Here is a 55,563-nt window from a genome sequence, read left to right as displayed (position 1 = left end):
ACCGTGGTCGGCCTGACCATGGGCGGCACCCTGGCCTTCTACACCTACACCACCTACATGCAGAAGTACCTGGTCAACACCGTGGGCATGAGCATCAGCGACTCGACCATGATCTCGGCGGCCACCCTGTTCCTGTTCATGTGCCTGCAGCCGGTGATCGGCGCCCTGTCCGACAAGATCGGCCGGCGTCCGATCCTGATCGCCTTCGGTGTGCTGGGGACGATCTTCACCGTGCCGATCCTCTCCACCCTGCACACCGTGCAGAGCTGGTGGGGCGCGTTCTTCCTGATCATGGCGGCGCTGATCATCGTCAGCGGCTACACCTCGATCAACGCCGTGGTCAAGGCCGAGCTGTTCCCCACCGAGATCCGCGCCCTGGGCGTGGGCCTGCCGTACGCGCTGACCGTATCGATCTTCGGCGGCACCGCTGAATACGTGGCGCTGTGGTTCAAGAGCAATGGCATGGAGACCGGCTACTACTGGTACGTCACCGGCTGTATCGCCATTTCCCTGCTGGTGTATGTGTTCATGAAGGACACGCAGAAGCACTCGCGGATCGTGACTGACTGATCCATCAGGGCCTGCTGCGCAGGCCTTCGCGGGCAAGCCACGCGCCTACGGACGTCCGCGCAAACCACGCTCCTACGGCGGCTTGCGCGGACAGCCCGTAGGAGCGTGGCTTGCCCGCGAAGGGCCGCAAAGCGGCCCCAACAGGATCGATCAGGAAATCCGCACCAACGCCGCCTGCTGCTGGTTACGCTGCCGATCGAACCAGTACGCCATCCCCACCATCACCAGCAACACCCCGCCCAGCACCGCCGATGAACCCACGGTGCCGAAATCCAGCCCGCCCTTCGCATATGGCTTGGTCAGGAAGTCCCCCAGGGTCGCGCCGAACGGCCGCGTCAGGACGAACGCGATCCAGAACAGCAGCACGGGCGAAATCCGCGTCAGGTAGCGCGCCAGCACCACCACGCAGATGGCCGCGCCGATCAGCAGTGCTCCCCCCGCGAAGCCCAGCCCGGAATCGTCCGCCAGATAGTCGCCCAGCGCCGTGCCCAGGGTGTTGGAGAACAGGATCGCCACCCAGTAGAACAACTCACTGCGCCGGCTGCTGATGTTGTTGACGTTGAGCGGATCGCCGCTCAGGCGCCAGAGGGCGAAGGTCAGCAGGAGAATGCCGATGAGGATCGCCGAACCGGTGGCGTAGCCAAGGCCCAGGGTGCGGTCCATGAAGTCGGACATGGTGGTGCCCGCGGTACTGGTGGAAAGGATCACCAGCCAGTACAGCGCCGGATGGTGCCGGCGCGCCATCAACTGCGCCAGCAAGGTGACCAGGAACAGGCTGAGCAGGATCACCGAACTCATCGCGTAGCCGACATCGAGGGTCATCGACAGGAGATCACCGGCGGTTTCGCCGAGGGTAGTGGCGCAGATCTTCATGATCCAGAACGCCAGGGTGATTTGCGGAAGTTTGTTCATCGGCTGAGGCCTCCAGTGGCAGATGCCGCGAAGACTGCTCAAGCGCCCATGAAAAATGGGTAGGCAACACATAAAAAAAACATGGGTGAAAAAGGTTTCATCTTTTCCTGGACCGAGCATCACATCGAATTAACCGATTTAAATAGCCTATTTTTTGCGCTTTTTAATCAGATTAATCGGCGTAGCATCAAACCCATGGAAACAAGCAACCCTACTCACTACCCCGGAGCAACCACCATGAAAAGCAAACTGATCCTGACCCTGGCCTTCTCGGTTCTGACCGCCAACGCTTTCGCCGCCGACGGTTTCGACCGCACCGGCAGCCACAACTTCAACCACCCGCAAGCCCAGGCCGCCGCCGTTGCCGAAGATGGCTTCGATCGCACCGGCGCCGCCAAATTTGCCGAAGACGGCTTCGATCGCACCCACGGCGCCAAATTCGCCGAAGACGGCTTCGATCGCACCCACGGCGCCAAATTCGCCGAAGACGGTTTCGATCGCACCCACGGCGCCAAATTCGCCGAAGACGGTTTCGATCGCACCAACGGCGCCAAATTCGCCGCCGATGGCTTCGACCGCACCCAGGCCCATCGCTTCAGCTGAGACGCACGGCGTTTCCTTCCACTGCCCGGCTCCGGCCGGGCTTAATCGTTTTCAGGGGCCGGCGCTCTTGGCACACTAGGCACTTCCTTCCGTGTTCCAGCCCACAAGGCCTGCTCGATGTACTACTACGAACCCGCACAAGGCCATGGCCTGCCCCATGATCCGTTCAATGCCATCGTCGGCCCGCGCCCGATCGGCTGGATCTCCTCCCAGGACGCCGACGGCCGCCTGAACCTCGCGCCCTACAGCTTCTTCAACGCCTTCAACTACATTCCGCCGATCGTCGGCTTCTGCAGCGTCGGGCGCAAAGACAGCCTGAACAACATCGAGCAGACCGGCGAATTCGCCTGGAACCTGGCGACCCGGCCCCTGGCCGAAGCGATGAACCAGAGCTGCGCGGCAGTGCCGCCGGAGGTCGACGAGTTCGCCCTGAGCCAACTGACCGCGGCGCCGTCGCGGGTGATCGCGGTACCGCGGGTGCAGGAAAGCCCGGTGTCGTTCGAATGCAAGGTGAGCCAGATCATCCAGCTGCAGCGCGCCGACCAGCAGTTGGTGCCGAGCTGGCTGATCCTGGGGGAAGTGGTGGCGGTGCATATCGCCGAGCATCTGCTCAAGGACGGCATCTACGACACCGCCGCGGCGCAGCCGATCCTGCGCGGTGGCGGACCGGCGGATTATTTCGAGCTGGGCAACCTGTTCAAGATGGCCCGCCCGCAGGTCTGAGCGCCTACCAGACCAGCTCGGCGTCGGCGCTGACGCCGCTCAGGCGCTCCAGCTCGGCACTGGCCGCTTCGTCGGCGGCCGCGGCGGTCTTGAAGATCTGCCCCGGCAGCACCTTGTGAAAATGCGGCGCACCAGTGGCGCCCAGGCCCTTCACGGCGATCGCGGCGCTGTAGCCGCCTTCGCCGGGAACCACTGCCGATACCGCTTCGAAACCCACGAATACTCTGCGCGCCATGCCGGTTACATCCACATCGATTGGAAAAAGGCGCTCATTCTACGCCGGGGTCGCTGAAGGTGTGCAGATCGAGACTCTCCAGCACCCGCGCCTGGACCAGCTCGCCGAACACCTGCAGGTTCGGCGAATTGAAGTAACCGCACATCGCCGCCTGGTCGCGCCACTGGCTGCTGAGCAGCCACAGGTCGGCGTCGCAGGTCGAGCGCTGCAGGCTGAAACCCAGGCAACCCGGCGTGCCGCGGCAGGGTTCGAGCAGTTGCGCAAGACGCTCGCCCAGCTCGGCGGAACGGCCCGCGCAGGCGCGCACGAAGGAAAGATGGCTGACCGGTTGCGATGGCGTCATGTGCGGTGCTCCTGTAACGGGCCAGAGGGAAACTGCCAGGTAACCAAGATTACCCACGGGCGTCAGCCGGCGTTAGGCGGATGCTGTCGGTGGATTGCCTGATCCTGCATGGCAGGCCGTGCAGGCTGGCGATCAGGCCCGCGCCGACGCACACTCCGCAGGCTCGCCTTCAGGCACACGCAATCGCTTGAATTTGCCGACAGACGGCAGCCGTCAGCAGGATCGTGCAAGAAACCGACAGCTTTCGGCTAGCGTCCGGACTTGCCCAAACCTATGCTGCGACAAGCCGCCGAGGAACCTTCTCCATGTCAGACTCCGAACCGCTCGATCCCGCCCTCGAATCCAGGCGCCAGGAACTGGCCGACCTGGTGCGTCGGCACGCCGCCGCCGTGCCCGGCGAGCCGTCGGCGATCAAGGACCTGTGCCTGGTGATCCACGAGGAGAACATCCGCTCGATGCCAGCCCTGGCGCAGCCGGCCCTGTGCATCCTCGCCCAGGGCAGCAAGGCGGTGCACCTGGGCGACGAGCGCTATGTCTACGACCCGCTGCATTACATGGTGGTGTCGGTGGCGATGCCGATCAGCGGCGTGTACCTCGACGCCAGCCCGGAGAACCCGAGCCTGGGCATTCGCCTGGATATCGACCCGGCGGAAATCAACAACCTGATCGCCGATGCCGGCCCGATGGGCGTTCCCAGCGCCTCCGGGCGCGGGCTGTATGTCGAGCGCGTGGACGTTGCCCTGATCGATGCCCTGCTGCGCCTGATCCGCCTGCTGGACACACCGAAAGACATCCCTGTGCTTGCGCCGCTGATCCGCCGGGAAATCCTCTACCGCCTGCTGCGTGGGCAACAGGGATATCGCCTGTACGAAATCGCCATGGCCAACAGCCAGACCCATCGCGTCTGCCAGGCCATCCAGTGGCTCAACGATCACTTCAACAAACCGCTGCGCATCGAGGACCTGGCCCGGGAAGTGAACCTCAGCGCTTCGGCCCTGCATCACCGCTTCAAGGCGGTGACCTCGATGAGCCCCTTGCAGTACCAGAAACAGCTGCGCCTCCAGGAGGCCCGGCGGCTGATGCTCAACGACGGACTGGAGGCAGCGGTTGCGGGTTATCGGGTGGGCTACGAGAGCCCGTCGCAGTTCAGCCGCGAATACAGCCGGCTGTACGGCGCGCCGCCCTTGCGGGACATGGCGCGCCTGCGCAACGCGATCTAGGCCAGGACGGCTTCGCTCCAGCGCCGCTGGTCGATCTCGATCAGGGTCGGGCCCTGGCGAGCGGCAGCCGCGACCAGCGCCGCCTGCAGTGCCGCCACGTCATTCGCCACCTCGGCCACGCAGCCAAAGCCCTTGGCGATGGTGACGAAGTCCGGCGTGTGGATGTCCACACCCACCGGCTCGATGGCCCGGTTGACCATGTAGCGCTTGATCTCTTCGTAGCCCTGGTTGTTCCACAGCAGGACGATCAGCGGCACCTGCGCCTCCACCGCGCTGGCCAGTTCGGGCAGGGTGAACTGGATGCCGCCGTCACCGATCAGGCACACCACCGGCAGCCGCTGCGCCGGGTTCGCCGCGCTGCCCAGCCAGGCGCCCATGGCGGCCGGCAGGGCGTAGCCGAGGGTGCCGTAGCCGGTGGAAGCGTTGAACCAGCGACGCGGCTGGTCCAGGTCCAGGGTGAGGTTGCCGGTGTACACCGGCTGGGTCGAATCGCCCACCAGCACGGCGTCCGGCAGCACTTCGAGAATGCTTTCGAGGAACAGGGTCTGGGCCTTGGCCGTGGCATCCCACTGGCTGGCCAGGGTTTCCCGCAGGCGCGCGGCGCGGGCCTCGCCCCAGCCATCAGCCCGCACCGGCGCCGGCTGCTCGGCGAGCGCCTGCAGCAGCGCATCGCTGGCCTCGCCGGCATCGGCGACCAGGGCCAGCTTCGGCGGATAGTTGCGCACGGTCTGGTCCGGATCGATGTCGATGCGCAGCAGGGTCCCGGGAATCTCGAAACCGCCCTTGAAGGTGACGTCGTAGTCGGTCTCGGCCAGTTCGGTGCCGATCGCCAGGACCACATCGGCCTCGCGCACCAGCTCGCGGGTGGCGACCAGCGACTGGGTCGAGCCGATCAGCAGCGGGTGGTGGGACGGCAGCATGCCCTTGGCGTTGATGGTCAGCGCGGTGGGGGCCTGCAGGTATTCGGCCAGCAGGGTCAGCGAGGCGCTGGCGGCGATCGCCCCGCCACCGGCGAGGATCAGCGGACGCTGGGCGGTGGCCAGCACGGCGGCCATCTTCGCCACCGGCGCCGACGCCGCACCGGCGCGATCGACCCGTACCGGCTCGCTGCCCAGCAGGTGGTCGGCGTCCTCGACGATCACGTCCAGGGGAATCTCGATATGCACCGGGCGCGGACGAGCACCATCGAACACAGCGAAGGCGCGCGCCAGCACCGCCGGCAGGTCGTCGGCGCTCATCAGGGTGTGGGAGAAGGCGGCGACTCCGGACACCAGCTCGCTCTGGTTCGGCAGCTCATGCAGCTTGCCGCGACCGCCGCCCAGGGCGTTGCGCGACTGCACGCTGGAGATCACCAGCATCGGGATCGAGTCGGCGTAGGCCTGGCCCATGGCGGTGGTGATGTTGGTCATGCCGGGGCCGGTGATGATGAAGCACACCCCCGGCTTGCCGCGGGTACGCGCATAGCCGTCAGCCATGAAGCCGGCGCCTTGCTCGTGGCGTGGGGTGATGTGGCGGATGCTGGACGAGGCAAGGCCGCGGTAGAGCTCGACGGTGTGCACGCCGGGGATGCCGAACACATGGTCGACACCGTAGTTTTCGAGGAGTTTTACCAGCACTTCGCCGCAAGTCGCCATGTTCTGTCGCCTGTTGTCTGTATTTGGAACAAGGACTTCATTGGACCGCCGGGCGGCTACCGGCACAATGCAAAGTTCCTCATACTAGCCATGCGTCCAAGTCATGGCTTACCAAAGATGAAACGACTCCCGCCCCTCCCCGCCCTGCACACCTTCCTGATCACCGCCCAGTGCTGCAATTTCACCCGCGCGGCGCAGCAGCTGCACCTGACCCAGGGGGCCGTCAGCCGCCAGATCGCCGGTCTGGAAGAACACCTTGGCTACCCCCTGTTCATCCGCCAGGCCCGCGGCCTGGGCCTGACCCGCGAAGGTCAGGAGTGGCTGCCGCGGGTGCAGCAGGTATTCGCCCTGCTCGAGGACGGCGTGCAGCAGATCGGCGCGCCGCACAGCACCTTGCAGCTCAAGGCGCCGACCTGCGTGATGCGCTGGCTGCTGCCACGGCTGATGGAATGGCAGGCGTTGCGCCCGGACGTGCCGGTGGAATTGACCACCACCATCCAGCACGGCGTGGATTTTCGCCGCGAGGGCTTCGATGCGGCGGTGGTCTATGGCGCCGAGCCGGAGCCTGGGACACAGGCGCTGAAGCTGTTCGACGAGCAACTGACGCCGGTCTGTTCGCCGCAGTTGCTGGCGGGCAAGGCCGCGTTGCGCGAGGTGGCGGACCTGCACGGGCAGATGCTCCTGCATCCGGCGCGGGACGAGCGGGACTGGCAGACCTGGCTGGAAGCGGCGGGCAGTGGCCTGGAGATCCAGGGCACGCGCCAGCATTTCGAGACCCTGGACATGGCGATGGCCATGGCCTCGCAGGGCACCGGGGTGGCGATCGGCGACTGGGCGCTGATCGGCGAGGACCTGGCCAGTGGGCGCCTGGTGATGCCGTTCGGGCTCAAGGTGGCGACGGGGAAGGCGTATTACCTGGTGGTGCCGGGGAAGGTGGCGGGGACGGGGTTGCTGGAGTTGATGGAATGGTTGGAGGGACAGGCGCAAAGGCGCTGACATCGACCTGTAGGAACGTGGCTTGCCTGCGAAAGACACGTAGGAGCTGGCTTGCCTGCGAAAGGACCGCCAGCGGTCCCAGACCTCACCCCTATCGGGACCGCTACGCGGTCCTTTCGCGGTGGTTCGTCACACGACAAGCCACGCTCCTACAGGCCCTCCGCGGGCAAGCCAGTTCCAGGCCCTTCGCAGGGCCGACGACTCAATAGCCGACAGTAAACCGCTGCCGCGAATGCGCCGGCTGCTCCACCTCATCCAGCAAGGCAATCGCGTAGTCGGCGAAGGTGATCCAGCTCCTGCCATCCGCGCCGATCAGCAGGTGATCCTGGCCCAGGCGGTACTGGCCGGTGCGCGGTCCTTCGACGAACTCCGCCGACGGCGAAAGGAAGGTCCAGTCCAGTTCCTTCTCCTGGCGCAGGGTGTCGAGGTAGACCGCGCCCGCGCTGGCCTCGGCCTTGTAGGCCGCGGGAAAGTCCGGGCTGTCGATCACCCGCGAGGCGTCCGGCAGCAACAGGCTGCCCGCCCCGCCCACCACCAGCACGCGCTTGACCCCGGCCCGCTTCGCCGGGCCCAGCAGGGTTTCGGCGGGAATGCCGGAGAAATGCGCGGCACTCAGCACTACGTCCTGCCCGCTCAAGGCCTGTTGCAGCGCGGCGCCATCCTGGATGTCCAGCGCGACAGGGGTGACCCCGGCACGACCTTGCAGCGCCGCCGGATTGCGAGCGATGGCGGTGACGCTGTGACCGCGGCGCAGGGCCTCTTCCAGCAACTGGCTGCCGGCACGGCCGGTGGCGCCGATGATTGCGATCTTGCTCATGAAAAACCTCCGATCAGATTGAACGACTTACCACTGCATTTCGCCCTTGGCGACCTTGGCACTCAGCTCCAGCGAGCTTTCCTCGCCCAGGCCCGGGTAACGTTTCTTCATCGCCGCGATGAGCGCGTCGGCATTGACCGCACGGGCGGTTTCCTCATCGAAGGCACGGATGTAGTTGCCGGTAAAACGCACCGCTTCCAGCGAACCGCTGCGCTGGCCCAGGTAATGCCCCGGGACCACCACCTGCGGCTCCAGGCGCTCGATCCGGGCCAGGCCGGCCAGCCAGTCGGCATGGGATTGCGCGGTCTGGGTGTCGGCCATCCATACGTGCTGGTTTTCCGCGACGAGGATGCCGCCGACCACCGCCTTGAGCGACGGAATCCACACGAAGCTGCGGTCCGGCTGCGGGCCGTCGAGACCGACCACCTGCAGCACCTGGCCTTCGAGCATCAGCCGGTCACCCTCCAGCACCTGCGGCAGCACCAGGCGCTGTGGCTTGTCGGCGCCCATCTGCGGGCCCCAATAGGCGAGCTTGGCGTCCATGGTCTGCCTGATGTGCTCGACGGTCGGCGGCGAGGCGACCACCCGCACGCCAGGGAAGGCGCGCAGCACGGTGTCGAGGGCGAAGTAGTAGTCCGGGTCGCCGTGGCTGATGTAGATCGTGGTCAGTTTCTTGCCGCTGGCCTTGAGCCGGGCCACGACCTGCTCGGCCTGGGCCTTGCCGAACTGGGCATCGATGAGGATGGCGTCATGGGCGCCGCTGACGATCACCGAGGTGACCGGGAACAGCGCGTCAGTGCCCGGGTTGTAGACCGTCAGTTGCAGCGGCGCCTCGGCGGCCACGGCACGGGTGAACCAGAGCAGGGCCAACAGGGCCGGCAGCAAACGGCGCGGAGAGAGAAGACGAAGCATCGCGGAATCCTGTGCAAGTTGATGTCCCACAGCTTAGTTGCACGATTCGCAGCAAAAAATGCGATGCTTCGACATAGTTTGTTTCTGAAATCGGACATATCCATGGACCGTCTTACCGCCATGCGGGTCTTCGTCACCGTGGTCGACCTCGGCAGCCAGTCCGCTGCCGCCGATCACCTGGACCTGTCGCGTCCGGTGATTTCCCGCTATCTGGCCGACCTCGAGAACTGGGTCGGCGCGCGCCTGATGCAACGCACCACGCGCAAGCTGAGCCTGACCGCCGCCGGCAAGGAGACCCTGCCACGCTGCCGGCAGATGCTGGAGCTGGCCGGCGACCTGCAGGCAGCGGTGAGCACGCCGGACCAGGCACCGCGCGGCGAGTTGCGCATCAGCGTCAGTACCTCGTTCGGCCAGGCGCAACTGGTGGACGCGATTGCCGAGTACGTGCGGCGCTATCCGCAAGTGAAGGTCGACCTGCAGATGCTCGATCGCACCGTCAACCTGGTGGACGAGCGCATCGACCTGGCGATCCGCACCAGCAACGATATCGACCCGAACCTGATCGCCCGGCGCCTGAGCCTGTGTCATTCAGTGATCTGCGCAGCGCCCGCGTACCTGCGCGAGCATCCGGCGCCGCGGGTGGTGCAGGAGCTCAGCCAGCACAACTGCCTGACCCATTCCTATTTCGGCCACAGCCTCTGGCATTTCGAGGTGGATGGCGAAAGCGTGTCGGTGCCGATCCACGGCAACATCAGCGCCAACGAAGCGCTGACCCTGCAGCAGGCGACCCTGGCCGGCGCCGGGATCGCCATGCTGCCGACCTACCTGGCTCATGGCCCGCTGCGCAGCGGCGAGCTGGTCCGCCTGCTGCCCGAAGCCAGGCCGAGGACGCTCAACCTCAATGCGGTGTACACCTCGCGCAAGCACATGCCAGCGACCCTGCGCAGCATGCTGGACTTCCTCGCCGAGCGCTTCAGCGACCCACCGGTGTGGGACCGCGACCTGCCCTGAGCGGTCGCACAGGTGCTGGACTATCCTTGTAACTGTATGTGTGGGTTGCCGGAGGTCAGCATCATGGGTGTCAAATCCAGGAAATGCGCCATCGTCTGCGCCATCGCCGCCGTCATGGGGCTCTACGCGACCGCCGCCTGGCGAGTCGAGCAGGCGCGCAATCAGCCATGGTCGGCGGCCAGTTGTTCGCTGGCGCATTGCGTGCCGCATACGGCGACGCTGAGTGCGCTGAGGTAGGCCAGCGAGACTCTTAGCAAGCTATTGGTTACACTCGGACATACTATTCAAGACAGCCGAGGGACCGCGTTGCGGCCCTTCGCGGGCAAGCCACGCGCCTACGGCTTGATACGATTCTTGCGTAGGAGCGTGGCTTGCCCGCGAAGGGCCGCAACGCGGTCCCGATCGGCCATGAGCCGAGCCCCACCGTGACCCTACCCAACACCCCACCGCAACCCGCCATCCGCACCGTCCTCGCCGCCCTGATGCTGGCGATTTTCCTCGGTGCCCTCGACCAGACCATCATCGCCGTGTCGATGCCGGCGATCTCCGCGCAGTTCAACGATGTCGGCCTGCTGGCCTGGGTGATTTCCGGCTACATGGTGGCCATGACCGTGGCCACGCCGATCTACGGCAAGCTCGGCGATCTCTACGGCCGGCGGCGCATGATCCTCAGCGGCACGGCGATCTTCACCCTCGCCTCGGTGTTCTGCGCCATGGCCCAGAACATGGAGCAACTGGTGCTGGCCCGGGTGGTCCAGGGCATCGGCGCCGGCGGCATGGTCTCGGTCAGCCAGGCGATCCTCGGCGACCTGGTCGCGCCACGGGAACGCGGGCGCTACCAGGGCTATTTCAGCAGCATGTATGCCGCCGCCAGCGTCACCGGGCCGGTGCTCGGCGGGCTGCTGACCGAGTACCTGTCGTGGCGCTGGGTGTTCTGGCTCAACCTGCCGCTGGGCCTGACCGCCTGGTGGGTGACACGCAACAGCCTGCGCGGCCTGGCGACGCCGCAGCGGCAAGCGAAGGTGGACTATCCCGGCGCCCTGCTGCTGATCCTCGGCCTCAGCGCCCTGCTCCTGGCCATCACCCTGATCGGCCAGGGCCATGCCTGGCACAGCGAGGCGGTACTGGCGCTGCTGGCGGCCGCGGTGTTCGGCCTGAGCCTGTTCGTCCTGCATGAACGCCGCGCGCCGGAACCGCTGCTGCCACTCAAGCTGTTCGGCAACCGCGTCGCCGTGCTGTGCTGGTGCGCGATCTTCTTCACCAGCTTCCAGGCCATCTCCCTGACCATGCTGATGCCGCTGCGCTACCAGAGCATCACCGGCGCCGGGGCCGACAGCGCCGCCCTGCACCTGTTGCCGCTGGCCATGGGCCTGCCGATCGGCGCCTATTGCGCGGGACGCCTGACCAACCTGACCGGGCGCTTCAAGCCGCAGATTCTCTTCGGCAGCACGCTGATGCCGCTGGCCATCGTCGGCATGGCCCTGAGCCCGCCCACCTCGACGCTGCTCAGCGGCCTGTTCATGCTGCTCACCGGCATCGCCAGCGGCGCCCAGTTCCCCACCTCGCTGGTGGCGGCGCAGAGCGCGGTGCAGCCCAGGGACATCGGCGTGGCCACCAGCACCACCAACCTGTTCCGCTCACTCGGCGGCGCGGTGGGCGTGGCCCTGATGTCGGCCTTGTTGCTGGCGATGCTGCAGGACGGCGGCTACGCCCTGGCCGGCGAGGCCCTGCTCGGCAGCCTGCGCGCCGGCGAGGCGAGCCTGCAGGTGCAGGCCGAGCTGTCGGTGACCTTCCGCAACCTGCTGCTGGGCAGTGCGTCGATCTCGCTGCTGGGCCTGGCCGCGGCGCTCGCCCTACCCAACCGCGAGCTGCGCGGGCACTGATCAGCGCCGCCGCTGCACCCAGGCCACGGCCAGGCCGCTGAAGCAGATGATGGCGATCCCGACCACGCCGAAGGCATCCGGGCTGTGGTCGAAGATCAGGTAGCCGAACATCCCGGCGAAGAGGATCTGGCCGTAGCTGAACGGCGCCAGCAGGGCCGGCGCGGCATGCTTGAAGGCCGAGGTCAGGAGCATGTGGCCGAGCATGCCGCAGGTCCCCAGGCCGAGCATGAACAAAGCATGGGTGAAACTCGGCACGCTCCAGAAGAACGGCACCAGGGCCGTCATGATCAGGCTGTTGAGGATCCCGGTGAGAAAGTTGCTGGTGGTCGGGCTGTCGGTGGTGCTGAGCTTGCGCGTCAGCAACTGGTAGCAGCCGAAGCACAACGCCGAGCCCAGCGGCAGCAGGATCGCCGGGGTGAACAGCGCCCCGCCGGGACGGATCACGATCAGCACGCCGATGAAGCCCGCCGACACCGCGAGCCATTGGCTGCGGGTCACACGCTCGCCGAGCAGGGGCACCGACAGCGCGGTCACCATCAGCGGCGCGAGGAAGTTCACCGCCGTGGCCTCGGCCAGGGGGATATAGCGCAGGCCGGTGGTGAACAGCAGGCTGGTGCCGATCAGGCACAGCGCCCGCGCCAGTTGCAGCAGCGGCCGGCGCGTGCGCACCACCGCCGAGAGCCCGGTCCGCGGCACGAACACCACCAGCATCAGCAGGGTATGCACCACGTAGCGCGCCCACACCACCATGACGATGGCGTAGAAACCCGAGAGGTACTTGGACAGCGCGTCGTGGCTGGCGAACAGCAGCACCGCCAGACAGATCAGGGCGATCCCCCGCAACGGTTGATCGGCGCCTTTCAGTGTCGGGTTCTGCGCAGTCATGTCCGGACTCGATGAAGAAAATTTAATTAGCCAGCTAAGCATTTAGACGGCGCTTGGCCTACATAATGAAGACGTCGGTCTGATTCTTGACCAGGCCGACGTCTGACACAACTCAAGGCAATTGCGAACACAAGGCTTCACAATTGCTCACAAAACCTCAATTGCGCAGGGAGGGGCTCAAGCGCAGCATGTCCAGCCCGGTATCGACCCAGCGCTCGGCGTCCTCGAACAGGTCGAAGCTGTCCGGCAGCAGCAGCCAGCGCCGGATCAGTCCGTCGATGTAGACGAACAGTGCCAGCGCCGCACGCTGCGGATCGGTGTCCGCAGGCAACTGGCCACGCTTGATGGCGTTGCCCAGCGTACAGGTGATGCGCTCGTGGCAGTCGATCACCGCGTTCTGCCGCTGCACGCGGATCTCGCACATCTCATCGGTGAATTCACATTTGTGATGGAGGATTTCATTGATACGGCGCGTCTTGGGGTCGCTGGCCATCTGGTGCATCAGTTGCACCAGCAGTTTGCGCATGCACCCCAGCGGGTCGAGTTCGTCCTCGCTTTCGCTGGCTCGGGCCAGGGCATCCAGGGGCTCCTGCAGGCTGTCGAGCAGGGCCTGCACCAGCTCGGCCTTATTGTCGAAATGCCAGTAGATCGCACCGCGGGTGACCCCGGCCAGCTCGGCGATATCCGCCAGGGTGGTACGTGCGATCCCACGTTTGTAGAAGGCTTTTTCCGCGGCTTCGAGGATCTGGTTCCGGGTTTCCTGTGCTTCCTCTTTGGTTCGACGGACCATGGCAGTGCAACCTCATCAAGGGGCCGCGCACCTGCATCGGGCGAGCGGCTTCTGAGCCGGTGCGGCGGAGTGTGGCCGCGTTCCGGAAGTTCGGGGTTCGCGCCTTGCTGGATTCGCAGGTCAAGGTAGCGGGTGTTTACAAACAAGCATGAATGTAAGTATATTCCTTAGCAAGCTACTTATCCAGCCGGAAGTAATATTTCCGACAACCCGTTTTCCATTACTCTTGAGCGTCTTCAGCTCTTTCTGACCCGAGGATCTTCATGCAATTCAAGCCAGCTGTTACCGCTCTGGTATCCGCCGTCGCCCTGGCAACACTGCTCAGCGGCTGTAAAAAGGAAGAAGCGGCGCCCGTGGCGCATGCTCCTCAGGTCGGCGTCGTAACCCTCCAGGCCCAACCCTATACCCTCGTTTCCGACCTGCCGGGGCGCACCATCGCCTACCGGGTGGCGGAAGTCCGTCCGCAGGTCAACGGCATCATTCTCAAGCGCCTGTTCAAGGAAGGCAGCGATGTGAAGGAAGGCCAGCAGCTGTACCAGATCGACCCGTCGGTGTACGAGGCGACCCTGGCCAGCGCCAAGGCCAACCTGCAGTCCACCCGCTCGCTGTCCGACCGCTACAAGCAGCTGGTGAACGAGCAGGCGGTAAGCCGCCAGGAATACGACGATGCCCAGGCCAAACGTTTGCAGGCTGAAGCCTCGCTGAAGAGCGCCGAGATCGACCTGCGCTACACCAAGGTCCTCGCCCCGCTGAGTGGCCGGATCGGGCGCTCCAACGTCACCGAGGGCGCGCTGGTCAGCAACGGCCAGGCCACCGCCATGGCGGTGATCCAGCAGCTCGACCCGATCTACGTCGACGTCACGCAATCTTCCGCCGAACTGCTGAAACTGCGTCGCGAGCTGGAAAGCGGCAGGCTGCAGAAGGTCGGCGACAACGCGGCCAAGGTCACCCTGAAGCTGGAAGACGGCAGCACCTATGCCCAGGAAGGTCGCCTGGAGTTCTCCGAAGTGTCGGTCGACCAGACCACCGGTTCGGTGACCCTGCGCGCCGTGTTCCCCAACCCGGAACACAACCTGCTGCCCGGCATGTTCGTCCACGCCCGCCTGAACAACGGCATCAACGAGACCGCGATCCTCGCCCCGCAACAAGGCGTGACCCGCGACCTCAAGGGCGAGGCCACCGCCCTGGTGGTCAACCAGGAGAACAAGGTCGAACTGCGTCAGCTCAAGGCCAGCCGCACCGTCGGCAACGACTGGCTGATCGAGGAAGGCCTGAGTGCCGGTGACCGTCTGATCACCGAAGGCCTGCAGTTCGTCAAGCCAGGCGTCGAGGTGAAGGTCAGCGAAGCGACCAACGTCAAGCCTGTCCAGCCAACCCAGGCCAGTGCCGCGAGCGCAGGGGCCAAAGGGGAGTAAACCATGTCGAGATTCTTTATCGATCGCCCGATCTTCGCCTGGGTGATCGCCCTGGTGATCATGCTGGTCGGGGCGCTGTCGATCCTCAAGTTGCCGATCAACCAGTACCCGAGCATCGCCCCGCCGGCGATCGCCATCGCCGTGACCTACCCGGGCGCCTCGGCGCAGACCGTGCAGGACACCGTGGTCCAGGTGATCGAGCAGCAGCTCAACGGTATCGACAACCTGCGTTATGTGTCGTCGGAGAGCAACTCCGACGGCAGCATGACCATCACCGCGACCTTCGAGCAGGGGACCAACCCCGATACCGCCCAGGTCCAGGTGCAGAACAAGCTGAACCTGGCCACCCCGCTGCTGCCGCAAGAAGTGCAGCAGCAGGGTATCCGCGTGACCAAGGCGGTGAAGAACTTCCTGCTGGTGATCGGCCTGGTGTCGGAAGACGGCAGCATGACCAAGGACGACCTGGCCAACTACATCGTCTCCAACATGCAGGACCCGATTTCGCGGACCGCCGGTGTCGGTGACTTCCAGGTCTTCGGCGCCCAGTACGCGATGCGCATCTGGCTCGACCCGGCCAGGCTGAACAAGTACCAGCTGACCCCGGTCGACGTGAAGACCGCGGTCGCCGCGCAGAACGTCCAGGTGTCGTCCGGCCAGCTCGGCGGCCTGCCCGCCCTGCCCGGCCAGCAACTCAACGCCACCATCATCGGCAAGACCCGCCTGCAGACCGCCGAGCAGTTCGAGAAGATCCTGCTCAAGGTCAACCGGGACGGCTCGCAGGTGCGTCTGGGCGATGTCGCCCGGGTCGCGCTGGGCGGTGAAAACTACGCGGTCAGCGCCCAGTTCAACGGCAAGCCGGCCTCCGGCCTGGCGGTGAAACTGGCCACCGGCGCCAACGCCCTGGATACCGCCAAGGCGCTGCGCAAGACCATCTCCGACCTGGAACCGTTCTTCCCGCCAGGCATGAAGGCGGTCTTCCCGTACGACACCACCCCGGTGGTGACCGAGTCCATCAGCGGCGTGATCCACACCCTGATCGAAGCGATCGTCCTGGTGTTCCTGGTGATGTACCTGTTCCTGCAGAACTTCCGCGCCACGGTGATCACCACCATGACGGTGCCGGTGGTATTGCTCGGCACCTTCGGCATCCTCGCGGCAGCCGGCTTCAGCATCAACACCCTGACCATGTTCGGCATGGTCCTGGCCATCGGCCTGCTGGTGGACGACGCCATCGTCGTGGTGGAGAACGTCGAGCGGGTGATGTCCGAAGAGGGCCTGTCACCCAAGGAAGCGACCAAGAAATCCATGGGCCAGATCCAGGGCGCCCTGGTCGGTATCGCCCTGGTGCTCTCGGCGGTACTGCTGCCGATGGCGTTCTTCGGCGGCTCCACCGGGGTGATCTACAAGCAGTTCTCCATCACCATCGTCTCGGCCATGGCCCTGTCGGTACTGGTGGCGCTGATCTTCACCCCGGCGCTGTGCGCGACCATGCTCAAACCGCTCAAGCAGGGCGAGCACCACACCGCCAAACGCGGCTTCTTCGGCTGGTTCAACCGCAACTTCGACCGCAGCGTGCAGAGCTACGAGCGCGGCGTGGGCAACATCGTCCGGCACAAGGCGCCGTACCTGCTGGCCTACCTGCTGATCGTGGTCGGCATGATCTGGCTGTTCACCCGCATCCCCACCGCGTTCCTGCCGGAAGAAGACCAGGGCGTACTCTTCGCCCAGGTGCAGACCCCGGCCGGTTCCAGTGCCGAGCGCACCCAGGTGGTGGTCGACCAGATGCGCGAGTACCTGCTGGACAAGGAAGCCGATACCGTGGCCTCGGTGTTCACCGTGACCGGCTTCAACTTCGCCGGCCGCGGCCAGAGCTCGGGCATGGCCTTCATCATGCTCAAGCCGTGGGACGAGCGCTCGGCCGAGAACAGCGTGTTCAAGCTGGCGGCCCGTGCCCAGCAGCACTTCTTCAGCTTCCGCGACGCGATGGTCTTCGCCTTCGCTCCGCCGGCGGTACTCGAACTGGGTAACGCCACCGGTTTCGACGTGTTCCTCCAGGACCGCGCCGGCGTTGGCCACAACAAACTGATGGAAGCGCGCAACCAGTTCCTCGGCATGGCCGCGCAGAGCAAGATCCTCTCCGCGGTGCGCCCGAACGGCCTGAACGACGAGCCGCAGTACCAGCTGACCGTCGACGACGAACGCGCCAGTGCCCTGGGCGTGACCATCGCCGACATCAACAACACCCTGTCGATCGCCCTCGGCGCCAGCTACGTCAACGACTTCATCGACCGCGGCCGGGTCAAGAAGGTCTACATCCAGGGCGAAGCCTCGTCGCGGATGAGCCCGGAAGACCTGCAGAAGTGGTACGTGCGCAACGCCGCTGGCGAGATGGTGCCGTTCTCCGCCTTCGCCAAGGGCGAGTGGATCTACGGCTCGCCGAAGCTGTCGCGCTACAACGGCGTCGAGGCGGTGGAAATCCTCGGTGCGCCGGCGCCCGGCTACAGCACCGGCGAGGCCATGGCCGAAGTCGAGCGCATCGCCGCGCAACTGCCGGAGGGCATCGGCTACTCCTGGACCGGCCTGTCCTACGAGGAGCGCCTGTCGGGCTCCCAGGCACCGGCGCTGTACGCCCTGTCGCTGCTGATGGTGTTCCTCTGCCTGGCGGCGCTGTACGAAAGCTGGTCGATCCCGATCGCGGTGATGCTGGTGGTACCGCTGGGGATCATCGGTGCGCTGCTGGCCACCAGCCTGCGCGGGCTGTCCAACGACGTGTACTTCCAGGTGGGCCTGTTGACCACCATCGGTCTGGCGGCGAAGAACGCGATCCTCATCGTCGAGTTCGCCAAGGAACTGCACGAGCAGGGCCGCAGCCTGATCGACGCGGCGATCGAGGCCTGCCGCATGCGTCTGCGGCCGATCATCATGACCTCGCTGGCGTTCATTCTCGGCGTGGTACCGTTGGCCATTGCCAGCGGCGCGGGCTCGGGCAGCCAGCACGCCATCGGTACCGGGGTGATCGGCGGCATGATCACCGCGACGGTCCTGGCCATCTTCTGGGTACCGCTGTTCTTCGTAAGCGTGTCGTCGTGGTTCGGCAGCAAGGCGCCGGAAAAGGACGTCACACCTGAAACTCCACGCTATGAGGCTGGGCAATGACCAAGTCCCTGTTATCCCTGGCGGTCACCGCGTTCATCCTCGGTGGATGCTCGCTGATCCCCGAGTACAAGACCCCCGAGTCGCCGGTGGCGACCCAGTGGCCGGCAGGCCCGGCGTATTCGCCGACCGAATCGGCCCAGGTCGCCGCGGCCGAGCAAGGCTGGCGCCAGTTCTTCCATGACCCGGCGCTGCAGCAACTGATCCAGGGCTCGCTGGAAAACAACCGCGACCTGCGCGTCGCGGCGCTGAACATCGACGCCTACCGCGCGCAGTACCGCATCCAGCGCGCCGACCTGTTCCCGGCGGTTTCGGCCAACGGCAGCGGTTCGCGCCAGCGGCTGCCGGCGGACATGTCGCAGACCGGCCAGTCGTCGATCTCCAGCCAGTATTCGGCCACCGTGGGCGTCAGCGCCTACGAGCTGGACCTGTTCGGCCGGGTTCGCAGCCTGAGCGAGCAGGCCCTGGAAACCTACCTGTCCAGTGAACAGGCACGCCGCTCGACGCAGATCGCCCTGGTGGCCAGCGTCGCCAATGCGTACTTCACCTGGCAGGCGGACCAGGCGCTGCTCAAGCTGACCGGCGAGACCCTGAAGACCTACGAGGAAAGCTACAAGCTGACCCAGCGCAGCAGCGACGTCGGCGTGGCCTCGGCCCTCGACCTGAGCCAGGCGCGCACCGCCGTCGAAGGCGCGCGGGTCAAGCTGGCGCAGTACCAGCGCCTGGTGGCCCAGGACCTCAACAGCCTGACCCTGCTGGTCGGTGCCGGCCTGCCGGTGAACCTGCCGGCGGCCATGCCGCTGGACGCCGACCTGCTGGCGGAAATGCCCGCCGGCCTGCCGTCCGACCTGCTGACCCGGCGTCCCGACATCATGGAAGCCGAGCACTTGCTGAAAGCCGCCAACGCCAATATCGGCGCGGCGCGCGCGGCGTTCTTCCCGCGCATCAGCCTGACCGCCAACGCCGGGACCCTGAGTCCGGACATGGACGGTCTGTTCAAGGGTGGTTCCGGGACCTGGTTGTTCCAGCCGCAGATCAGCCTGCCGATCTTCAATGCCGGCGCGCTGAAGGCGAGCCTGGATTACTCGAAGATCCAGAAGGACATCAACGTCGCCAAGTACGAAAAGACCATCCAGACCGCCTTCCAGGAAGTCTCCGATGGCCTTGCCGCGCGCCAGACCTACAACGAGCAGTTGCAAGCCCAGCGCGACCTGGTCGCCGCCAACCAGGATTACTACCGCCTGGCCGAACGCCGCTACCGTATCGGCGTCGACAGCAACCTGGTGTTCCTCGATGCCCAGCGCAATCTGTTCAGCGCGCAGCAGTCGTTGATCACCGATCGTCTGTCGCAGCTGGTCAGTGAGGTGAACCTGTACAAGGCCCTGGGTGGCGGCTGGTACGAGCGCACCGGCGATGCCCGGCAACAGCAGGCTGCGGTGGATGCGCCGCAAGGCTGATTCATCTGGCTGTCATGCAAAGCCCACCCTTAGCGGTGGGCTTTTTTATGCCGCATATCTCTTCGTATACCGCGTGACTCTTCTCGTACGCCGCATGACTCCTCGTAGGAGCGCGGCTTGCCCGCGAAAGGACTGCGTAGCAGTCCCATTACGGCATTGAACGGAAGAGGGAGTGCTGCGCAGTCCTTTCGCGGGCAAGCCGCGCTCCTACGGGGTGATCGCTACAGAGGGGAACTAACCATTCAGTTAACGTTCGATTATCGCCCACTTCCGCCTGTCACGAATTGATTCCGCCTCGCTCGTCGCCGCACCATCTTCCTGCCGCTTTTTCCAAAGCACACCCCCAAGACGCAACGCCCCCTGTGACTCTTTTCAGTCGCAGCGGACCGTTTCGCCTTACATAAAAACAAGAGACACACCAACGATGAACACTCCGCACCCCGCACGACACCTGCTTCCCGGCTTTCTCGCTGTGACCTGCGCCCTGCCCGCCCTCGCCGCCGAAGGTGGCTTCGTCGAGGACGCCAAGGCCACGCTGAACCTGCGCAACTTCTACATCAACCGCAACTTCGTCGACCCGGCCAACGCCCAGGGCAAGGCCGAGGAATGGACGCAGAGCTTCATCCTCGATGCGAAGTCCGGCTTCACCCAGGGTACGGTCGGCTTCGGCGTCGATGTGCTCGGCCTGTACTCGGTCAAGCTCGATGGCGGCAAGGGCACCGCCGGCACTCACCTGCTGCCGGTGCATGACGATGGTCGTCCGGCCGACGATTTCGGCCGCCTCGGCGTGGCCTTGAAGGCCAGGGTGTCGAAGACCGAGGTCAAGGTCGGCGAATGGATGCCAGTGCTGCCGATCCTGCGTTCCGACGACGGTCGCTCGCTGCCGCAGACCTTCCGCGGCGGCCAGGTCACCTCCCAGGAAATCGACGGCCTGACCCTCTACGCCGGCCAGTTCCGCGGCAACAGCCCGCGCAACGACGCGAGCATGGAAGACATGTTCATGAACGGCAAGACGGCCTTCAAGTCCGACCGCTTCAACTTCGCCGGCGGTGAATTCACCTTCAACGAAAAGCGCACCCTGGTCGGCCTGTGGAACGCGCAACTGAAGGACATCTACCAGCAGCAATACCTCAACCTGGTGCACAGCCAGCCGCTGGGCGACTGGACCCTGGGCGCCAACCTCGGCTACTTCCTCGGCAAGGAAGACGGCTCGGCCCGCGCCGGCGACCTGGACAACCGCACCGCCTCGGCCATGCTCTCGGCCAGGTACGGCGGCAACACCTTCTATGTCGGCCTGCAGAAGGTCAGCGGCGACGACCTGTGGATGCGCGTCAACGGCACCAGTGGCGGCACCCTGGCCAACGACAGCTACAACTCCAGCTTCGACAACGCCAGGGAACGCTCCTGGCAGGTACGTCACGACTACAACTTCGCCGCGCTCGGCGTGCCCGGCCTGACCCTGATGAACCGCTACATCAAGGGTGACAACGTGCACACCGCGACGGTGGACGACGGCAAGGAATGGGCGCGGGAATCGGAGCTGGCCTACACCGTCCAGTCCGGCACCTTCAAGAACCTGACCTTCAAGTGGCGCAACTCCAACATGCGCCGCGACTTCAGCAGCAACTCGTTCGACGAGAACCGCGTGATCGTCAGCTACCCGATCAGCCTTCTCTGACTTATGCAAAATAACGCTATCAATCCAATAATTGATTCTTTGACGAAATAAGCGCCCGGCTTTAAAAAACCGGTTTTCCCTGGGGCCGCGTTGCGGCCCTTCGCAGGCAAGCCAGCTCCTACGGGATGCGCGGTGCCCCGCCAATTGGCTTGCCCGCGAAGGACCGCGCAGCGGTCCCCAAACGCATTCCGGTACCCCCATGGATCTCCGCCAACTGCGCTATTTCATCGCGCTCAACGACCACCGCAGCTTCGTCCGCGCCGCCGAGGCCATGGGCATCACCCAGCCGGCGTTCAGCCGCAGCATCCAGGGCCTGGAGCAGGAATTCGGCTGCGTGCTGGTGGACCGTGGCAGCAAGGACCTGCGCCCCACCCCCGAAGGCCAGGTGGTGCTGCAACATGCCCTGCGCCTGGTGCAGGGGGCCAATCAGTTGAGCAACGAGGTACGCCGCATGACCAAGCTCGACGCCGGCGAACTGCACTTCGGCTCGGGCCCCGCCCCCGCCGCGGACCTGGTGCCACGGGCGCTGAGCCATTTCGTCAAGGCCCATCCCAGGGTGCAGACGCGCCTGAGCGTGGATCACTGGGAAAACCTCAGCCGCGCCCTCAATCGCGAAGACATCGAATTCTTCATCGCCGATATCCGCCATTTCGAAGCCGACCCGAGCTTCCAGACCCAGCCCCTGACGCCGCGCCGCGGCCTGTTCTTCTGCCGTCCCGGGCATCCGCTGCTGGCCAAGGACAGCCTGTCGACCAACGACCTGTTCGAGTATCCGCTGGCGACCCCGCAGATCCTGCCCGGCGCGCGCAAGCTGCTGGCCAATCTCAGCGGCAAGACCGACTTCTCGCCCCAAGTGCAGACCGAACACCTGCCGACCCTGCTCAAGGTGGTGCTGGACAGCGAAGCCATCGGCATCGGCCCGGAGGAGGCCTTCGCCGCCGAAATCGCCGCCGGAGCGTTGGTGGAACTGCATTGGCGCAATCTGCCGGTGAACCCGGAAAGCCTGAATGCCCGCTGCGGCATCGTCAGTCGCGCAGGCTATCGTTTGTCGCCCGCCGCGCGCGCGATGATCGAGGTGCTGGTGAGCCTCGATCAGCCCGCGCCTCAGCCGCGCGCCAACGCTTCCAGCCGCGCGGCATCGAGTATCTCGATCTCGCCATAGCCCAGGCGTACCGCGCCATCCTGCTGCAGGGCCTTGAGGATCTGGTTGGTGGTCTGCCGCGACAGCGACAGCATCAAGGCCAGCTGTTCCTGGGACAGTTGCAGCACGCGCCGCGCCCCGTCCACCTCGCCGTACCCGGCGGCCATCTGCAACAGGCGGAACGCTACCCGCGGCGCGGCGCCCTTGAGGCTCTGCTGTTCCAGGGCGACGAAGGCCAGGCGCAGCTTGTGGCTCATCAGCAGGGCGAACTCGCGCCAGTACGCCGGATGCCGTTCGAGCAAGCCGAGGAGCATCGCCTGCGGCACCCAGAGCAGACTGGTCGCGCCCTCGGCGAAAGCATCGTGGGTACGTGGCTGGCCGTCGAACAGGCAGATCTCGCCGAACCAGTGCGGCGCTTCCACCAGGGTCAGCAACGCCTCCTTGCCCTCCGCGCTGACCGCGCCGATGCGCATCGCCCCGGACAGCACCGCATACAGTCCGCAGGGTGGGTCGCCGCGCTGGAACAGACGCTCGCCGGTAGCCAGGCTGCACGGACGGGACGCCGCCAGCAGGCTGTCCTGCAGAGCGGGTGAGAGCTGGCGGAACCAGTGGCCGTGCTGCAACTGTTCACGCCAGAGGTGCGACTCGTTCATCCATGGGCCTCGAAACGCAGACTGTCGGGCAGGCGACAGACGTGGAGTGATCGGCGGGGGCATGCTGGGTCATCCCTACCGGAGGAATAACAATGAAAAACCTCGTGGAACATTTGAGTCAATATGCCAGCTACCACCGTGATCCGCGCAATATCGCCACGCACTTCGTGGGCATCCCGATGATCGTGCTGGCGGTGACCGTGCTGCTGTCGCGACCGGGGATTGCCCTGAGTGGCCTGTGGCTGTCGCCGGCGTTCGGCGTGGCGCTAGCCTCGGCGTGGTTCTATTTCCGCCTCGATACGCGCCTGGGCGTGATCATGTCGGCCCTGCTCGGCGCCTGCCTGTGGGCCGGGGCGGCGCTGGCGGTGCAGAGCACCCTGGTGTGGCTGAGCGCCGGGCTGGGGTTGTTCGTGGTCGGCTGGGTGATCCAGTTCGTCGGGCATTACTACGAGGGGCGCAAGCCGGCGTTCGTCGACGATGTCAGCGGGCTGATCGTCGGGCCGCTGTTCGTGGTGGCGGAGCTGGCATTCATGCTCGGGTTGCGGCCGGAGCTGAAGGCGGCGGTGGAGCGCAATGCGGGGCCGGTGATGATTCGGCAGAAGAAAGCAGCAATCTGACGCTGGCCCTCCGCCCGTAGGAGCGTGGCTTGCCCGCGAAGGACCGCAAAGCGGTCCCAGTTACAGCGTCATCGGGGACCGCTTTGCGGTCCTTCGCGGGCAAGCCACGCTCCTACGCGCAGAGGCGCACAACACCTTCAGGCGCGGGACTCGACCCCCAACTCATCCCACACCGACTCCGCCAGGTGGAACGTCGCATTGGCCGCCGGGATCCCGCAGTAGATCGCGCTCTGCATCAGCACTTCCTTGATCTCCTCGCGGGTCACGCCGTTGTTGGCCGCGGCGCGCAGGTGCAGCTTCAACTCTTCATTGCGGTTCATGCCGATCAGCATGGCGATGGTGATCAGACTGCGGGTATGCCGCGGCAAGCCGGGACGGGTCCAGATATCGCCCCAGGCATGCCGGGTGATCATCTCCTGGAACTCGCTGTTGAACTCGCTCAGGTTGTTCAGGCTGCGGTCGACATGGGCATCGCCCAGCACCGCGCGACGCACCTGCATGCCGGCGTCGTAACGTTGTTTTTCATCCACGGCAATCAGCTCCTCAGCGGGCCAGCAGGAAGTCGAGAACACGGCGGCTGAACGGCTCGCCCACCTCGACGTTGGACAGGTGCGCGGCCTGGAATTCGGCGTATTCGGCACCGGCCACACGCTCCTGGATGAACAGCCCGCCCGAGGGCGGCGTCACCGCATCGGCAGCGCCGGAAATCACCAGCAATGGTGCCTTGATTTCACCCAGCTGGTCGCGGAAGTCGGCATCGCGCACCGCGGCGCAGTTGGCCGCATAGCCGTCCGGCGAGGTGGCGGCGAGCATGTCGGTGATGCGCTTGGCCGACCCCGGGTTGGCCTCGGCATACGCCGCCGTGAACCAGCGGGCGATGGATGCATCACGCAGGCCGACCATGGCCGCTTCACGGTCGCGCAGCACGGTTTCGATCCGCGGGTTCCAGACCTCCGGCGAGGCGATCTTCGCCGCGGTGTTGCAGACGATCAGCCGGTTCAGCCGCTCGGGGGCGTTGATCCCCAGCCACTGGCCGATCAGACCGCCCATGGACAGGCCGCAGAAATGCGCCTTGTCGATCTGCAGCGCATCCAGCAGGGACAGCACGTCGCGGCCCAGTTGCTCGATGCTGTACGGGCCTTCGCTGACCAGCGAACCGCCGTGACCGCGGGTGTCGTAGCGCAACACACGAAAATGCGCGGCGAACGCCGGCACCTGGGTGTCCCACATGTGCAGATCGGTGCCCAGCGAGTTGGACAGCACCAGCACCGGCGCGTCTTCAGGTCCGTCGAGCTGGTAATTCAGAACGCCATCGGCGAGTTGTACGCTTCCCACAGCAGCCCTCCTTCAGGCTTGGATCCGGTTGTGTTCGGCCACCGCGCGCTCGACCCAGGCTTGCGCCTGGCCGAGGTAACGGGCCGGGTCGAGCAGACGATCGAGCTCGTCCGCAGAGAGTTCCGCCGTCACCTGCGGATCGTCGCCGAGCACGGCGCGCAGGTGACGGTGTTCGGCGACCGCGCGCTTGCAGCAGGTCTCCAGCAGATGATGCGCGGCATCGCGACCCAGGCGCTGGGCGAGGACGATGCTCACCGCCTCGGCGAGGACCAGGCCCTGGGTCAGGTCGAGGTTGCGGCGCATGCGCTCGGCATCCACTTCCAGCCCTTCGGCGATGATCCGCGCCTGGCGCAGCGCGCCGGAAACCAGGCAGCAGATCTCCGGCAGGGTTTCCCATTCCGCATGCCACAGGCCGAGGCTGCGCTCGTGTTCCTGAGGCATCGCCGCGTACAGCGTGGCGATCAGTCCGGGGACACGGGTCGCGGCGCCGATCAGCACCGCCGCACCCACCGGGTTGCGCTTGTGCGGCATGGTCGAGGAACCGCCCTTGCCCGGCGCCGACGGTTCGAAGACTTCGCCGGCTTCGGTCTGCATCAGCAGGCTGACGTCGCGTCCCAGCTTGCCCAGGCTGCCGGCGACCAGGCCGAGCACCGCGGCGAACTCCACCAGGCGGTCGCGCTGGGTATGCCAGGGCTGCTCCGGCAGGCTGAGCTGCAGTTGCTGCGCCAGTGCCTCGGCCACCGGCAGGGCCTTGTCGCCCAGCGCCGCGAGAGTGCCGGAGGCACCGCCGAACTGCAGGGTCAGCAGGCGCGGCTTGAGTTCGCGCAGGCGCTCGCGGCTGCGGTCGAGGGCGCCGAGCCAGCCGGCGATCTTCATGCCCAGGGTCACCGGCGTTGCATGCTGCAGCCAGGTGCGCCCGGCCAGCGGGACATCGGCGTAGGCACTGGCCTGCCTGGCCAGGATGTCGGTCAGTTGCGCCAGCTCGTCGTCGATCAGCGCCAGGGCATCGCGCAGCTGCAGGACCAGGCCGGTGTCCATCGCATCCTGGCTGGTGGCGCCCAGGTGTACGTAGCGCTCGGCCTCGGCCACGCCGCTGGCGATCACCTTGCCCAGCGCCTTGACCAGCGGAATCGCCGAGTTGCCAGCAACCGCGATGGCCTCGGCCAGCGCGGCGAAATCGTAGCGCTCGGCCTGGCAGGCCATCTCGATCGGCGTCACCACCACCGCCGGGATCACCCCGACTGCGGCTTCGGCACGGGCCAGCGCGGCTTCGAAATCGAGCATGCCCTGGACGCGGCCACGGTCGGAAAAGATCTCGCGCATGGCAGGCGCGGTGAAATAGGCATCGAACAACTGGTTGCCCGGTCGTGGAGTCATGACAGGTCCTTCAACGGGGCGCGCCGGTCACGGGCGCGCCGGCAGGTCAATGATCGTGGTGCAGGTAGGCGGCCTGTTTCGGCAGGCGCAGGCTGAACAGGAAAGCGATTGCCATCATCGCGGTAACGTACCAGTAAAAGGCGTTTTCCAGCTGGATCGATTTCAGGCTCAGGGCAACGAATTCCGCCGAGCCGCCGAACACCGCGTTGGCCACCGCGTAGGCCAGGCCCACCCCCAGTGCGCGCACCTGCGGCGGGAACATCTCGGCTTTCACCAGGCCGCTGATGGAGGTGTAGAAACTGACGATGGCCAGGGCCAGGGTGATCAGCACGAAGGCCAGGAGCGGGCTGGTCACGGTCTTCAGGGCCATCAGGATCGGCACGGTGAAGAGCGTGCCCAGGGCACCGAACAGCAGCATCGAATTACGCCGGCCGATGCGGTCGGAAAGCATGCCGAACAGCGGCTGCATGCACATGTACAGGAACAGCGCGCCGGTCATGATGAAGCTGGCGGTCTTGGCGCTCATCCCGGCGGTGTTCACCAGGTACTTCTGCATGTAGGTGGTGAAGGTGTAGAAGATCAGCGAGCCGCCGGCGGTGTAGCCGAGCACGGTGATGAAGGCCGCGCTGTGGTGGCGGAACAGCCCGGCGATGCTGCCCGCTTCCTTGTCGTTGCGGGTCTCGGCGCTGCTGGTTTCTTCCAGCGAGCGGCGCAGGAACAGCGAGATCAGCGCGGCGCAGGCGCCGACCACGAACGGAATGCGCCAGCCGTAGGCACGCAACTCATCTTCTGTCAGCAGTTGCTGCAGGATCACCACCACCAGCACCGCCAGCAACTGGCCGCCGATCAGGGTCACGTACTGGAACGAGGCGAAGAAGCCGCGCTGGCCGCGCAGGGCCACTTCACTCATGTAGGTCGCGGTGGTGCCGTATTCGCCCCCCACCGACAGGCCCTGGAACAGCCGCGCCATCAGCAGCAGCGCCGGCGCCAGCAGCCCGATACTGGCGTAGGTCGGCAGGCAGGCGATCACCAGCGAGCCCGCGCACATCATCAGCACCGAGATCATCATCGAATTCTTGCGCCCATGCCGGTCGGCGATGCGGCCGAACAGCCAGCCACCGATCGGGCGCATCAGGAAGCCCGCGGCGAACACGCCGGCGGTATTGAGCAATTGCACCGTGGGGTCGTCGGAGGGGAAGAACGCGGGGGCGAAATAGATCGCGCAGAAGGCATAGACGTAGAAGTCGAACCATTCGACCAGGTTGCCCGAAGACGCGCCGACGATGGCGAAGATGCGTTTGCTGCGCTCTTCGCCGGTGTAATAGCTTGAAGTCATGACTGCATACTCCTGGAGGGTATCAGTGAGTCTAGACACACTCAGTAACACTCTCGTTCCGCTCGGCAATCACCCCAAGCCGCCGGCCTTGCGTGGAGGCCGGCGGTCCGGGGTCATTGGTTCACACCCGCTCGATGGCCAGGGCCAGGCCCTGGCCGACACCGACGCACATGGTCGCCAGGCCCTTGCGCCCGCCGGATTTCTCCAGCTGGTGCAAGGCGGTGAGGATCAGCCGCGCCCCGCTCATGCCCAGCGGATGGCCGAGAGCGATGGCGCCGCCGTTGGGATTGACCTGCGGCGCGTCGTCGGCCAGGCCGAGACCACGGAGCACGGCCAGGCCCTGGCTGGCGAAGGCTTCGTTGAGTTCGATCACGTCGAAGTCGGCGACCGCCAGGCCCAGGCGCTCGGTCAGCTTGAGCACCGCCGGCACCGGGCCGATGCCCATCACCCGCGGCGCCACACCGGCGCTGGCCATGCCCAGGACCCGCGCGCGCGGGGTCAGGCCGTGTTTCTTCACCGCGTCGGCGGAGGCCAGGATCATCGCCGCGGCACCGTCGTTGACGCCCGAGGCGTTGCCGGCGGTGACGGTCTTGTCCGGGCCGTTGACCGGCTTGAGTTTCGCCAGCGCTTCCAGGGTGGTGTCGGCGCGCGGATGCTCGTCCTGCTCGACCACGGTCTCGCCCTTCTTGTGGGCGATGCGCACCGGCACGATCTCTTCGGCGAAGAACCCGGCGGCCTGGGCCGCGGCGGTGCGCTGCTGGCTGCGCAGGGCAAAGGCGTCCTGGTCGGCGCGGGAGATGCTGTAGTCGTCGGCGACGTTGTCGGCGGTCTGCGGCATGGCATCGACGCCGTACTGGGCCTTCATCAACGGATTGACGAAGCGCCAGCCGATGGTGGTGTCTTCCAGCTTCATGTTGCGCGAGTACGCGCTGTCGGCCTTGCCCATGACGAACGGCGCGCGCGACATCGACTCGACGCCGCCGGCGATGGCCAGTTCCATTTCGCCGCTGGCGATGGCGCGGAAGGCCGTGCCCACCGCGTCCATGCCCGAGGCGCACAGCCGGTTCAGGGTCACGCCCGGCACGCTGTCCGGCAGACCGGCCAGGAGCAGGGCCATGCGCGCGACGTTGCGGTTGTCCTCGCCGGCCTGGTTGGCGCAGCCGAGGAAGACCTCGTCGATCTGCTCCCATTGCACGGTGGGGTTGCGCTCGATCAGGGCCTTCAGCGGCACCGCGGCCAGGTCGTCGGCGCGCACGCCGGCCAGGCCACCGCCGAAGCGGCCGATGGGGGTGCGGATGGCATCGCAGATGAATACGTCACGCATCACGCTTCTCCTGGTGCCTGGCCGTGGGCGGCAGCGGTACGGGCTTCGAGATCACGCAGGGCGCTCAGCTCGACCTCGCTCGGCGCGGCGGTGGTCTCGACATTGTCGGCGAAACGGATCGCCCAGCCGGTGGCGGCGACGATCTGCTCGCGGGTCACGCCCGGGTGGATCGAGGTGACCACGAATTCGTGGGTGCCGGCTTCCGGCTCCATGATGCACAGGTCGGTGATGATGCCCACCGGACCTTCACCAGGCAGGCCCAGGCGTTTGCGCGAGTCGCCGCCTTCGCCGTGGCCGACCGAGGTGATGAAGTCGAGCTTGTCGACGAAGGCGCGGTTGGACTGCTTGAGGATGATCAGCACCTTCTTCGCCGAACCTGCGATCTCCGGCGCGCCACCGGCACCCGGTAGACGCACTTTCGGCGCGTGGTAGTCGCCGACCACGGTGGTGTTGATGTTGCCGAAGCGGTCGACCTGGGCGGCGCCGAGGAAGCCCACGTCGATGCGTCCGCCCTGCAGCCAGTAGCGGAAGATCTCGCCGGTGGGGACCACGGTGTCGGCGGTCTCGGCCAGTTCGCCATCACCGATGGACAGCGGCAGCACGCTCGGCTTGGCGCCGATCGGGCCGGATTCGTAGATCAGCACCACATCCGGCGAGGACGTCAGGCGGGCCAGGTTGGCGGCCTTGGACGGCAGGCCGATGCCGACGAAGCACACGGCGCCATTCTGCAGGCGGCGGGCGGCGGCGACGGTCATCATTTCATTGGTGGAGTAGCTCATTGTGCAGCCTCCGCGGTGCGGGCCAGTTTTGCCTTGAATTCGTTGAAGTCGGCGGTGCCCCGGACGTATTCGTCGATCCAGGCGCTGAAGGTTTCACGGCTGCGGGCGATCGGGTCCCAGGCCTGGTAGAAGCGGTTGTCACGCTCGGAGTAACCGTGGGCGTAGGACGGATGCGCACCACCCGGCACCAGGCACACCGCGGACAGTGCCCAGGTCGGCAGCACGCAGGCGTTCATCGGTGCGTTGAGGTCGTCGACGATTTCCTCGACGGTGACGATGCAGCGCTTGGCCGCCAGGGCCGCTTCCTTCTGCACGCCGAGAATGCCCCAGAGCAGCACGTTGCCCTTGCGGTCGGCTTTCTGCGCGTGAATCACGGTGACGTCCGGGCGCACCGATGGCACTGCCGCCAGCACTTCGCCGGTGAACGGGCAGGTCACGCTCTTGATCAGCGGGTTGACCTTCGGCAGGTCGGAACCGGCGTAGGCACGCAGCACCGCGAACGGCAGGCCGGAGGCACCGGCGACGTAGGCGTTGGCCAGGTCGGCGTGGCTGTGCTCTTCGATTTCCATCGCGTGCGGCCACTGCTTCTCCACCGCGTCGCGCAGCCGGTGCAGGGAACCGACACCCGGGTTGCCGCCCCAGGAGAAGATCAGCTTCTTCGCGCAGCCGGCGCCGATCAGCTGGTCGTAGATCAGGTCGGGGGTCATGCGCACCAGGGTCAGATCCTTCTTGCCCTGACGAATGATTTCATGTCCGGCGGCAGTCGGAATCAGGTGGGTGAAGCCTTCGAGGGCAACGCTGTCACCGTCGTGGACGAACTGCTTCACGGCGTCGTGGAGCGAGAGGATTTCAGCCATGGAAGACTCCTGGATGTGCTGAGTCGGGGGTCGGTTCGAAGCACCCTGGAGGGCACCGGTATGAGACTCAGGTTAAGGCGGGGCTTGAGGCGGTTCAATCCGATAATCGGCATAGCGTTCGATTATCGAACGAATTGTGACGGAGCTCTGGGGCCGCTTTGCGGCCCTTCGCGGGCAAGCCACGCTCCTACAAGAGAGCGTGCAGCATTACGTCCGTAGGAGCGTGGCTTGCCCGCGAAGGACCGCAAAGCGGTCCCCGAAAACACCGCGATCAAGTCGCGTCTGCGTGACTCACCATCCCTTTCACGACCACCGCCACGGTGGCCAGCCCCGCCGGAATCACCAGCGCCGTCAGCACCTGCTCGAAATTCCAGCCCAGGCCCAGCAGGGTGGCGCCCATCCACGCGCCGAGGATCGCGCCGAAACGACCGATCCCGAGCATCCACGACACCCCGGTGGCCCGCCCCTGGGTCGGATAGAAGCGCGCCGCCAGCGACGGCATGGCCGACTGCGCACCGTTGACGCACATCCCGGCGATCAGCACCAGGGTCGCCAGCAGGCTGATATTGCCCAGGCTCTGCCCGACCGCGTAGGCGAACACCCCGGCCAGCAGGTAGAAGGTGCCGATGACCTTGTGCGGATTGAAACGGTCCATGGCCCAGCCCACCGCCACCGCGCTGAGCACACCACCGAACTGGAACAGCGCCCCGATGAAGGCGGCCTGCTCCATGCTCGCGCCGCTGTCGCGCATCAGCGTCGGCAGCCAGCTGGTCAGCAGGTAGACGATGACCAGGCCCATGAAATAGGTCAGCCACAACAGCAAGGTGCCGATGCTGTAGGTCCCGGAGAAGATCACCGCGAGCACGTTGCGGCTCTTGACGATCTTCTGCTCCGGCACGCTGAAACTGGTGGCCTGGACCACGGCGGCTGGCTCGATCGGCGCCAGGGTCTTGCGGATCTTCTCGATGCCGCGATTGCGCACCACCAGGAAACGCGCCGACTCCGGCAACCAGAACACCAGCACCACGACCAGCAGCAGCGGCAGCAAACCGCCGATCAGCAGCAGGCTGTGCCAGCCGAACGCCGGGATCAGCTTGGCGGAAATGAAGCCGCCACCGGCCATGCCCAGGTTGAAGCCGCAGAACATGCTGGTCACCAGCAGCGACTTGAGGCGCTCCGGGGTGTACTCGGAGAGCAGTGTGGTGGCGTTGGGCATGCCGGCGCCCAGCCCCAGGCCGGTGAGGAAGCGCAGCACCAGCAATTGATCGACGTTGCTGCTGTAGGCCGACGCCAGGCTGAAGGCACCGAACAGCAGCACCGCGCCGACCAGCACCACCTTGCGCCCGAAACGGTCAGCCAGCGGGCCGGAACCGAGGGCACCGAAGACCATGCCGATCAACGCAGCGCTCATCACCGGGCCGAGGCTGGCGCGGTCGATGCCCCAGTCCTGGGACAGCGCCGGGGCGATGAAACCCATGGCAGCGGTATCCAGGCCGTCGAGGAAGACAATGAGGAAACACAGGATCACCACCCGCCATTGATAACGCGACAAGGGCTGGGCGTTGATGAACGACTGGACATCCAGGGGTGTTCCGATAGCAGCGTGCGGACTGTTCATTATTGTTATCCGGAAAAAGGCGGGCAGGCGCGAGCGGCCGCGCGTGCGTCGGGGCAAAGACTGTTCAGTGAAGCTGAAAAGGACGATTCAGCGGCGTCGTCGCGGCGCGGACGAGCGGACTGGGAAGGACGTGCGGGTCATGGGACTTTGCCTCTCGCTCATTATTATTGACGGTCGGGGCAGGCCGACCGTTGCGAGGGACATTAATCAGGCGGGCGAAACGACGCAATTCGATAAACGCATCAGTGTGCGTTTATCGAACAGGATTGCATCGATCAGGCAAACAGCTGCGCACTCAGGTCGCGGCTGGCGGCGAGCATGATCGGCAGGAAACGCTGCTCCAGCTCGCTGCGGCTGACCCGCCCGGCATGGGTACTGACATTCAGCGCGGCGAGGACCTGCCCGGAAGCGTCGTACACCGGCACGGCGATGGAGCGCAGGCCTTGTTCCAGTTCCTGGTCGACGATGCACCAGCCTTGCTGACGCACCACCTGCAGGCATTCCAGCAATGCCTGCGGGTCGTGGATGGTGCGGCTGGTCTTGGCCTGCAGGTCGGCGTGTTCCAGGTATTCGTGAAGGGTGGCGTCATCCAGCGCGGCCAGCAGAATGCGCCCCATGGACGTGCAATAGGCCGGCAATCGCCCACCCACCGACAGGTCCACCGAAATCAGCCGCTGCACCGTGGCCGAACGGGCGATATAGAGGATGTCGTCGCCTTCCAGGGTGGCCATGTTGCAGGCCTCGTGCAGTTGATCGCTCATGCGGTCCAGGTACGGCTGGGCGGAGACCGCCAGCGGCGTCGAGGACAGGTAGGCATGGCCCAGGGTCAGCACCTTGGGCAGCAGCGAATAGGTGCGTCCGTCGGTGGTGGCATAGCCCAGCTTGATCAGCGTGTGCAGGCAACGCCGCACCGCCGCCCGGGGGATCTCGGTGCGGTGGCTGATCTGGGCGATGGTCAGGTGGCGCTTGCGCTCCTGGAACGCCTGCACCACCGCCAGGCCGCGGGCCAGGGAGGTCATGAAATCCGGATCGCCGGTGAACGCCTGGATACGCTTGGCCGGCGAGGCCACGATGGGCGGCGCCAGGGACGCAAACGAACTGCGCACATCATCGTTCAATCCAGATCCCTTGGGGGTTGTTTCATCACTCATGACTCACCTCGGTCACACACTCACGGGTGCGATTATCGAACCATCGACCGATAATCGCAATTGACCGATGACCACAATTGCTTATACCTTTCCTCCGCCCTTGTGGCTTCTTGGAGAGACTGGTCAGGTACCCACCGTAGAAGTCCCGGGTACGGCCTCGCCCACCAGCGAGGCCGTTTTTCATTCAGAACGGCAAAGTACCGTGGACGCCCTCTTCCACCACGGAATAAATGCCGCGCAGAACAAGAAGGAAACAAAGTCCCTTTGTTTAATGTCCATTCTTGTAAGCGGTTAATTGCCAGTATCCTTGCGGATATCAATTGCTATAATCAAAACCTGATGCCACCCGCCAGGGTCACGCATTATGGATCCATCCGTTCAATTACCCGGATCCCGTGTCGGACGCAAACAGCGTCGACACACGACAATAATCTGTTGCTGCGACAGCCGTTAACACTCTGGCAACCGTAGCCGCGTGTGCGTCATGCAACTCCTGCTGCAACGCCTTCGCGAAAAGCCAGCGTTAATTTGATAACAGGTAGCACTGTGACGAAAGACGAACTGCGCGCGGAACTTGAGCGCCAGGAACAACGCTTCAAGGACCTCTATGGTGGTGAAGTCACTACCTATGCCGCTCAACCCGACCCGGAACGCAAACCCTGGCGCAAGCGCGCCACCGTCATGGACCAGGTCTTCGCCGAAGAACTGCGCAAGATGGAAAAGGACCTGAATGTCGAGGAGCCGTGACGCCGGCACCTCGCAAGGCAAGGTTCGGGATCGTCGTGGTACCTGTCCATGCAGGTACCCCCGCCCCTATCGTTACGTCGTGATGATGAAACCGTAACGGATTCTCACAAATTTAATACGCCCGTTTGAAACTTTTCCGACGCGCACAATTCACGAATTTGCCATCAAGAATCCACATTCTCGTGGTTTTTCGCTGCGCTTTTCTGCCAGGCGCGGATCCATTCGCGTGAACAGCCCTCACTCCGGGGTCCTCCACCGGTCAGCAGCCAGTGCATTGATTACTGGGGATTTCTGGCATAATCGCGCCCCCTTATGACCGGGTCAGAAAACCTTCATGATCGAATTATTCAGCGGACTTGATGCGTGGGTACTGGTGAGCCTCATCCTCGCCTTGACCTTCGTACTCGCCTTCGAGTTCATCAATGGCTTTCATGACACCGCGAACGCGGTCGCGACAGTCATCTACACCAAGGCCATGCCCCCGCAACTGGCGGTCTTCGCCTCCGGTGTCTTCAACTTCCTCGGCGTGCTGCTCGGTGGTGTCGGTGTCGCCTACGCCATCGTTCACCTGCTGCCGGTGGAGTTGCTGATCAACGTCAACACCGGACACGGCCTGGCCATGGTCTTCTCGCTGCTGGCCGCCGCCATCGCCTGGAACCTCGGCACCTGGTACTTCGGCATCCCGGCGTCCAGCTCGCATACCCTGATCGGCTCGATCCTCGGCGTCGGCCTGGCCAACGCGCTGATCAACGACATTCCCCTGGGTGACGGGGTGAACTGGCAGAAGGCGATCGATATCGGCATGTCCCTGGTCCTGTCGCCGATGGCCGGTTTCCTGGTCGCCGCGCTGGTCCTGCTCGGCCTGAAGTGGTGGCGCCCGCTGTCGAAGATGCACAAGACGCCGGAACAGCGCCGCATGCTCGACGACAAGAAGCACCCACCGTTCTGGAACCGCCTGGTCCTGGTCATGTCGGCCATGGGCGTGAGCTTCGTGCACGGTTCCAACGACGGTCAGAAAGGTATCGGCCTGATCATGCTGGTCCTGATCGGTATCGTCCCGCAGCAGTTCGTCCTCGACCTCAACAGCACCACCTACCAGATCGAGCGGACCCGCGACGCGACCCTGCACCTGAGCCAGTTCTACGAACGCAACCACGAAACCCTGGGCGAGTTCCTGGCCCTGGGCAAAGCCGCCAAAGGCGACCTGCCGGAGCAGTTCAGCTGCAACCCGCACCAGACCGAACCGACCATCGCCGCGCTGCAGCAGTCGCTGGAAGGCGTTGCCGACTACCGTGCGCTGAGCTCGGAAACCCGTGTCGAAGTTCGTCGCTACCTGCTCTGCCTGGATGACACCGCGAAGAAGGTCGGCAAGCTGCCAGGCCTGCAGGCCCGTGAAAAATCGGACCTGGAGAAGCTGCGCAAGGACCTGACGGCGACCACCGAATACGCACCGTTCTGGGTCATCCTCGCGGTCGCCCTGGCCCTCGGCCTCGGCACCATGGTCGGCTGGAAACGTGTGGTCCTGACCATCGGCGAGAAGATCGGCAAACAGGGCATGACCTACGCCCAGGGCATGTCGGCGCAGATCACCGCGGCCTGCGCCATCGGCATGGCAAACATCTTCAGCCTGCCGGTTTCCACCACCCACGTCCTGTCGTCCGGTGTCGCCGGGACCATGGTGGCGAACAAGAGCGGCCTGCAGGGCGGCACGGTTCGCACCATCCTGCTGGCCTGGGTCCTGACCCTGCCGGCCTCGATGGGCCTGGCGGCGGGTCTGTTCTGGATCTCCACCCGCTTCGTCGGCTGAGTGATCCGCACATGAAAAAAGGCGCCTGTCGGGGCGCCTTTTTTCATGCCTGCGCTATTTGCGCTTGCCGCCCAGCAACGAGCCCATCAGGCCCCGCACCAGCTGCCGGCCCAACTGATTGGCCGCCTGCCGCACCGCCGACTTGATCGCCTGCCCCGCCGCGCTCTGCAGGAACTCCCCGGCCTTGTCCGCCAGGCTCTCCTCTTCGGCCTTGGCCACGCTCGGCGCCTCGGCCGCCTCGCCTTTGCGCGCGGTGAGCATTTCATAGGCCGACTCGCGGTCCACCGGCCGGTCGTAGCGCCCGGCCAGTGGCGAGGCCGCCACCAGGGCGGCCCGCTCGGCAGCGCTCAACGGCCCGATGCGTGACTGCGGCGGGACGATCAGCACCCGCTCGACCATCCCCGGCGTGCCCTTGTCCTGCAGGGTACCCACCAGTGCTTCGCCGATACCCAGTTCGGTCAGCACGCTGAGGGTGTCGAACGCCGGATTGGGCCGGAAGCCGTCGGCCACCGCACGCAGGGACTTCTGCTCCTTGGCCGTGAACGCGCGCAGGCCGTGCTGGATACGCAGCCCCAACTGCGCCAGGACATCATCCGGCAGATCGCCTGGCGACTGGGTGACGAAGTACACCCCGACACCCTTGGAACGGATCAGCCGCACCACCTGTTCCAGGCGTTCCTGCAAGGCCTTCGGCGTGCCGCTGAAGAGCAGGTGCGCCTCGTCGAAGAACAGCGCCAGCAGTGGCTTGTCGGCATCACCGCGCTCAGGCAGCTGCTCGAACAGCTCAGCCAGCAGCCAGAGCAGGAAGGTCGCGTAGACCTTGGGCGCCTCATGCACCAGGCGACTGGCATCCAGCAGGTGAATGCGCCCGCGCCCGTCCGTCGCCGGCTGCAGCAGATCCTCCAGTTGCAGCGCCGGCTCGCCGAACAGAGCCTCCGCGCCCTGCTGTTCGAGGGTCGCCAGGCGACGCAGCAAGGCCTGGGTCGAACCGCTGGTCATCAGCGCGCTGTCTTCGCCCAGCAACTGCGGGTTGTCCTTGAGATGCCCGAGCAGGGCCTTGAGGTCCTTGATATCCAGCAACAGCAGGCCTTCCCGGTCGGCCACCTTGAACGCCGCATACAGCGCGGCCTGCTGGCTGTCGTTCAACTCCAGCAGGTTGCCCAGCAGCAATGGGCCCATTTCGCTCAGGGTGGTACGCAATGGATGACCGGATTGGCCGTGGATATCCCACAACGTCACCGGATAGGCCTGGGGACGATGATTCAGCCAGGGCATCCCGGCGATACGCTCGGCCACCTTGCCCTGGGGATTGCCCGCCGCGCCGAGGCCGCACAGGTCGCCCTTGACGTCCGCGGCGAACACCGCCACCCCGGCGTCGCTGAAGGCCTCGGCCAGATGCTGCAGCGTCACGGTCTTGCCGGTACCGGTGGCGCCAGCCACCAGGCCATGGCGGTTGGCCAGGCGCAAGGCCTGGGCAACCGGCTGTCCGACAAGATCGCCGCCGAGAACGAATTGCACAGAATCCGCCATGTTTTTTCATCCTCCATATAAAGCTTTGGTGTGAGTCAGCCGATACCGAAGTGTGATTGCTACAAGAAAGTCAGGAAAACCCCGACAAGGACATGGGAATGCTCTGCTTTCGCGATGCTCTTTCGTGCGAACGACCCGGATATTCAAGACCTTAGCGGACCCAACAAGCCATGAATAAAAATCTCCGTTTCAGCCACAAAATTCTGTTGGCCGCCTCACTGATCGTGATGATCGCGTTCAGCCTGTTCACGCTGTACAACGATTACTTGCAGCGTAATGCGATTCGGGAAAACCTGGAGAACTATCTTCAGGAAATGGGCGACAGTACGGCGACCAACATCAAGAACCTGTTCGACGGTCGTATTCTGCTGGTGGAAAACGTTGTGCAGAACATTGCCACCGACCCGCAGAACGTTGGCGAACTGCTCGCGCAGAAGGCCCTTACTTCAAGTTTCCTGACGGTTTACATGGGCCATCCGAATGGTGACTTCACCATTCGTCCACAGATGAAAATGCCCGACGGCTACGATCCGCGCGTGCGTCCCTGGTACAAGGACGGCATGAACGTAGGCAAGACCATGCTGACCGAACCCTATATCGATGCCAGTACCGGCAAGATGGTGATTTCGATCATCGGCGCGGTCAGCCGCGAGATTGGCGTAGTGGGTGGTGACCTGGCCCTGGACGGCCTGGTGGAGATCATCAACTCGCTGAACTTCGGCGGCATGGGCTACGCCTTCCTGGTCAACGACCAGGGCAAGATCCTGGTGCACCCGAACAAAGACCTGACCATGAAGTCGCTGAGCGACGTGTTCCCGCACAACACTCCACGCCTGGCCCGCGAGCCGGTGGAAGTGGAACTGGACGGCTCCACCCGGATCCTCAGCTTCACCCCGGTCAAGGGCCTGCCTTCGGCCAACTGGTATATCGGTCTGTCCGTGGACAAGGACAAGGCCTACGCAATGCTGAGCAAGTTCCGCACTTCGGCGGTGGTTGCCACTGTCATTGCCGTGGCCTTCATCATTGGCCTGCTGGGCCTGCTGATCAACGTCCTGCTGCGTCCGCTGCACACCATGATCCGCGCGATGGAGGGCATCGCCCAGGGCGAAGGCGACCTGACTCGCCGCCTGAACATCCACAACCACGACGAATTCGGCATGCTCGGCAAGGCCTTCAACCATTTCGTCGGACGCATCCACGAGTCGATCCGCGAAGTGGCCTCGGCCACCGAGCACGTCAACGAAGTGGCCCTGCGCGTGGTCAGCGCCTCGAACTCGTCGATGGTCAACTCCGACGAGCAGAGCAACCGCACCAACAGCGTCGCCGCGGCGATCAACCAGCTCGGCGCCGCCGCCCAGGAAATCGCCCATAACGCGGCCCAGGCTTCGCAGCAGGCCAGCTCGGCGCGGCATCTGGCGGAAGAAGGCCAGCAGGTGGTGGATCGCAGCATCCAGGCGATGAATCGCCTGTCGGACATGATCTCGACCTCCAGCACCCATATCGAGACGCTGAACAGCAAGACCGTCAACATCGGCCAGATCCTCGAAGTGATCACCAGCATTTCCCAGCAGACCAACCTGCTGGCCCTCAACGCCGCGATCGAGGCCGCACGTGCCGGCGAAGCCGGGCGCGGTTTCGCCGTGGTCGCCGACGAAGTGCGCAACCTCGCGCACCGCACCCAGGAGTCGGCGCAGCAGGTGCAGAACATGATCGAGGAACTGCAGGTCGGCGCCCGCGAGTCGGTGGAAACCATGAGCCAGAGCCAGCGCCACAGCAGCGACAGCGTGAACATCGCCAACCAGGCGGGCGAGCGCCTGAACAGCGTGACCCAGCGCATCGGCGAGATCGACGGCATGAACCAGTCGGTGGCCACCGCCACCGAGGAGCAGACCGCCGTGGTCGACTCGATCAACATGGACATCAGCGAAATCAACATGCTCAACCAGGAAGGCGTCGAGAACCTGCAATCGACCCTGCGTGCCTGCGCGGACCTGGAAGAACAGGCCGGCCGCCTGAAACACCTGGTCGGCAGCTTCCGCATCTGATCCATCCGTATCCACCTACGGTGGACCTTGTGGGAGCGAGCTTGCTCGCGAACGGCGGCGCAGCCGTCGTAAAACCTGAGTCCCGGGATTGTCAGGCACATCGAGGACTCAGGTTTTGTGGCCGCTTCGCGCCCATTCGCGACGGTTCGGCGTTCCGACAAGCTCGCTCCCACAAGCGTTCTTACCGGGTGCCTTTGTTACCAATCGAACAAACTATTCTTTCCGTAGGTCAACTTTAAGGCGCGTCATCGCGGCCGCCAGCACGCCGCGTGACTGTCCACAAGACGATCCCGGAGGGATGCTGATCGTGCATATCGCCGACATCACCATGTTCTACGCCCCCGCCAGCGGCGGCGTGCGGACCTACCTCGATGCCAAGCACCGCCGCCTCGGCCTCGCCCCGAATGTCCGCCACAGCCTGTTGATCCCCGGCGCCAGCGCCCGTCATGCCAATGGCATCCATGAGGTCCCCGCGCCGCCCCTGCCCTTCGGTAACGGCTACCGCTTTCCGCTGCGCCTGGCGCCCTGGTGCAACGTGCTGCACGAACTGCAACCCGACCTGATCGAGGTCGGCGACCCCTACCTCACCGCCTGGGCCGCACTCGACGCGCGGCGGCGCCTGGACGTGCCGGTGATCGGCTTCTATCACTCCGACCTGCCACTGCTGGTCAGCAACCGCATGGGCAACTGGTTCACGCCCAACGTGGAAGCCTATGTCAGCAAGCTCTATGGCAATTTCGACCGGGTCCTGGCGCCCAGCCAGGTGATGGCGCACAAGCTGCGCAGCCTCGGCGTGGGTAATGTCCATGTGCAGCGCCTCGGCGTCGACCTCAACACCTTCCACCCCGACCGCCGCGACCCGGCGCTGCGTGCCGAACTGGGCCTGGCCGAGGACAGCCGGCTGCTGGTCTTCGCCGGTCGCGGCTCGCGGGAAAAGAATCTGCCGGTACTGCTCGACTGTATCCAGCGCCTGGGCAAGCCCTATCACCTGCTCCTGGTCGGCTCGCACATGCCGGGCAACGTGCCGGACAACGTCACGGTCTTCGGCGAGTTCCGCCCGGCCAGCGAGGTCGCCCGCCTGCTGGCCAGCGCCGACCTGCTGGTGCATGCCGGCGACCAGGAAACCTTCGGCCTGGTCATCCTCGAAGCCATGGCCAGCGCCACGCCGGTGGTGGCGGTAGCGGCCGGGGCCTTCAGCGAGATCGTCGATGCGCAGTGCGGCCAGCTGTGCCTGCCCGGTGATGGCCAGGCCATGGCCGAGGCGGTGCGGGAGATCTTCGAACGCGGCACCGAGCGCCTCGGTCGGCAAGCTCGCCGCCATGTCGAGCAGCACTACAGCTGGGACAGCGTGGTCAGCGGCCTGCTCGAGCACTACCGCGCGGTACTCGGCTACAGCGATCTGCCGGTGCGTGCCCATGCCTGAGCCTTGTGCCACTCCCAGCGCCGGGCGCAGCGTGCTGCTGGTGCTGCACGACGTCGCGCCGGAAACCTGGCCGGACTACCAGCCCTTCGTCGAAGCGGTGGACGCCCTCGGGCAGATCCCCATGACGATGCTGGTGGTGCCGGACTTTCATCGGCGCAATGCCGTGGAGGGCAACACGCCGTTTCGCCGCACCCTCGATCAGCGCCTGCTCCGCGGTGACGAACTGGCCCTGCACGGCTACTACCACGCCGACGACGGTCCCGCGCCGCGCACGCCCGGCGAATACTTCATGCGCCGCCTCTACACCTGGGAAGGCGAGTTCTACGCATTGAGCCAGCACCAAGCGTTGCAGCGCCTGGGCGACGGTATCGAGCTTTTCCGGCGCCTGGACTGGCCGTTGAGCGGCTTCGTCGCGCCGGCCTGGCTGATGAGCGAAGGCACCCGCCAGGCCCTGCGCCAGTTGCCGCTGCACTACACCAGCGACCCACAGCACCTCTACCGCCTGCCCGATTTCACCCCGGTGGCAGCGCCAGGCCTGGTCTGGAGCGCGCGCAGCGCCTGGCGACGGGGCCTGTCGCGGGCCGTCAGCGCGGTGCAGGAACGGCGCATGGCCGACGCCAGCACCATTCGCCTCGGCCTGCACCCGGTGGACATGCGCCATGGCTTTGCCCGGCGCTACTGGCTGGACACCTTGCAACGCCTGCTGGCGGACGGGCGCATTCCGATGACCAAGCTGGCCTGGCTGGCCAGCCGGCCAGGACCATGAGACGCCTTGGCTGGCTGCTCGCCGCCCTGCTGCTGGCGGCGCTGGTGCCGGTCCTGCTTGGCGGCAGCGAGCTGCTGCCGCGCCTGCGCGGTTTTCCGCCGGCCCTGCTGCTGGCGCTGTTCGCCATGATCTTCCTGTGCTGGAGTCTCAACGCCTTGCGCCTGCGCCTGTTGTTGGGCAGCCAGGGGGAAAGGATCGGCCGTCTGCGCAGCCTCGGGGTGATCATGGCCACCGAGTTCGCCATCTGCACGACTCCCGGCGGCAGCGGCGGCCCGCTGACCCTGATGGCGCTGCTGTCCCGCGACCGCGTGCAGCCGGCCCACAGTGGCGCGGTGTTCGCCATGGACCAGTTGAACGACCTGCTGTTTTTTCTCTGCGCGGTGCTGGCCATCGTCGTCTACACCCTGTTCCACCGTTTCAACCGCGGCCTGGAAGGGATGCTGATCGGCACGGCCCTGCTGATGCTGGCCGTGCTCGGTCTGGGCGTGATCCTGCTGCGCTGGCGACGCGGGCTGCTGCACTGGAATGGCCGCCTGCTGAACCGGCTTGGCGTGCGCGGGGCAACCCGGCGGCGCTGGGCGCGACGGCTGCTGCAGTTCTGCCGGGCGTTCCAGGCGACCCTGCGCCTGCCACGGCGGATCCTCGCCCTGGTGTTCGGCCTGACCTGCCTGCACTGGGCGCTGCGCTACAGCGTGCTGTATCTGGTGCTGCTGGGGTTGGGCGGCAACCTGCAGTGGGTTTCCAGTTTCCTGGTGCAGGTGCTGTCCCTGAGCGCCGGGCAGTTCAGCCTGCTGCCTGGTGGCGCGGGGGCGGCGGAGCTGACCTCGGCGGCGCTGCTGACGCCGATGGTGGGCACGTCAACCGCGGCGGCGGCGGTGCTGGTCTGGCGGGTGGTGACCTACTACTTCTATCTGGTCGCCGGTGGTCCGGTCTTTCTCTACCTGCTCGGCCGGCCCTTGCTGCAGCGCATCGCTGCTCGTCGCCAAGGTCTTCCATAACTCGGCGGCACCCGGAAAATCGGTGCCGTCCTCGCTGCCCAGGGCGTTCGGATCGTAACGGCTCAGGCACCCCTCACCCAATGTGGGTGGAGGATGGGCGGTGGCTTTGTCGAAGGGATCGCTCATTGCACCGCCCTCCCGGGTCAGTCGAACACCACGGTCTTGTTGCCGTGCACCAGCACGCGGTCTTCCAGGTGATAGCGCAGGCCACGGGCCAGGACCATCTTCTCGACATCGCGGCCGAAACGCACCATGTCCTCGATGCTGTCGCTGTGGCTCACACGCACCACGTCCTGCTCGATGATCGGGCCGGCGTCCAGCTCTTCGGTGACGTAGTGGCAGGTTGCGCCGATCAGCTTCACGCCACGCAGCGACGCCTGATGGTACGGCTTGGCGCCGACGAAGGACGGCAGGAAGCTGTGATGGATATTGATGACCTGCTGGGCGTATTCCTCGCACAGCTGCGGCGGCAGGATCTGCATGTAGCGCGCCAGCACCACCACGTCGGCGCCGTGCTCCTTGACCAGGCGCGAGACCTCGGCGAAGGCCGGCTGCTTGTCCTTCGGATCGACCGGGACATGGAAGAACGGGATGCCGTGCCATTCGACCATGCTGCGCAGGTCGTCATGGTTGGAAATCACGCAGGGGATGTCGCAGTCCAGTTCGTTGCTGTGCCAGCGGTGCAGCAGGTCGGCCAGGCAGTGCGACTCGCGGCTGGCCATCAGCACGACACGCTTCTTCTGATCGGTGTCGGTGATCCGCCAGGTCATGGAGAACTCTTCGGCGATCGGGGCAAAGGCCTCGCGGAAGGCCTCGATGCCAAAAGGCAAGGTGTCGGCACGAATCTCGTGACGCATGAAGAACCAGCCGCTCAGGTCATCGGAGTGATGGCTCGCTTCGGTGATCCAGCCGTTGTGGGACGCCAGGAAATTACTGACTTTGGCGACGATGCCGACACGGTCGGGACAAGCGATCACCAGCCGATAGGTACGCATGCAGGGGACTCCAGAACTTCATAAAGGCGCACATTCTAGCGACTGCCCGGCAAAACTACAGTATCCATGTGACATCCGCCGCCTGCCGGACGGCCCCGCTTGGCCGGGCGGCCGACGGGTGCGACAGCTGCCGACGGACTAATACGCTTAGTCGTTTGACCAATAAGCACATGTAAATTGCACGCGCGACATTCCGCAGCGGAAATAAACCACTACTAAGAGCGTGAAATCGAATTGTTTACTTGAGCAAATAGTCTGACTATTATTGCCGCACAGTTACCCGAGCTCACTATTTCCAAAGGAACGCCTCATGTCCCTGATCAACGAATATCGCGCTACCGAAGAAGCTATCAAAGAACTGCAAGCCCGCCTGCAGAGTCTGTCCGCCGACGACAAGCTGCAGAAAGAACTGGAGTTCGAGAAGAAGCTGCGCGAACTGATGGGGACTTTCGGCAAATCCCTGAAAGACATCATTGCCCTGCTCGACCCGGAAGCCAAACTGAACAAGGCGCCTCGCGGCGCCGTGGCAAAGACCACCGGCACCAAGCGCGCGCGCAAGGTCAAGCAATACAAGAACCCGCACAACGGCGAAATCATCGAAACCAAAGGCGGCAACCACAAGACCCTGAAAGAGTGGAAAGCCAAGTGGGGCGGTGACGTCGTGGAAGGTTGGGCAACCCTGCTGGGTTAATTTTCCCGCTTAGCAAAAAAGACGCCGGCAATGCCGGCGTTTTTTATTAACTTTTTTTAACATTTCCTACACGTTCAGGCGTTGCCGCAAACTCGCGGCGTAGCCACGCCATTCCTCCAGCAGCGCGCGCTGGCTCCCCTGCGCCTGCGCCAGGGCCTGTAGCAGAGCGCTATCGAATGCCGCCAGGGTATGCGGCGCACCCAATGCGGGATCAATGAGTCGTTGCTGGCAGAACGTTCGCCACTGCTGTTGCTCCTCTTCATCAAGACTCGCCGGAAAGTTCCGAGCCCTATATCGGAAAAGCAACTCGGGCAAACGCGGGTCGTCGAACATCCAGCGTCGGCTGCCCAGTTCCTGCGGATCGGCGGCGCGCACCTGTTCGCATAAACGACGATCACGGTCGCCGATGAATCCGCCATATAGCTGCTGTTCAGGGTCATCACTCTCGGCAAAATCACCCTCCGCATAAATTGACGTCAATTTATGCTCCCACTGCTCCCGTGCCGTCATCAGTCGTTCACCACGCCGCAGCAAATCGGACATATCCAGGCCCAGGCGTTGCTGATCTTCCTTGCGCAATACCGCCAATGGCGCCACTACCGGGCAGCGATTGATGTGCAGCAACTTGAGCGGAACTGGCAACTGCCCGTCGAGCATATCCTCGCGGCGCATGTATAAGCGCTCACGCAATACTTCGGAATTTTCCGTCAACAGCGGCTCAATATCCTGATGCAGATCGCAAACGATCAAGGCATTGCGGTTCTCCGGGTGCCAGGCCAGCGGCAGCACCACCCCAAGATAACTACGCGCCGCCGAGAAACGCCCGGAAATATGTACCAGGGGCTGCAACAAGCGAATCTGCTCGAGAACTTTCTGTTTGCTGCGCAATTCGAACAGCCACTCGTACAGCCGTGGTTGCCTGGCACGGATCAGACGCGCCAGAGCGATGGTGGCACGCACATCGGACAGCGCCTCGTGCGCCTGGCCGTGCTCCAGGCCATTGGCCGCGCTGAGCAGTTCCAGGCGCAGGCTGACCTGGCCATCGACCTGCGGCCACTGGATACCTTGCGGACGCAGCGCATAGGCAGTGCGCACCGTATCGATCAGGTCCCAGCGGGTGTTGCCGCCCTGCCACTCGCGGGCATAGGGGTCGAAGAAGTTGCGGTACAGGCTGTAGCGCGTGACTTCGTCATCGAAACGCAGGGTGTTGTAGCCCGCGCCACAAGTGCCGGGACGGGACAGTTCGGCGTGGACCCGGGTCATGAAGTCGGCTTCGGCGAGGCCGTCGCGGGCCAGTTGCCCCGGACTGATGCCGGTGATCAGGCAGGCGGCCGGGTGCGGCAGGATGTCGTCGCTGGGCTGGCAGAACAGATTGACCGGCGCTTCGATCTCGTTGAGGTCCAGATCGGTGCGCACGCCGGCGACCTGCAAGGGCCGGTCGCAACGCGGGTTGATGCCGGTGGTTTCGTAGTCGTGCCAGAAAATGCTGGGGCTCACGGCGGCTTCGTCCTGAACAGGGGAAATCGCCGGAGTCTACCTCATGCCGATGTCTGCAACGGACGGAAACTGAAGTAGTCGTGCAGGGCACTCACCAGTGTTTCGTACTCTCGCGGCGCCTGCAGCAGCATGAAGCCGGAGTCGAAGAAGCCGGGACTTTCGTCCTCATGGCACCACAGGCAGCTGGCCGTGATATTGATGCGCTGCCAGCCATCGGCCTGGCCGGGAATCCTCAGTTGCAGCTCGAAATCGGGCCCGACCAGCAACGGCAGGGTACTGATGAGCATGAGACCGTCTTCCGATGCGTTGCCCAGGTAACCGATGGGCTGATCGGTGAAACGGTTGTAGACCTTGAGGAAGTAGGGAAGCAGGTGACGCTCGATTCGGCGCTCGGTATACATGGCAAAGGATCGCAATGGATAACCCTTTGAGCAGGGTCGCGCTAGTGCCGTCTTGTACAGGTGCACGCTGTTTGTACACAGTCTGTTTCAATGAGAGTAGCGCAGACCAGGGCAATGCTTCCAGCGGAAATTGCCCTGGCGGTCAATCAACGCAACGGCGCCAGCGGCGCGGGTCGCGTCAGCGCGGCTTCACCCTCGCGATAATGTCCAAGCTGCTCAAGCGTTTGCAGGCGCGCGCGGGCCCGGTAGGCGTACTCGTTCCGCGGGTACTGCTGGATGATGTACTGATAGGTCTGCGCCGCATCGACGAACAGCTTCTGCCGCTCCAGGCACTGACCGCGCAACATCGCTGCTTCCGGCCAGATGAACGGCCGCGCGCGACTGGTGCGGTCGACCTGCGACAGCTCGAGGGTGACCCGCTCGCAATCGCCGCGATCATAAGCCCGGTAGGCATTGTTCAGATGGTGGTCCATGGACCAGCGGGTGCAGCCGACGACACTGGTCGCCAGGGCCAGGATAAACAGGGCTCGCATGGGGATTCTCCTTTGCTGAGCACTATATCGGCGTTTTCCGACAAATCTATAGGCGATAGCGGGTTTGACCACGAACACCTCACAACTTCCGCGAACACCGTTCAAACGCCAGCAAGACCCCGCCCAAGGTAGTGCAAAGGAACAATGACTACAGCGTTTTTCAGGAGTAGCCTCTCGCTGCGCTTCACTACAGGAGTCTGTGCATGACCATCCGCCGCACCAAAATCGTCGCCACCCTCGGCCCCGCCAGCAATTCACCGGAAGTGATCGAACAACTGATCCTCGCCGGCCTGGATGTCGCCCGCCTGAACTTCTCCCACGGTACTCCGGACGAACACAAGGCGCGCGCCCGCCTGATCCGTGACATCGCGGCTCGCCACGGCCGTCATGTGGCATTGCTGGGCGACCTGCAGGGTCCGAAGATCCGCATCGCCAAGTTCACCAACAAACGTATCGAACTCAAGGTCGGCGACCGCTTCACCTTCTCCACCGCCCACCCGCTGACTGCCGGCACCCAGGAAATCGTCGGCATCGACTATCCGGACCTGGTCAAGGACTGCGGCGTCGGTGACGAACTGCTGCTCGACGACGGCCGCGTGGTCATGCGCGTCGAGACCGCCACCGCGGACTCGCTGCACTGCGTGGTGCTGATCGGTGGCCCGCTGTCCGACCACAAGGGCATCAACCGCAAGGGTGGCGGCCTGACCGCGCCGGCCCTGACCGAGAAAGACAAGGCCGACATCAAGCTGGCCGCGGAAATGGACCTGGACTACCTGGCCGTGTCCTTCCCGCGTGACGCTTCCGACATGGAATACGCCCGTCGCCTGCGCGACGAAGCCGGCGGCAGCGCCTGGCTGGTGGCCAAGATCGAACGTGCCGAAGCCGTGGCCGACGACGAGACCCTCGACGGTCTGATCCGCGCCAGCGACGCCGTGATGGTGGCCCGTGGTGACCTCGGCGTGGAAATCGGCGACGCCGAGCTGGTAGGTATCCAGAAGAAGATCATTCTGCACGCACGCCGCCACAACAAGGCGGTGATCGTCGCGACCCAGATGATGGAGTCGATGATCCAGAACCCGATGCCGACCCGCGCGGAAGTGTCCGACGTATCCAACGCCGTGCTGGACTACACCGACGCCGTCATGCTCTCGGCGGAAAGCGCCGCCGGTGCCTACCCGCTGGAAGCGGTGCAGGCCATGGCGCGGATCTGCCTGGGCGCGGAAAAGCACCCGACCAGCAAGACCTCCAGCCACCGAATGGGCACCCAGTTCAGCCGTTGCGACGAGAGCATCGCGCTGGCGGCCATGTACACCGCCAACCACTTCCCGGGCGTGAAGGCGATCATCGCCCTGACCGAGAGTGGCTACACCCCGCTGATCATGTCGCGGATCCGTTCCTCGATCCCGATCTTCGCCTTCTCTCCGCACCGCGAGACCCAGGCCCGCGTGGCCATGTTCCGCGGCGTCTACACCGTACCGTTCGACCCGGCGGCGCTGCCACCGGAGAAGGTCAGCCAGGCGGCGGTCGACGAGCTGCTCAAACGCGGCCTGGTCGAGCAGGGCGACTGGGTCATCCTGACCAAGGGCGACAGCTACCACACCATCGGTGGCACCAATGGCATGAAGATCCTGCATGTCGGTGATCCGCTGGTTTGATTGCTGCTGTGAATGAAAACGCCCGGCCTTGAGCCGGGCGTTTTCATTTTCGGAATCAGGCATGCCCTACAAACAGATCGGCATACACCTGGTTGCGCGGCACCCCGGCCAGGAACAACCGCCGCGAAAATTCCTCGACACTCCCCGGCGCCCCACACACCAGCGCCACCGTCTGCCGCGACTGCACACGCAAGGCCCCCAGCGCCGTCGGCAGGTCATGCGGCAACAGCAGCTCCACCTGCAACTGCGCACAGCGCCCCGCCCTCTCCTTCAGTTCCTCTGCCAGGTAATGCCCCGCGCCGTCCCGCGCCAGATGCAGCAACCTGATCGGCCCGCGATGCTCCTGGCGCAACGCCTCGCGCAGGATGCCCCACAACGGCGCCAGCCCGGTGCCCGCCGCCAGCAGCCAGAGCGGCCGGTCCTGCCACTCCGGGTCGTAGTGCAGGGCGCCGCTGCGCAACTCGCCCAGGCGCAACTCGTCGCCCACGGCCAGGCGCCGCGCCTCGGTGCAGAAGGCGCCGGGCTGTCGGCAATCGATATGAAACTCCAGCCACGGATCCTCCGCCGGCACGCTGGCCAGGGAGTACGGCCGCGCAACGCCCGCGGCGTTCCACAACAACAGGTGTTGTCCCGCCTGATAGCGCAGGCCGTTCAACGGCTGCAGGCGCAGGCGCAGGACCTCGCCGCGCCAGTCCGCCGCCACGACACGCGCCGGCTGGCCATCGCTCTGCGGATCGAACAACGCCACCCGCAGGTCCATGTCGACCCGGCACTGGCACGCCAGTCGCCAACCCGCCTCCCGCTGTGCCGCACCCAGGGCTTCGGGACGTCCGTCTACCGGCTCGCCCTCCAGGCAACGCACCAGGCAGGCATGGCAACTGCCCGCCCGACAGCTGTAAGGCACGCCACAACCGGCGTCGTTGAGGGCATCGAGCAGGTTGCTGCCGGGCGCAACGGACCACAGGCGGTCGCCGACACGCAGTTCGGGCATCGAGGTTCATCTCCAGAAAATATTCACACGCCAATCTAGGCCTGTTCCGTAGGACAGGCCAAGGAAAACAGCAAGAACGATGCCGGGCGATAACCGACCATGGTTGGACCACTGGCGCGTGTACCAACGGCCGAGGCGCGCTATACTGCCGCGCCTTTTTTGCGTCGGACACCCCGTCCCGGCGCGTCTGAAAGGTCGTTTCGACAACTCGGCCTGTCCGCGTCGGAATACCTTATTGAATGTTCCCGTGTTTAAGAGGAGCGCGCTGCATGACCGTGATCAAGCAAGACGACCTGATTCAGAGCGTCGCCGATGCCCTGCAATTCATTTCGTACTACCATCCCGTCGATTTCATCCAGGCCATGCACGAGGCCTACCTGCGTGAAGAGTCGCCCGCCGCACGCGACTCCATCGCCCAGATCCTGATCAACTCGCGCATGTGCGCCACCGGCCACCGCCCGATCTGCCAGGACACCGGTATCGTCACCGTGTTCGTCCGCGTCGGCATGGACGTGATCTGGGAAGGCGCCACCATGAGCGTCGACGACATGATCAACGAAGGCGTGCGTCGCGCCTACAACCTGCCGGACAACGTCCTGCGCGCCTCGATCCTGGCCGACCCGGCCGGTGCCCGCAAGAACACCAAGGACAACACGCCGGCGGTGATCCACTACTCCATCGTCCCGGGCAACACCGTGGAAGTGGACGTCGCGGCCAAGGGCGGCGGCTCCGAGAACAAATCGAAGATGGCCATGCTCAACCCGTCCGACTCGATCGTCGACTGGGTGCTCAAGACCGTTCCGACCATGGGTGCCGGCTGGTGCCCGCCTGGCATGCTCGGCATCGGCATCGGCGGTACCGCCGAGAAGGCCGCGGTGATGGCCAAGGAAGTGTTGATGGAGTCCATCGACATCCACGAACTGAAAGCCCGTGGCCCGCAGAACCGCATCGAGGAACTGCGCCTGGAGCTGTTCGACAAGGTCAACCAGCTGGGTATCGGTGCCCAGGGCCTCGGCGGCCTGACCACCGTGCTCGACGTCAAGATCATGGACTACCCGACCCACGCCGCCTCGCTGCCGGTGTGCATGATCCCGAACTGCGCCGCCACCCGTCACGCCCACTTCGTCCTCGACGGCTCCGGCCCGGCCGAACTGGAAGCGCCGTCGCTGGACGCCTACCCGGAAATCGTCTGGGAAGCCGGCCCGTCGGCTCGCCGTGTCGACCTCGACACCCTGACCCCGGAAGACGTGCAGAGCTGGAAACCGGGCGAGACCATCCTGCTCAACGGCAAGATGCTCACCGGCCGCGACGCCGCGCACAAGCGCATGGTCGAGATGCTCAACCGCGGCGAAGAGCTGCCGGTGGACCTGAAGGGCCGCTTCATCTATTACGTCGGCCCGGTCGATCCGGTGCGTGAGGAAGTCGTCGGCCCGGCCGGCCCGACCACCGCGACGCGGATGGACAAGTTCACCCGCCAGATCCTCGAGCAGACCGGTCTGCTGGGCATGATCGGCAAGTCCGAGCGCGGCCCGACCGCCATCGAGGCGATCAAGGACAGCAAGGCCGTGTACCTGATGGCCGTCGGCGGCGCCGCCTACCTGGTGGCCCAGGCGATCAAGAAATCCCAGGTCCTGGCCTTCGCCGAACTGGGCATGGAAGCGATCTACGAGTTCGAGGTCAAGGACATGCCGGTCACCGTCGCGGTCGACAGCAAGGGCGAATCGGTGCACATCACCGGCCCTGCAATCTGGCAGAGCAAGATCGCCGAAAGCCTGGCGGTGGAAGTGAAGTAAGCCGTCCGGCTTGCTGATGTGAAAAAGCGGCGTGGGCCCTGCCCCGCCGCTTTTTCATTGCCTGCTCAACGGGCCACGGCCTTCAGCGGCACCGCCTCGGCCAGCCGTCGCTGGCTCAGGTAGCGAATGCAGCTGACGCGCAGGAACGAAGCGAAGTTGACCACCTCGCCGCGGTACTCCATCACCTCGTCGTAGAGCTTGGTGATCAGCTGGTTGGTGGTCATGCCATCGACTTCGGCGATTTCCCGCAGGACATCCCAGAACTGGTTTTCCAGGCGCAGCGTGGTCACCACCCCGCGAATGCGCAGCGAGCGGCTGCGCGATTCGTAGAGGATCGGGTCGGCCTTGACGTACAGCTCGCACATGACGGCTCCTTCATTCTTGATGGTGGACAGCCTTGCGCGGTTCCTTGTAGGAGCTGGCTTGCCTGCGAAGGACCGCGCAGCGGTCCCGGACCTCACCGCGATCGGGGACCGCTTCGCGGTCCTTTCGCGGGCAAGCCAGCTCCTACAGCGACCTACGCCCGGGTAATCAATCCCTGCCGCGCAATCCGGGTCAACTGCCCGATCACCTGCGCGGCCTCCTCTGCCGCCGGCGCCTGCACCACCGCCAGATCGAAACGATCATCGGCAAATTCCGCCAGCGAGGTACCGAGATCGACGAACTGGATCAGCAAGGCCGTGGCGCGGCCCTTGCGACGAGGCCAGCCATCGAGGAAACGCACGAGGGTCGGTTGATGCGGGCCGCTCAGCAGCACGCGCGGGGTGCGCGCCGACTGGCTGGAAGGCAGGGGGGTCAGACAGACACTGGAACGTGGGCAACTCATGGAGTTCATATTCTCCGCCTCGCAGATCCCGCTGGGCTGCGGTGGGAGGCATCACCGAACCAGCGCTTTAGCGGTATTCGGATCACCTCGAAGGGCTCTCCCGCGCCCCGCAAGTAGCTGTTTAAATCGGCGCAGGTGGGCATCCTAGAGAAGCCCGTTGTGGACTGTCAACACCACTGATGGCCTATTGGGCCTGCTTTGCAGGCCTTCGCGACGGTTCGGCGCCCCGACAAGCTCGCTCCCACAAAGAAGCCGGTCTGCATGCCTCTTGTAGGAGCGAGCTTGCTCGCGAAGGGCCGCAAAGCGGCCCCGGAAAACACCTCAACTTCTCGAAATCGCCCCATCCAGCGAAGCCCGGCCAGCCCCCTCGAGCAGCACCGCCACCGCGCCACCCAGTAGCGCCAGGGCGAACTCATAACCGTTGTTCTGCATGAACAGCCCGTTGTCGATGTGCACCGAGAAGATCGCCACCACCAGCAGCCCGATCAGCGCCAGCGCCGCCGGCCGCACCAGCAGGCCGATGACCAGGGCCAGGCCGCCGAAGAATTCCGCGCCACCAGAGAGCATCGCCATGGGCATGCCCGGGGTCAGGCCGAGGCTTTCCATGAACTGCGCGGTGCCCGCCAGGCCACCACCGCCGAACAGGCCGAAAAGCTTCTGCGAGCCGTGGGCCATGAAGATGATGCCAACGATGATGCGCAGGATGGTCATGCCCCAGCCGGCGCGGGTGGTCATTACGGAGTGAATGGCGTTCATGCTGAATGTCCTTGCGAGGTGTGATGTGTTGTTGGCGCCATAATAATCATATTATCGAATATGAAAATCGCAATTAATCCATCATAAACATCGAATATGTGGATTATTTCCGCCCTTTCACCTTGTCGCCGCGGGAGGACTCCAGCGCCTCCCGCTCCCGGTCGAAGGCCAGGAAGTACTTGTTGACGCTATTAACATAGCTGACGGGCCCCATTCCCACCTGCTCCAGGGCCACGCGCTCGACCTGGAAGAACCACTGGTTCGGATTCAGCCCGCGCCGCCGGGCTTCGCCGCGCATCGCCTGGACCCGTTCCGGGCCGATGTTGTACGCGGCGAGGACGAAGGCCATGCGCTCGCGCTCGTTGAGCTTGTCGCTTGCGAAGAACTTGCGCCGGATCAGCGCCAGGTAGCGGGCGCTGGCCTCGACATTGCCGTCGAGGCTGTTGATATTGCTGACCCCGACCCGCTGCGCCGCACTCGGCGTGATCTGCATCAACCCATGGGCGCCGCCGGCCCCGCGGGCAGCCGGATTCAGCGAGGACTCCTTGAAGGCCAGCGCGGCGAGGTTGAGCCAGTCGAGCTTCTGCGCCTCGGCATGCCGCTGCAGCACCGGGCGCAGCTTGTCCAGGCGCTGCCGGTTGGCCCTGGCCAGTGGATAGTGGACCTTGTACAGGCGCCGGTAGATGCGCTCGAACGCCACGTCCTGGTCGGCCGGGGCACGGTAGTCCTGAAGGAAGCGATCGACGCTGGCATGCAGCATCACCGCCTCGCGCCGCATGTACCAATGGGTCGATTGCGGCTCGGTCAGGCTGACCTTGCGCTGGATGTTCAGCTTGGGCATGACCTTGTGCCAGCGCTCGGCAATCGGTTGCTCCACCACCGTCAACGGCAGGATCCCGCCCTGGACCATCTCCAGCACGTCCTCCACCGCCAGGCTCGGGTCGATCCATTCGAGCTTGATCGGCGCCTGCTTGCGCAGCGCCAGCTTCTGGTTGATCTCGTGCAGGGTGTCGGCGGCGGCGCTGCCGGCGGCCAGGGCCAGGGTGTGGCCGGAGAGTTGCTCGACGCGGCTGAAGGTGCGTTCGCCGCGGCGTCCCACCAGCACCAGCGGCACCCGCTCCAGCACCGGGTCGCTGGCGCTGACGCCGCGGGTCGAGGTCGGATCGAGCAGTTCGCCCGGCGCCACCAGGTCGCCCTCGCCGCGTTGCAGGGCGGGGACCAGTTGCTCCTTGGCCTTGGGGATCAGCTTCAGGCGGATTTCCTGGCCGTCGCGGGCGCGGGCATTGAGGTAGTGCTCGAGGGCGCGCAGGCGGTAATACTCCACGCCGTAGGGCTGGCCCTTCACTTCGCCGGAACTGTTGCGGCTCTGATTGACCAGCACGCGCAGCTCGCGGCTGGCGCGAATCTGCGCCAGGTCGCGGTCCTTGCCGCTGCTGACCACCTGGGTCGGCCCGGCCAGGCGCGCGCTGGCCGGCCCCGCGCAGAGCAGCCCGGCGAACAGCAGAATCAGCAGTAGAAGTCGAGGCATCCGGTCTCCAGGAACAGGCCGCGATGGCGTGCGTGGCGTCATACTCTGCAGCAGTCCCATGACAATTGACCGCAAATGACCACGGCAACTCATTGAAGTTCTTGTGTTTATTGTTATTTTTCAGCCCATCGAGGGCCTTTTGTCCGCGAATTTCGAGGTAGCACCATGCAACTCATCGACATCGGCGTCAATCTGACCAACGCCAGTTTCGCCGGCATCCACCAGGATGTCCTCGACCGCGCCGAGGCCGCCGGGGTGCACCAGATGGTCCTGACCGGCACCAGCCTGGCCGGCAGCGAAGAAGCCCTGGCGCTGTGCCAGCGCCTGGACCCGGACGCCCGCCGCCTGTTCGCCAGCGCCGGCGTGCACCCCCACGATGCCAAGCAATGGCACGCCGACAGCCCGCGCCAGCTGCGCCAGTTGCTCGAACAACCGCGGGTGCAGGCGGTGGGTGAATGCGGCCTGGACTTCAACCGCGACTTCTCGCCGCGCCCGCAACAGGAAAAGGCCCTGGAGGAACAGTTGGCCCTGGCCGTGGAGCTGCAGATGCCGGTGTTCCTCCACGAACGCGACGCCAGCGAGCGCCTGCTGCATATCCTCAAGGACTACCGCGACCACCTGAGCGCCGCCGTGGTGCATTGCTTCACCGGCGAGCGCGAGGCGCTGTTCGGCTATCTCGACCTCGACCTGCATATCGGCATCACCGGCTGGATCTGCGACGAACGCCGCGGCACCCACCTGCACGGCCTGGTCGGCAACATTCCCGAGGGCCGCCTGATGCTGGAAAGCGACGCACCCTACCTGCTGCCACGCAGCCTGCGGCCGAAACCGAAGAACGGGCGCAACGAGCCGGCCTACCTGCCGGAGGTATTGCGCGAGGTGGCCCGCCATCGTGGCGAGTCCGAAGCCCATCTGGCGGCACATACAACCCTGTGCGCGCGGCGCTTCTTCAACCTCCCGGAGCTGGCTTGACACATATCAAGATTTACTGCTGATTAGTCGACCAGAATGCTGGCACCTTGCCAAAAAACTTTCCGCTTAAACGCTTAACTCAGAGAAGACCTACCATGGGTGCCTGGCTTAGCAACATTTCCCTGAAGTACAAGTTCTGGGCTGTCAACGCGGTGGCGTTCGTCACCACGCTGTTTCTGGTGCT

53 protein-coding genes and 1 pseudogene (2 of these 54 cut by a window edge) are annotated in these 55,563 nt (G+C 65.0%); 26 read left to right on the top strand and 28 right to left on the bottom strand.

The annotated features are described in order from the left end of the window. Positions 1-570, top strand: the final stretch of a protein-coding gene (locus tag RTI28_RS07430) for an MFS transporter (RefSeq protein ID WP_316919851.1). The gene continues 756 nt to the left of window position 1, outside the view; only the last 570 of its 1,326 coding nucleotides appear in the window; its start codon lies off the left edge, out of view; the stop codon is at positions 568-570. A 150-nt stretch (positions 571-720) separates the two neighbouring features. On the opposite strand, the gene RTI28_RS07425 is transcribed toward RTI28_RS07430, so the two are convergent. Then, positions 721-1,482 carry a hypothetical protein gene (locus RTI28_RS07425; RefSeq protein WP_316919850.1) on the bottom strand — a complete coding sequence of 254 codons (762 nt, stop codon included), beginning with the start codon at positions 1,480-1,482 and terminating at the stop codon, positions 721-723. Between the two features lie 237 nt (positions 1,483-1,719). Here RTI28_RS07425 and RTI28_RS07420 point away from each other — a divergent pair, with 237 nt between their 5' ends. Together RTI28_RS07420 and RTI28_RS07415 are read left to right on the top strand one after the other, a co-directional pair. Continuing rightward, positions 1,720-2,085, top strand: a complete 366-nt coding sequence (locus tag RTI28_RS07420) for a hypothetical protein (protein WP_316919849.1) — start codon at positions 1,720-1,722, stop codon at positions 2,083-2,085. A 117-nt stretch (positions 2,086-2,202) separates the two neighbouring features. Then, a complete protein-coding gene (locus RTI28_RS07415; RefSeq protein WP_316919848.1) occupies positions 2,203-2,808 on the top strand; it encodes a flavin reductase family protein in 606 nt (201 codons plus the stop codon). 4 nt (positions 2,809-2,812) lie between these two features. Here RTI28_RS07415 and RTI28_RS07410 read toward each other — a convergent pair whose 3' ends face one another. Next, positions 2,813-3,043: a hypothetical protein gene (locus RTI28_RS07410; protein ID WP_316919847.1), complete on the bottom strand. Its 231-nt coding sequence runs from the start codon at positions 3,041-3,043 to the stop codon at positions 2,813-2,815. Positions 3,044-3,077: 34 nt separating this feature from the next. After that, a complete protein-coding gene (locus RTI28_RS07405) occupies positions 3,078-3,386 on the bottom strand; it encodes an antibiotic biosynthesis monooxygenase family protein (protein WP_316919846.1) in 309 nt (102 codons plus the stop codon). Positions 3,387-3,691: 305 nt separating this feature from the next. Here RTI28_RS07405 and RTI28_RS07400 point away from each other — a divergent pair, with 305 nt between their 5' ends. After that, complete coding sequence (locus tag RTI28_RS07400; protein WP_316919845.1) at positions 3,692-4,606, top strand: AraC family transcriptional regulator; 915 nt, start codon at positions 3,692-3,694, stop codon at positions 4,604-4,606. On the opposite strand, the gene RTI28_RS07395 is transcribed toward RTI28_RS07400, so the two are convergent. Continuing rightward, the gene (locus RTI28_RS07395) at positions 4,603-6,240 is read right to left on the bottom strand and encodes a 5-guanidino-2-oxopentanoate decarboxylase (RefSeq protein ID WP_316919844.1); all 1,638 of its coding nucleotides are present in this window, start codon (positions 6,238-6,240) and stop codon (positions 4,603-4,605) included. The two genes, RTI28_RS07400 and RTI28_RS07395, sit on opposite strands and share 4 nt — an antisense overlap. A 117-nt stretch (positions 6,241-6,357) precedes the next feature. Here RTI28_RS07395 and RTI28_RS07390 point away from each other — a divergent pair, with 117 nt between their 5' ends. Continuing rightward, positions 6,358-7,236: a LysR substrate-binding domain-containing protein gene (locus RTI28_RS07390; RefSeq protein WP_316919843.1), complete on the top strand. Its 879-nt coding sequence runs from the start codon at positions 6,358-6,360 to the stop codon at positions 7,234-7,236. A gap of 202 nt (positions 7,237-7,438) precedes the next feature. On the opposite strand, the gene RTI28_RS07385 is transcribed toward RTI28_RS07390, so the two are convergent. Continuing rightward, complete coding sequence (locus tag RTI28_RS07385) at positions 7,439-8,053, bottom strand: NAD(P)-dependent oxidoreductase (protein WP_316919842.1); 615 nt, start codon at positions 8,051-8,053, stop codon at positions 7,439-7,441. A 27-nt stretch (positions 8,054-8,080) separates the two neighbouring features. Continuing rightward, the gene (locus tag RTI28_RS07380; RefSeq protein WP_316919841.1) at positions 8,081-8,965 is read right to left on the bottom strand and encodes an MBL fold metallo-hydrolase; all 885 of its coding nucleotides are present in this window, start codon (positions 8,963-8,965) and stop codon (positions 8,081-8,083) included. A gap of 102 nt (positions 8,966-9,067) precedes the next feature. Here RTI28_RS07380 and RTI28_RS07375 point away from each other — a divergent pair, with 102 nt between their 5' ends. The 3 genes from RTI28_RS07375 to RTI28_RS07365 all read left to right on the top strand — a co-directional run bounded on the left by RTI28_RS07375 (position 9,068) and on the right by RTI28_RS07365 (position 11,859). Continuing rightward, positions 9,068-9,976, top strand: a complete 909-nt coding sequence (locus RTI28_RS07375) for a LysR family transcriptional regulator (protein ID WP_316919840.1) — start codon at positions 9,068-9,070, stop codon at positions 9,974-9,976. Positions 9,977-10,039: 63 nt separating this feature from the next. After that, a complete protein-coding gene (locus RTI28_RS07370; RefSeq protein WP_167335845.1) occupies positions 10,040-10,213 on the top strand; it encodes a hypothetical protein in 174 nt (57 codons plus the stop codon). A gap of 245 nt (positions 10,214-10,458) precedes the next feature. Further along, positions 10,459-11,859 carry an MDR family MFS transporter gene (locus tag RTI28_RS07365; RefSeq protein ID WP_316919869.1) on the top strand — a complete coding sequence of 467 codons (1,401 nt, stop codon included), beginning with the start codon at positions 10,459-10,461 and terminating at the stop codon, positions 11,857-11,859. On the opposite strand, the gene RTI28_RS07360 is transcribed toward RTI28_RS07365, so the two are convergent. Further along, positions 11,860-12,744 carry a DMT family transporter gene (locus RTI28_RS07360; protein WP_316919839.1) on the bottom strand — a complete coding sequence of 295 codons (885 nt, stop codon included), beginning with the start codon at positions 12,742-12,744 and terminating at the stop codon, positions 11,860-11,862. A gap of 157 nt (positions 12,745-12,901) precedes the next feature. Then, on the bottom strand, positions 12,902-13,534 hold the full coding sequence (locus tag RTI28_RS07355; RefSeq protein ID WP_316919838.1) for a TetR family transcriptional regulator: 633 nt from the start codon (positions 13,532-13,534) through the stop codon (positions 12,902-12,904). A 263-nt stretch (positions 13,535-13,797) separates the two neighbouring features. Here RTI28_RS07355 and RTI28_RS07350 point away from each other — a divergent pair, with 263 nt between their 5' ends. The 5 genes from RTI28_RS07350 to RTI28_RS07330 all read left to right on the top strand — a co-directional run bounded on the left by RTI28_RS07350 (position 13,798) and on the right by RTI28_RS07330 (position 22,399). Beyond that, the gene (locus tag RTI28_RS07350) at positions 13,798-14,949 is read left to right on the top strand and encodes an efflux RND transporter periplasmic adaptor subunit (protein WP_316919837.1); all 1,152 of its coding nucleotides are present in this window, start codon (positions 13,798-13,800) and stop codon (positions 14,947-14,949) included. A 3-nt stretch (positions 14,950-14,952) separates the two neighbouring features. Continuing rightward, on the top strand, positions 14,953-18,105 hold the full coding sequence (gene ttgB, locus RTI28_RS07345; protein ID WP_316919836.1) for a multidrug efflux RND transporter permease subunit TtgB: 3,153 nt from the start codon (positions 14,953-14,955) through the stop codon (positions 18,103-18,105). Next, a complete protein-coding gene (adeC, locus tag RTI28_RS07340; protein ID WP_316919835.1) occupies positions 18,102-19,559 on the top strand; it encodes an AdeC/AdeK/OprM family multidrug efflux complex outer membrane factor in 1,458 nt (485 codons plus the stop codon). Before ttgB ends, adeC begins: the two co-directional genes overlap by 4 nt. A 424-nt stretch (positions 19,560-19,983) precedes the next feature. Further along, entirely contained in the window at positions 19,984-21,237 is a 1,254-nt protein-coding gene (locus tag RTI28_RS07335) for an OprD family porin (protein WP_316919834.1), read from the top strand. A gap of 199 nt (positions 21,238-21,436) precedes the next feature. Beyond that, entirely contained in the window at positions 21,437-22,399 is a 963-nt protein-coding gene (locus tag RTI28_RS07330; RefSeq protein ID WP_316919833.1) for a LysR family transcriptional regulator, read from the top strand. On the opposite strand, the gene RTI28_RS07325 is transcribed toward RTI28_RS07330, so the two are convergent. Then, the gene (locus RTI28_RS07325; RefSeq protein ID WP_316919832.1) at positions 22,342-23,031 is read right to left on the bottom strand and encodes a Crp/Fnr family transcriptional regulator; all 690 of its coding nucleotides are present in this window, start codon (positions 23,029-23,031) and stop codon (positions 22,342-22,344) included. The genes RTI28_RS07330 and RTI28_RS07325 overlap by 58 nt on opposite strands. Positions 23,032-23,123: 92 nt before the next feature. Between RTI28_RS07325 and RTI28_RS07320 the strand changes: the two genes are divergently transcribed. Next, the gene (locus RTI28_RS07320; RefSeq protein ID WP_316919831.1) at positions 23,124-23,648 is read left to right on the top strand and encodes a DUF962 domain-containing protein; all 525 of its coding nucleotides are present in this window, start codon (positions 23,124-23,126) and stop codon (positions 23,646-23,648) included. Between the two features lie 137 nt (positions 23,649-23,785). On the opposite strand, the gene pcaC is transcribed toward RTI28_RS07320, so the two are convergent. From pcaC to pcaR, 9 genes are all read right to left on the bottom strand, one after another. Then, on the bottom strand, positions 23,786-24,178 hold the full coding sequence (gene pcaC, locus RTI28_RS07315) for a 4-carboxymuconolactone decarboxylase (RefSeq protein WP_316919830.1): 393 nt from the start codon (positions 24,176-24,178) through the stop codon (positions 23,786-23,788). Between the two features lie 13 nt (positions 24,179-24,191). After that, on the bottom strand, positions 24,192-24,983 hold the full coding sequence (gene pcaD / locus RTI28_RS07310) for a 3-oxoadipate enol-lactonase (RefSeq protein ID WP_316919829.1): 792 nt from the start codon (positions 24,981-24,983) through the stop codon (positions 24,192-24,194). 12 nt (positions 24,984-24,995) lie between these two features. Further along, on the bottom strand, positions 24,996-26,360 hold the full coding sequence (locus tag RTI28_RS07305; RefSeq protein WP_316919828.1) for a 3-carboxy-cis,cis-muconate cycloisomerase: 1,365 nt from the start codon (positions 26,358-26,360) through the stop codon (positions 24,996-24,998). A gap of 46 nt (positions 26,361-26,406) precedes the next feature. Further along, on the bottom strand, positions 26,407-27,696 hold the full coding sequence (locus tag RTI28_RS07300; RefSeq protein WP_316919827.1) for an MFS family transporter: 1,290 nt from the start codon (positions 27,694-27,696) through the stop codon (positions 26,407-26,409). Positions 27,697-27,817: 121 nt separating this feature from the next. Next, entirely contained in the window at positions 27,818-29,023 is a 1,206-nt protein-coding gene (gene pcaF, locus RTI28_RS07295; protein ID WP_316919826.1) for a 3-oxoadipyl-CoA thiolase, read from the bottom strand. Then, a complete protein-coding gene (locus RTI28_RS07290; RefSeq protein WP_042123052.1) occupies positions 29,020-29,799 on the bottom strand; it encodes a CoA-transferase subunit beta in 780 nt (259 codons plus the stop codon). The genes pcaF and RTI28_RS07290 overlap by 4 nt, the downstream gene beginning before the upstream one ends. After that, positions 29,796-30,656, bottom strand: coding sequence for a CoA transferase subunit A (locus tag RTI28_RS07285; RefSeq protein WP_316919825.1), 861 nt, complete (start codon positions 30,654-30,656; stop codon positions 29,796-29,798). The genes RTI28_RS07290 and RTI28_RS07285 overlap by 4 nt, the downstream gene beginning before the upstream one ends. Before the next feature lie 271 nt (positions 30,657-30,927). Then, complete coding sequence (locus RTI28_RS07280; RefSeq protein ID WP_316919824.1) at positions 30,928-32,274, bottom strand: MFS transporter; 1,347 nt, start codon at positions 32,272-32,274, stop codon at positions 30,928-30,930. Between the two features lie 275 nt (positions 32,275-32,549). Beyond that, positions 32,550-33,425, bottom strand: a complete 876-nt coding sequence (pcaR, locus tag RTI28_RS07275; protein ID WP_316919823.1) for a pca regulon transcriptional regulator PcaR — start codon at positions 33,423-33,425, stop codon at positions 32,550-32,552. A 546-nt stretch (positions 33,426-33,971) separates the two neighbouring features. On the opposite strand from pcaR, the gene RTI28_RS07270 reads away from it, so the two are divergent. Beyond that, the gene (locus RTI28_RS07270; protein ID WP_042123046.1) at positions 33,972-34,172 is read left to right on the top strand and encodes a hypothetical protein; all 201 of its coding nucleotides are present in this window, start codon (positions 33,972-33,974) and stop codon (positions 34,170-34,172) included. A 334-nt stretch (positions 34,173-34,506) separates the two neighbouring features. Beyond that, positions 34,507-35,979 carry an inorganic phosphate transporter gene (locus RTI28_RS07265; protein WP_316919822.1) on the top strand — a complete coding sequence of 491 codons (1,473 nt, stop codon included), beginning with the start codon at positions 34,507-34,509 and terminating at the stop codon, positions 35,977-35,979. Positions 35,980-36,033: 54 nt separating this feature from the next. Here the strand turns inward: RTI28_RS07265 and RTI28_RS07260 are convergent, their stop codons facing one another. Continuing rightward, on the bottom strand, positions 36,034-37,509 hold the full coding sequence (locus RTI28_RS07260; protein WP_316919821.1) for a helicase HerA-like domain-containing protein: 1,476 nt from the start codon (positions 37,507-37,509) through the stop codon (positions 36,034-36,036). 170 nt (positions 37,510-37,679) lie between these two features. Here RTI28_RS07260 and RTI28_RS30285 point away from each other — a divergent pair. From RTI28_RS30285 to RTI28_RS07240, 5 genes and pseudogenes are all read left to right on the top strand, one after another. Beyond that, positions 37,680-38,699 (top strand): annotated as a pseudogene (locus RTI28_RS30285) (cache domain-containing protein); the annotation flags it as partial. A 90-nt stretch (positions 38,700-38,789) separates the two neighbouring features. Next, positions 38,790-39,554: a methyl-accepting chemotaxis protein gene (locus tag RTI28_RS30280; RefSeq protein ID WP_377697531.1), complete on the top strand. Its 765-nt coding sequence runs from the start codon at positions 38,790-38,792 to the stop codon at positions 39,552-39,554. A gap of 298 nt (positions 39,555-39,852) precedes the next feature. Beyond that, on the top strand, positions 39,853-40,977 hold the full coding sequence (locus RTI28_RS07250) for a glycosyltransferase family 1 protein (RefSeq protein ID WP_316919819.1): 1,125 nt from the start codon (positions 39,853-39,855) through the stop codon (positions 40,975-40,977). Continuing rightward, positions 40,970-41,743, top strand: coding sequence for a polysaccharide deacetylase family protein (locus tag RTI28_RS07245; protein WP_316919818.1), 774 nt, complete (start codon positions 40,970-40,972; stop codon positions 41,741-41,743). The genes RTI28_RS07250 and RTI28_RS07245 overlap by 8 nt, the downstream gene beginning before the upstream one ends. Then, positions 41,740-42,741 carry a lysylphosphatidylglycerol synthase transmembrane domain-containing protein gene (locus RTI28_RS07240; RefSeq protein WP_316919817.1) on the top strand — a complete coding sequence of 334 codons (1,002 nt, stop codon included), beginning with the start codon at positions 41,740-41,742 and terminating at the stop codon, positions 42,739-42,741. Before RTI28_RS07245 ends, RTI28_RS07240 begins: the two co-directional genes overlap by 4 nt. A 143-nt stretch (positions 42,742-42,884) precedes the next feature. Here the strand turns inward: RTI28_RS07240 and purU are convergent, their stop codons facing one another. Beyond that, the gene (gene purU, locus RTI28_RS07235; protein WP_316919816.1) at positions 42,885-43,736 is read right to left on the bottom strand and encodes a formyltetrahydrofolate deformylase; all 852 of its coding nucleotides are present in this window, start codon (positions 43,734-43,736) and stop codon (positions 42,885-42,887) included. Between the two features lie 310 nt (positions 43,737-44,046). Between purU and mvaT the strand changes: the two genes are divergently transcribed. Continuing rightward, complete coding sequence (gene mvaT / locus RTI28_RS07230; protein ID WP_316919815.1) at positions 44,047-44,427, top strand: histone-like nucleoid-structuring protein MvaT; 381 nt, start codon at positions 44,047-44,049, stop codon at positions 44,425-44,427. 66 nt (positions 44,428-44,493) lie between these two features. Here mvaT and sbcB read toward each other — a convergent pair whose 3' ends face one another. The 3 genes from sbcB to RTI28_RS07215 form a co-directional block, all read right to left on the bottom strand. Then, positions 44,494-45,924 carry an exodeoxyribonuclease I gene (sbcB, locus tag RTI28_RS07225; RefSeq protein ID WP_316919814.1) on the bottom strand — a complete coding sequence of 477 codons (1,431 nt, stop codon included), beginning with the start codon at positions 45,922-45,924 and terminating at the stop codon, positions 44,494-44,496. 41 nt (positions 45,925-45,965) lie between these two features. After that, positions 45,966-46,325 carry a PilZ domain-containing protein gene (locus RTI28_RS07220; protein ID WP_316919813.1) on the bottom strand — a complete coding sequence of 120 codons (360 nt, stop codon included), beginning with the start codon at positions 46,323-46,325 and terminating at the stop codon, positions 45,966-45,968. A 146-nt stretch (positions 46,326-46,471) separates the two neighbouring features. Further along, positions 46,472-46,858 (bottom strand): lipoprotein, encoded by a 387-nt coding sequence (locus tag RTI28_RS07215; protein WP_042123033.1) that lies wholly within the window; start codon positions 46,856-46,858, stop codon positions 46,472-46,474. 203 nt (positions 46,859-47,061) lie between these two features. Between RTI28_RS07215 and pyk the strand changes: the two genes are divergently transcribed. Continuing rightward, positions 47,062-48,513, top strand: coding sequence for a pyruvate kinase (pyk, locus tag RTI28_RS07210; RefSeq protein ID WP_316919812.1), 1,452 nt, complete (start codon positions 47,062-47,064; stop codon positions 48,511-48,513). 55 nt (positions 48,514-48,568) lie between these two features. Here the strand turns inward: pyk and RTI28_RS07205 are convergent, their stop codons facing one another. Then, entirely contained in the window at positions 48,569-49,504 is a 936-nt protein-coding gene (locus tag RTI28_RS07205) for an iron-sulfur-binding ferredoxin reductase (protein ID WP_316919811.1), read from the bottom strand. A 269-nt stretch (positions 49,505-49,773) separates the two neighbouring features. On the opposite strand from RTI28_RS07205, the gene RTI28_RS07200 reads away from it, so the two are divergent. After that, positions 49,774-51,297 (top strand): fumarate hydratase, encoded by a 1,524-nt coding sequence (locus RTI28_RS07200; protein ID WP_316919810.1) that lies wholly within the window; start codon positions 49,774-49,776, stop codon positions 51,295-51,297. 65 nt (positions 51,298-51,362) lie between these two features. Here RTI28_RS07200 and RTI28_RS07195 read toward each other — a convergent pair whose 3' ends face one another. The 4 genes from RTI28_RS07195 to RTI28_RS07180 all read right to left on the bottom strand — a co-directional run bounded on the left by RTI28_RS07195 (position 51,363) and on the right by RTI28_RS07180 (position 54,407). Further along, positions 51,363-51,662, bottom strand: coding sequence for a ribbon-helix-helix domain-containing protein (locus RTI28_RS07195; RefSeq protein ID WP_316919809.1), 300 nt, complete (start codon positions 51,660-51,662; stop codon positions 51,363-51,365). A 152-nt stretch (positions 51,663-51,814) separates the two neighbouring features. Further along, positions 51,815-52,123: a hypothetical protein gene (locus tag RTI28_RS07190; RefSeq protein WP_316919808.1), complete on the bottom strand. Its 309-nt coding sequence runs from the start codon at positions 52,121-52,123 to the stop codon at positions 51,815-51,817. 321 nt (positions 52,124-52,444) lie between these two features. Continuing rightward, the gene (locus tag RTI28_RS07185) at positions 52,445-52,879 is read right to left on the bottom strand and encodes a DoxX family protein (protein WP_316919807.1); all 435 of its coding nucleotides are present in this window, start codon (positions 52,877-52,879) and stop codon (positions 52,445-52,447) included. A gap of 103 nt (positions 52,880-52,982) precedes the next feature. Next, the gene (locus RTI28_RS07180) at positions 52,983-54,407 is read right to left on the bottom strand and encodes a transglycosylase SLT domain-containing protein (protein WP_316919806.1); all 1,425 of its coding nucleotides are present in this window, start codon (positions 54,405-54,407) and stop codon (positions 52,983-52,985) included. 165 nt (positions 54,408-54,572) lie between these two features. Between RTI28_RS07180 and RTI28_RS07175 the strand changes: the two genes are divergently transcribed. Then, positions 54,573-55,379 carry a TatD family hydrolase gene (locus RTI28_RS07175; protein WP_316919805.1) on the top strand — a complete coding sequence of 269 codons (807 nt, stop codon included), beginning with the start codon at positions 54,573-54,575 and terminating at the stop codon, positions 55,377-55,379. A 95-nt stretch (positions 55,380-55,474) separates the two neighbouring features. Continuing rightward, a protein-coding gene (locus RTI28_RS07170; protein ID WP_316919804.1) for a methyl-accepting chemotaxis protein crosses the window boundary here: on the top strand, positions 55,475-55,563 show its beginning. The gene runs 1,390 nt beyond the window's last position; only the first 89 of its 1,479 coding nucleotides appear in the window; it begins with the start codon at positions 55,475-55,477; its stop codon lies beyond the right edge, outside the window.

The sequence above is a fragment of the Pseudomonas sp. zfem002 genome (genome assembly GCF_032621685.1).
GTDB classification, from domain to species: domain Bacteria; phylum Pseudomonadota; class Gammaproteobacteria; order Pseudomonadales; family Pseudomonadaceae; genus Aquipseudomonas; species Aquipseudomonas japonica.
The sequence above is the reverse complement of the archived record's forward strand: the minus strand, read 5'-3'. Positions and strand labels throughout refer to the sequence as shown.

What these genes read in the sequence shown, in the direction of transcription:
- RTI28_RS07175 (WP_316919805.1), top strand. Translation starts at nt 54,573, where the DNA reads ATGCAACTCATCGACATCGGCGTCAATCTGACCAACGCCAGTTTCGCC.
- RTI28_RS07370 (WP_167335845.1), top strand. Translation starts at nt 10,040, where the DNA reads ATGGGTGTCAAATCCAGGAAATGCGCCATCGTCTGCGCCATCGCCGCC.
- RTI28_RS07205 (WP_316919811.1), bottom strand. Translation starts at nt 49,504, where the DNA reads ATGCCCGAACTGCGTGTCGGCGACCGCCTGTGGTCCGTTGCGCCCGGC.
- RTI28_RS07360 (WP_316919839.1), bottom strand. Translation starts at nt 12,744, where the DNA reads ATGACTGCGCAGAACCCGACACTGAAAGGCGCCGATCAACCGTTGCGG.
- RTI28_RS07365 (WP_316919869.1), top strand. Translation starts at nt 10,459, where the DNA reads ATGCTGGCGATTTTCCTCGGTGCCCTCGACCAGACCATCATCGCCGTG.
- RTI28_RS07285 (WP_316919825.1), bottom strand. Translation starts at nt 30,656, where the DNA reads ATGGCTGAAATCCTCTCGCTCCACGACGCCGTGAAGCAGTTCGTCCAC.
- RTI28_RS07250 (WP_316919819.1), top strand. Translation starts at nt 39,853, where the DNA reads ATGCTGATCGTGCATATCGCCGACATCACCATGTTCTACGCCCCCGCC.
- RTI28_RS07215 (WP_042123033.1), bottom strand. Translation starts at nt 46,858, where the DNA reads ATGCGAGCCCTGTTTATCCTGGCCCTGGCGACCAGTGTCGTCGGCTGC.
- pcaR (WP_316919823.1), bottom strand. Translation starts at nt 33,425, where the DNA reads ATGAGTGATGAAACAACCCCCAAGGGATCTGGATTGAACGATGATGTG.
- RTI28_RS07390 (WP_316919843.1), top strand. Translation starts at nt 6,358, where the DNA reads ATGAAACGACTCCCGCCCCTCCCCGCCCTGCACACCTTCCTGATCACC.
- RTI28_RS07185 (WP_316919807.1), bottom strand. Translation starts at nt 52,879, where the DNA reads ATGAACGCCATTCACTCCGTAATGACCACCCGCGCCGGCTGGGGCATG.
- RTI28_RS07415 (WP_316919848.1), top strand. Translation starts at nt 2,203, where the DNA reads ATGTACTACTACGAACCCGCACAAGGCCATGGCCTGCCCCATGATCCG.
- adeC (WP_316919835.1), top strand. Translation starts at nt 18,102, where the DNA reads ATGACCAAGTCCCTGTTATCCCTGGCGGTCACCGCGTTCATCCTCGGT.
- RTI28_RS07240 (WP_316919817.1), top strand. Translation starts at nt 41,740, where the DNA reads ATGAGACGCCTTGGCTGGCTGCTCGCCGCCCTGCTGCTGGCGGCGCTG.
- RTI28_RS07220 (WP_316919813.1), bottom strand. Translation starts at nt 46,325, where the DNA reads ATGTATACCGAGCGCCGAATCGAGCGTCACCTGCTTCCCTACTTCCTC.
- RTI28_RS07265 (WP_316919822.1), top strand. Translation starts at nt 34,507, where the DNA reads ATGATCGAATTATTCAGCGGACTTGATGCGTGGGTACTGGTGAGCCTC.
- purU (WP_316919816.1), bottom strand. Translation starts at nt 43,736, where the DNA reads ATGCGTACCTATCGGCTGGTGATCGCTTGTCCCGACCGTGTCGGCATC.
- mvaT (WP_316919815.1), top strand. Translation starts at nt 44,047, where the DNA reads ATGTCCCTGATCAACGAATATCGCGCTACCGAAGAAGCTATCAAAGAA.
- RTI28_RS07350 (WP_316919837.1), top strand. Translation starts at nt 13,798, where the DNA reads ATGCAATTCAAGCCAGCTGTTACCGCTCTGGTATCCGCCGTCGCCCTG.
- RTI28_RS07400 (WP_316919845.1), top strand. Translation starts at nt 3,692, where the DNA reads ATGTCAGACTCCGAACCGCTCGATCCCGCCCTCGAATCCAGGCGCCAG.
- RTI28_RS07410 (WP_316919847.1), bottom strand. Translation starts at nt 3,043, where the DNA reads ATGGCGCGCAGAGTATTCGTGGGTTTCGAAGCGGTATCGGCAGTGGTT.
- RTI28_RS30280 (WP_377697531.1), top strand. Translation starts at nt 38,790, where the DNA reads ATGGTCAACTCCGACGAGCAGAGCAACCGCACCAACAGCGTCGCCGCG.
- RTI28_RS07195 (WP_316919809.1), bottom strand. Translation starts at nt 51,662, where the DNA reads ATGTGCGAGCTGTACGTCAAGGCCGACCCGATCCTCTACGAATCGCGC.
- RTI28_RS07380 (WP_316919841.1), bottom strand. Translation starts at nt 8,965, where the DNA reads ATGCTTCGTCTTCTCTCTCCGCGCCGTTTGCTGCCGGCCCTGTTGGCC.
- ttgB (WP_316919836.1), top strand. Translation starts at nt 14,953, where the DNA reads ATGTCGAGATTCTTTATCGATCGCCCGATCTTCGCCTGGGTGATCGCC.
- RTI28_RS07190 (WP_316919808.1), bottom strand. Translation starts at nt 52,123, where the DNA reads ATGAGTTGCCCACGTTCCAGTGTCTGTCTGACCCCCCTGCCTTCCAGC.
- RTI28_RS07355 (WP_316919838.1), bottom strand. Translation starts at nt 13,534, where the DNA reads ATGGTCCGTCGAACCAAAGAGGAAGCACAGGAAACCCGGAACCAGATC.
- RTI28_RS07180 (WP_316919806.1), bottom strand. Translation starts at nt 54,407, where the DNA reads ATGCCTCGACTTCTACTGCTGATTCTGCTGTTCGCCGGGCTGCTCTGC.
- RTI28_RS07425 (WP_316919850.1), bottom strand. Translation starts at nt 1,482, where the DNA reads ATGAACAAACTTCCGCAAATCACCCTGGCGTTCTGGATCATGAAGATC.
- RTI28_RS07375 (WP_316919840.1), top strand. Translation starts at nt 9,068, where the DNA reads ATGGACCGTCTTACCGCCATGCGGGTCTTCGTCACCGTGGTCGACCTC.
- RTI28_RS07320 (WP_316919831.1), top strand. Translation starts at nt 23,124, where the DNA reads ATGAAAAACCTCGTGGAACATTTGAGTCAATATGCCAGCTACCACCGT.
- RTI28_RS07245 (WP_316919818.1), top strand. Translation starts at nt 40,970, where the DNA reads ATGCCTGAGCCTTGTGCCACTCCCAGCGCCGGGCGCAGCGTGCTGCTG.
- RTI28_RS07325 (WP_316919832.1), bottom strand. Translation starts at nt 23,031, where the DNA reads ATGAACGAGTCGCACCTCTGGCGTGAACAGTTGCAGCACGGCCACTGG.
- RTI28_RS07280 (WP_316919824.1), bottom strand. Translation starts at nt 32,274, where the DNA reads ATGAACAGTCCGCACGCTGCTATCGGAACACCCCTGGATGTCCAGTCG.
- RTI28_RS07300 (WP_316919827.1), bottom strand. Translation starts at nt 27,696, where the DNA reads ATGACTTCAAGCTATTACACCGGCGAAGAGCGCAGCAAACGCATCTTC.
- RTI28_RS07395 (WP_316919844.1), bottom strand. Translation starts at nt 6,240, where the DNA reads ATGGCGACTTGCGGCGAAGTGCTGGTAAAACTCCTCGAAAACTACGGT.
- pyk (WP_316919812.1), top strand. Translation starts at nt 47,062, where the DNA reads ATGACCATCCGCCGCACCAAAATCGTCGCCACCCTCGGCCCCGCCAGC.
- RTI28_RS07420 (WP_316919849.1), top strand. Translation starts at nt 1,720, where the DNA reads ATGAAAAGCAAACTGATCCTGACCCTGGCCTTCTCGGTTCTGACCGCC.
- RTI28_RS07200 (WP_316919810.1), top strand. Translation starts at nt 49,774, where the DNA reads ATGACCGTGATCAAGCAAGACGACCTGATTCAGAGCGTCGCCGATGCC.
- RTI28_RS07385 (WP_316919842.1), bottom strand. Translation starts at nt 8,053, where the DNA reads ATGAGCAAGATCGCAATCATCGGCGCCACCGGCCGTGCCGGCAGCCAG.
- RTI28_RS07305 (WP_316919828.1), bottom strand. Translation starts at nt 26,360, where the DNA reads ATGACTCCACGACCGGGCAACCAGTTGTTCGATGCCTATTTCACCGCG.
- RTI28_RS07330 (WP_316919833.1), top strand. Translation starts at nt 21,437, where the DNA reads ATGGATCTCCGCCAACTGCGCTATTTCATCGCGCTCAACGACCACCGC.
- RTI28_RS07290 (WP_042123052.1), bottom strand. Translation starts at nt 29,799, where the DNA reads ATGAGCTACTCCACCAATGAAATGATGACCGTCGCCGCCGCCCGCCGC.
- RTI28_RS07405 (WP_316919846.1), bottom strand. Translation starts at nt 3,386, where the DNA reads ATGACGCCATCGCAACCGGTCAGCCATCTTTCCTTCGTGCGCGCCTGC.
- RTI28_RS07335 (WP_316919834.1), top strand. Translation starts at nt 19,984, where the DNA reads ATGAACACTCCGCACCCCGCACGACACCTGCTTCCCGGCTTTCTCGCT.
- RTI28_RS07260 (WP_316919821.1), bottom strand. Translation starts at nt 37,509, where the DNA reads ATGGCGGATTCTGTGCAATTCGTTCTCGGCGGCGATCTTGTCGGACAG.